The organism is Draconibacterium sp. IB214405 (assembly GCF_033963885.1).
GTDB lineage: Bacteria > Bacteroidota > Bacteroidia > Bacteroidales > Prolixibacteraceae > Draconibacterium.
Genome location: NZ_JAXBMA010000006.1, coordinates 230,687 through 288,357 on the forward strand (window position 1 = coordinate 230,687; position 57,671 = coordinate 288,357).

Consider the following 57,671-nt stretch of genomic DNA (forward strand, 5'->3'; position numbering starts at 1 on the left):
CAACAAGAAGCCACAACATTAAATATCGTTTCCTCTTCATTGTAAGTACATACAATAATACTGGTTTTCATGTTTTCTGTTTTCTGTCATCGAAAATAGCTGAAGGAAGAACTTGCCGCAGGATTATGTGCATGAAGTGATTATATCATTACGTAAAGTGAAAAATCCTTAAATTTCTTATCCGAAAAGCAGATTGTAGTTACAACTACTTCTTAAAAAAGTAGTATTTTCATATGATCATAATTATTCATGGTCGATTCAATAACCTGAGATCAAAGCACCTGTAATGAAAATCAATCCGGAAGAACTTGAACAAATAAATGCCCGTCTAAACGAGATCATCGAAAAGGCAAAGGAATTTGAAGACAAATTCGCTGAAAAAATAAACAAGGTTCTGCCTGTTTACCGGAGAAGTGCACGCAACCTGGTTCATTACATGGCTTTCCGCACATTTGAGATTGATGAATTACAACAAAAATTACGCGACCTCGGATTATCCAGTTTATCGAGTATTGAGGCGCACGTAATGGACAGTTTACTGAATGCAAAAACCATTATCAACCATCTGCTGAATAATCCTGTTGTAGAGGATATTCCCGGCGTGGTTCGCACTTCAGAAAGCCGCAAACTGCTTAAAAGAAACACAAAACTGTTGTTTGGTTACAAATCGAAAAAACGATTAACCCGTATCATGGTCACCCTTCCGGGAGAGGCTGCTACAGATTATGAATTCGTTCAAAACCTGTTGGAGGCGGGCATGAACAGTGCACGAATTAACTGTGCGCACGACACGCCTGATCAATGGTTGCAAATGATTGAAAATGTACAACGGGCTAAAAAAACCTTACACAAAAACTGCAAAGTAATGATGGATCTTGCGGGTCCGAAATTGCGAACAGGAGAAATAAAACCCGGCCCACAGGTAATCAGGCTAAAACCAAGTCGCAACGTGCTTGGACAAGTTATAAAACCGGCGCGTGTTTGGCTGGCACCACAAGGTGCTGAACGGCCTTCATCAAAACCCGATGCCGTTATTCCGGTTGAACCCGATTGGCTGGCCAATGTTAAACGCCACTCTAAAATTTTGTTTACCGACAGCCGGAATAAAAAATGCGAAATTACCATGGAAGGCCGCGAAGGAGCCGGACGTTGGGGAATTTGTTACGAATCGGCCTATTTAACCACCGGCACCGACCTGGTTTTAAAACGAACAAAAAAATCTGGAAAAGAGATTGTAAAAACCGGGGAATTGCTCCCGCTCGAACAGTTTATTAATCTGAATATTGATGATACCCTACTGTTGACCCGCGAAGCTGTTGCAGGCGAGAATGCAGAAGTTGCAGAAGACGGAACGGTGCTGGCACCGGCACATATTTCGTGTACACTCCCTGAAATTTTTGACGATGTAAAAGCAGGTGAACCCATTTATTTTGATGATGGCAAAATTGAAGGTATTATCGAAGAAGCAGGATCGGATTCGCTAAAAATAAGAATTACTTATGCCCGCGATAAAGGCGGAAAATTAAAAGCCGATAAAGGAATAAATCTTCCCGATTCTGATCTGCAAATTAGTGGACTGACAGAAAAAGACAAAAACGATCTGAAATTTGTGGCTCAGCAAGCCGATGCCATTAACTTCTCCTTTGTGAATTCCGAAACCGATGTTCAGGAGCTTTTGGATGAGTTAAACGAGCTGGATGCAGAACTCGGAATAATCTTTAAGATCGAAACAAAAAAAGGATTCAAAAATCTGCCGCTTATTTTGCTAAAAGGCATGGAAACATACCCGATCGGTGTAATGATCGCCCGCGGTGATTTGGCCATTGAAACGGGCTGGAACAATTTTGCATCGATACAGGAAGAGATTTTACGTATTTGCGAAGCGGCACACATTCCTGATGTGTGGGCGACTCAGGTGTTGGAAAATCTGGCAAAAAAAGGTGTTCCTTCGCGGGCAGAAATTACCGACGCGGCACTGGCCAACCGGGCCGAATGTGTGATGCTTAACAAAGGTTTTTATATTACAAAAGCGGTAAAAATGCTGGATAAAATCCTGCGTCGGATGCAACGTTTTCAGAAAAAGAAAGATACGCTGCTCCCAAGACTGGATGAAGCGGAAAACCTGCAGCTTTCGCATGATCAGTTTGATGTGTGATTGTCTTCGATTTTGTGTACCTCGTATATTTTTATCGACTTTTTCTTTCCGAAAAATTTCACCAGATCTACATATTCTATTTTGTATTCTTTGCTATTTTTTATCAATCGAACGGCAAATTCTCGGGTAACCAAAATTCGTTTCCGGTACCTTTTACATTGTTTTTGTATGCGTGCTGCGGTGTTTAGCACATCTCCATGAAAAGCCAGCTCGCGTTTTATCTCACCAACCTCGGCAGCCATTACCTTACCAACATTTAACGAGGCCGTAAAAACAGGCATCATACCATATTCCTTTTCAAAATATTCGCGCCGTTTGTTCAACGCCTTTTCATACAAGTAATAAAAGTCAACCGCCCCTTTGTAGCTTGCCGGCTTTTTTGCATTCCACGACACAACTACCTCATCGCCTACAAACTGGTAAACCCGCCCACGCGTGGCAAGTAACGAATTGGAAACACACTTAAAACAATCCTGTATAAAATAGCTGTACTTTTTATGCCCGAGTTTTTCGGCTACAGCAGTTGACGACTGCAAATCGAGAAACATAAAGATAAGATCTTCCTCGCGGGGTTTCTGGTAATACCCCATCATTATTTTGCCAAGCGGCGCATAACCAACCTGGTGTAAAAGCGTATTTAAAAGCTGGTAAACATAGCCGCCAATAAACAATACGATAAGAAAAAACAGGATGGTGGAATTAAACAAAAAGCGTGGCAGGTGCGAAATCGATTCAGCCAGACTTAGATCCTGGCTCACACCATAGTGAACAACACCCAACAACACACTTATAATCAAAAATATTACAATATCAACAAGCACAACACCAACCGCCAATTTTCGCATTTTTAAACTTCGTACCATCCGCGGGTAAACCATGTTTAGGGTAAACCAGCTAAGTGTCGCAAATACAGAAATAACCACCGACGATGAAATAATTTCATCCACTAAAAAATTCATGCCTTTCGATAACATATCTCCCATGTGATCGTCGCGGGCACCAAGCATGCGCATAAAAATGGCAAATCGGATTACCAGGTTCCAGTACACCAGCGAAAAGAACAACAACTGGAGTTGATAACGCCGCATGGCGCCTCTATATGTTCTGTCAAGTTTTGGCATTCAAAGAATTGATTTTTAAATTTTCGACAGGTATAAAACTAAAAATGTGAGCACTGCCACCACAAAACTGATCATAAAAACATGGTAAGAATAACGCAGCAGTTTATATTTCTGAGCCAGAACTTTTCCCAGATTATATTGGTCTTTGGTAAGTGTTCCGTACAAATAATCGTAATCATTCATCATTTCCTTCACCCCTTTTTCATATTTCTCGAATGGCATATTAAAGAAGTTTCCAAAAAACAACAGGTTCAGCCGGCGTTTTTTCAGGTCTTCATCGCTGTAATTACCCGTACCATATTTTGGAATTACCGAAAGAATCGCAAACACGAGTGAAATTAAACAACCAACAATCAGAATGATGCCGGGAATCAGGAAATTCTGTTCGCTGGTGCGCAAGGTCAGTGCACTTGTACTCATCAGCGCCGAAACCAAAACAGCATTTATCGTAAGCATTATATTGGCCTTATTGTCGGCAATCGAACTCAGGTTTATCTGGTTACGAGCAGTTAAGCGGAACATCGTTTCAATACCTCGTGCCGTGCTTCGTGGTGCATTCTTGGGTAATTCAGATGCATTATCTGCAGCCAACTTTTTTATGCGCTTTTCAACCTTTTTTATATTCTGAATGCGAACAGGTTCAAAGTTTGTTTTGGCATAACAGGTATAAAATTTTATGTCGAGAATAAATTCCAACGTTGTTTTCCAGTATTCCAGCTTCGAACATTTTCGCTCTACAAAGTTGCACATCTCCTTACGCAGCAAGTTCGATATCTGCATAAAATTGTCCATCCCGGCGTGTGCATGATCGGCATCTCCAATTATTTCTTCCAGCAACGAATTTTTCGGCGCCCCCATTTTCGTCGACCGGATGCATTTTTCAACCTCCGCAATAAATTCCTCGTCAATCCCTTTTTCCAATAGAAACTCACGGGCAATCTTACAACTTTCCTCTTCGTGCTCGTTTAACGAAACTGCATGCCCGATATCGTGAAACCACGCCGACACCACTGCAATACTTTTATCACGCTCATCCAGTTTCTCATCGTCGGCAATCGTTTCTGAAACCTGCGCCACCAAACGCGTATGTTCGATTGAATGATAATTTAACAAGGACGAAACATTTTCCTCGTAATATTTTATCACATACGTTTTAACCTCTTCTACAATATTCATAAAACCGGTTTTTATTCCATCATTTCTATATCTGTAAGCCTTTGACGGATTATCCGAAACTTGCTTTCAGAAATTTTAGTGAAGTTAAAAATAACTACTTTTGAATCAAAGTAAACAACTTTAAGTCCAGAACATCTATTTTTTGATGGTTTATTTGTAAACGTCACACAAATAAAGACATGCAGCCTTTGTAGCGCTTTTACCTGGATTGAACAAAATTTACGAAAAGCATTGTTGAAAATGAATTTGTCGAAAATAAGTATTGCTTTACTCATTCTTATAAATGGCTTTTATTTGCAGGCTATTGGGCAGGAAGAAATTGAATACAGCGTGTTTCTTACCGGGAATACTGCCGAGGGATTAAGCCCCGAACAAGGCAAATTTATCGATGAGTTGACCGCTACAACCCAACCAAAAGCCTTTGTTTATTTAGGTAACTTTTCTGATCGCTTTACTGAAGACGACAAAACGATTTATAGATTTTATCCTGAAATAAAGGACAAAAACACGCCGCTCCTTTTTGCCAATGGAAATATGGAATGGCAAAACGGTAAAAAACAAACCAAAAAGGTGGCGAAAGCCCTTCAAAAGCAGTTTCCGAACAACGAGGTTTATACCACCGATTGGGGTTGCCCCGGACCAACCGAAGTTCAACTGAGCGACAATCTTACCGTAATTCTGATCGACACTTATTGGTGGCTTACGGCACTCGACACCCGCTACGGAAAATGTGGAATTGAAGAAGATGAAGATGTTTTTATCTGGTTGCAAGATGCCTTGCGCGTGAATAAAGACAAAACCGTAATTCTTGCCGGTTTTCACCCCCTTGAATCGTATGGTCCGCACGGAGGTCAATTCCCCACATCAGTAAATATTTTCGGTTTCCCGTATGCTTTTTATAAAAACACGCTGGGCAGCAAAAACGATCTGGTTCATCCAAACTACCGAAATTTACGCCAGCAACTTCATGCCGTTTTGCACCGGTTTCCGAATGTAATTTATGCATCGGCACTCGAAAACAGCCTGCAGTATATTGAAACCGACAACATTCACCAGGTAATTAGCGGATCGCTTGTTAACCAAAATTTCGCAAACAGTAAAAAAGCGGATTTCGCCAGTAGCAGTGCCGGGATTTCGCGCATCGATGTGTATGAAAATGGGAATGTGGTTCTGAATTTTTTTACCCTTGAAAACGGAACTCAAGAGCCGGTTTTTAGTAGAGTCCTTTTCTCAAACACGACAAAAACGGATGAGGATCTAACGGCAAGCCGAGACGCATTATTTCGGGAACCGACGCACACCACTTATGCCAGCCTTCAGTACCAGGCCGACAAGAAATACAAAAAGTGGATGGGTGAAAATTACCGCGAAGTTTGGGAAACACCGGTTGAAGCCCGTGTATTTGACATCAGCAAAGAAAAAGGCGGTTTGAGTGTGCTAAAACGTGGTGGTGGACAGCAAACCAAATCGGTCAGAATGGAAAATGAGGACGGACATCAGTATGTGTTACGCTCGTTGGAAAAATATGCCGAAGGCGCCCTGCCCAATGAAATGAAGCCAACGTTTGCAAAGGATATTGTTCAGGATCAGATTTCGGCATCAAATCCGTATTCAGCTTTACCCGCTGCTGTTTTGGCCGAACATGCCGGTGTTTTTCATACCAATCCGGAGATTGTGTACGTGCCACAAGACCCGCTTTTTCAGCAGTACAAAGAAGACATGCACAGCGGTTTGTTTTTATTTGAAGAACGGCCGGCAAAAGACCGTCGTGATGTAGCGAGTTTTGGCAACTCGGAAGACATTGTCAGTACCGATGAAGTGTTGGATAAAATCACAGAAAGTGAAGATCACCAGGTAGACCAAAATGCTGTTTTGCGTGCCCGCCTGCTCGACATTTTTATAAACGACTGGGACAGGCATGATGACCAGTGGCGCTGGGCTTCGTTTGAGGATGACAAAAAAACCATTTACCGCCCGATTCCGCGTGATCGCGATCAAACATTTTTTGTGAACCAGGGAATTTTGCCCGGAATCGCTTCCATGCCTTTTATTCTTCCAAAACTTCAGAATTTTCAGCCTCGAACAAAAAATGTAGTCGGACTGGGATTTAACGCTCGCTATTTCGATCGCACTTTTTTGAACCAGATGGAATGGGAAGACTGGCAAACCACCAATACCGAGCTGATGGACAAAATGACTCCGGAAGCCATTTACGAAGCTATGACAACTTTCCCGAAAGAGGTTCAGCCGATGGTTGCGAATTCCACTGCCAAAATTTTGCTGGAACGAAAACAATACATGGAAGAAATGGCGCACGAGCTGTATTTGTACCTGGCCAGAAGAATAAATATTCCGGGTACCGACCGCAGAGACTTGTTTGAGATCAACCGCAAAAATGATGATGAAACAGAAATATCGGTTTACCACATAAAAAAGGATGATACAAAAGGGAAACTCATTTACCAACGTACGATAAAAACAGACGAAACACGCGAAGTTGTTTGTTACGGGCTGGACGAAGAGGATCGTTTTGAAATAAACGGTGAAGTAAAAAAAGGCCCGGTTATTAGAATTGTGGGAGGTCAGGATAAAGATGAGGTTGTAAACAACTCGAAAGTTACGGGATTAAAAAATAAAACACTGGTTTACGATCTGCGAAAAAGTACAGAGATTGAAGGAAGCGGAAAAACAAGTTCCAAACTCACGGATAACAAAATTATCCACGAATACGACCGGAAATATTTTCAGCGCGATGTTGGAATGCCACTGGCCTCGGGCGGCTATAATGCCGACGACGGTGTTTATCTGGGATATGGCCGATCGTGGTACAAACAGAAATTTCGCCGCGACGAAAAAACCTCCTTACTTGGCGAATATACCTTTCGAAATTCCTCGTTAAATATAAAAGCTCAATACGAATCACTTTCCACCAATAACGGGCTGGATGCCATTTTTGGAATTGATGCCAGCACCGAAAATTACACCACCAACTTTTACGGTTTTGGAAATAATTCAACTTATACAAATAGTGGTTTCGATTACAAATACTTTAAAGTACGACAGCGCCGGATTGTAACTCAACTGGCCGTTCAGAAAAGGTTTGGCGAATCGGTTTGGGCACGTTACGAAGAAGAAGACGAGCACAAAGATCACCCGATAAACGAGCATAAAATCGGTTTATTGGCGCAATGGAAACTTACCGATACCAAAGACGAAGAGAATAAATTTATTACCGATTTTGCCAATAATGGTTTAACACCTGACAACCTAGGTCAGATTCATTACGCGGTTTTAGGTGCATATTACGAATACCAAAACCTGGACAAAGATTTCAGGCCAACACGTGGTTTTGTTGCCAATGCCTCGGCCAACCACTATGTGAATGTACAAGGCAAAGAACCCGATTTTACCAAGTTTCAAGGTTCGGCAGCTACTTTGCTGAGTTTCAACAAATATCCGCGAACGGTTTTTGCGTTCAGGGTTGGCGGAGAAAAAATATTTGGCGACTACTATTTTCACGATGCCGCAATTCTGGATGGTAAAACCAATTTGCGTGGCTACCGAAAAACACGTTTTTATGGCGATGCCAGTGCATATTTAAACTCTGAACTTCGGTTTAAACTCATCGATTTTAAAAACTACCTGCTAACCGGGGAACTCGGCATTGTTGCATTCGACGATATTGGGAGAGTTTGGTTTGATGGCGAAGATTCATCAAAATGGCACAACGGCTATGGTGCAGGAATTTGGGTTTCGCCATTCAAAATGGCCATCGTAACTGCCACCCTAAACAAAAGTCGCGAAGAAACGTTAGTTCAATTTAACTTTAGCTTTTTGTTTTGAAGACATTTGTTCAATTAATTTTTATAATCAGCACTGCTTTTTATGCTTTGCACTCCCAGGCTCAGGAGGTGATTCTGATCCGCCATGCATCGGTAAAACTGGAACAGAAAGGTTGGGTTGGTGCAAAAAAAGCTTCGGCTTTACGTGAAAATTACGACTCGGCACCTATTAAACAATTTGATCCGGACACGGTGTTAAGCAAAGTTCCACACCGGATCACCGATACGATTTATGTGAGTGGTCTACCCCGGTCAATTGCTACAGGATTGAAACTTTATGGCGACTCGGCAACTATAGTTTCATTATCCGACCTGAATGAATTTGAAATGCACATGGTTTGGTTGCCGCTGTACCTGCCTTATAAAGTATGGACTTCCATATCAAGAACTATGTGGTTAATGGGACTGGAGAAACCGGGAACAGAATCATTTCAGGAGGCAAAAGACCGCGTTGATGATGTGTGTTCCTTTATTGAACGTAAGGCACAACAAAACGAACAGGTAATTCTGGTAACGCACGGTTTTATCAACCGGAACATTTCAAAAGAGCTGGAAAAAAGAGGCTGGCAGATTGTTCAAAACAATGGCAGGGAAAATTTGGGCGCCACTATTTTAAGGAAATAATATTTAATACGATTGAACGTTATAAGGCTTGTGAAATATATTTTAGGACTCATATTAGTTGTGATAACTCTCGCTGGTTCTGCACAGGATACCATTTCGAGAGAGGACTGGACGCCCTATTTTGAGAACAATCTATCCACCCGTTTTTTGTACCTGAAAATGGAAGGTCCTTTTCAATACAATATCTCTTCAACTTCTGATTTGGAAGCAATTGGCGACGGGACAGCTGAAATTACGGGAAACAGAACAGTAACTGCAAGGTTAAAATTCCCTATACTGAATAAACAACGCGTAAAACTCACCGGAGGAATTCGATATGTAAATGAGCAGTTTTACTTTGAAGACATTGAACCTGATGGCTATCCGATGTATGTTGGGCTGAATGACAGGGGCCTGCGCCGGCTGGGAGTCGATATGAAAGGATTGTTCCACTTGCACGATAATCACTCACTGGTTGTACAAACCAACTGGAGTCTGGCGGGCGATTTTCACATTCACAACAATAAATATTTCACTTTTGGCGACTTGCTAAAATCCTCACTGGCCATCGGTTATGCTACTCGAAAAGATATAAATACGTATTATGCTTTTGGGGCTTATTTTGGTTATACTTTTGGCGATCCGGCCATTTACCCGGTATTCAATTATTCCAAACGTTTTGCAAACGGAATTGGACTTGATTTACTTTTGCCACAAGGTTTTAAAGCATGGAAACAAGTGAATAAACGATTCTATGTTGTTTGCGATGCTGAAATATCGGGAACCAGTTACACGGTGCGGGTTGACGATACGGTGCTGAGTGAAACGGAAAGTATTCAGTTGCGTCAATCCACTTTTGATGCAACGGTTGGAATCATTACACAAATAAATAAATGGGTTGGTTTTGAGGCGAAATTTGGCTATTCAAACAACATTAATTTTAATGTTACCGAATCGAACTTTAAACCGGGAAGTACATTGCCTCGTCCTGATACCGACTACCTGATTAAATCGACTGTGTCGGGCGCTCCTTATGCCAGCGTGGCTTTGTTCCTGTCGGTTCCAAAAGATTTAATGGAACGTTGTATTGAATAAATATCCCTTATTACCTTAAAAAGTTTCATCGAGCGCGCGGACCACATCTTCCAGTACTTTTACAGCTGAATCACCAATTTCCGTAGCTCCATCAATGATTTTGTCCAGGTCTTCATCCAAATCCTCATCAATATATTCCTGAAACTTATTACCGATTTTATTTACATCATCCTTAAAAAGATCGCGCAATAAATCGCCAACACTTTCTTTGTTTTTTAACGCATGATATTTTATAATCAGTCCCTTAATTTTTATCTGATCTTCTACCGTAAAATCATCACGGTAATCGAGGTACCACTCCGAGTTGTAACGCTCAAATCGTTCGTTGGCCCACTCCCAGTCTTTTCGTGTATATTTATGATGGTTGGTTTCCACACGTTCAACAAAACGCTCAAACCTTTCGAGGTAATCTTCTTTTGTGGTTGGGGTAGCACATGAAATAAGCGCTACAAAACAAATAATCAGAATCTTTGAATACTTCATTTTCGAATAATTAAACAAGCTATTTACGGCTTCCACGGCCATTTTACACAATCTTTTATTTCAGGGAATAATACAAACTCAGCCTTTCCTTTCATGGCACAAGTTTTTACATTTAGTCCTTCAAGCTGCTTGAGTGCTGCTTCCATCGTTTTCCCGGACACCGACACATCATCCACCAGCAAAATACGTTTTCCTTCCAGTTTCCAGTTTGCTTTTTCCAAAACTTTTGGCTCGTTGTAGCGCGGATTGTTTTTTTCGTCGCGGTAGTTTAGTGTCATCACCAAAAGTTCGGTATCCAAATGATAAGCAAGCATTGTTGCAGCCGGAACGCCCCCCGAACCGATGCCAATCACCACATCAACTTCAGGGAAATCAATGGTCTTCAAACGTTCGGTAATTTGTTTAAAAGATAGTGGAACCATGTATTTTATTTACTGTTGTTTTCATCTGCATTTTCGTACACCGGAATCTCGAGGAAAAATGTGGTGCCTTTGCCCATTTTTGTTTCAAACCAAATCCTTCCGGCGAAGTTCTCGACAATGTTTTTTACAATTGAAAGGCCCAGGCCCATACCACTTGTTTTGGTGGTAAAACTCGGGCTGAATAATTTATCGCGCAATTCGGCATCAATACCCGAACCGTTGTCTTTTACAGAAATTACTGCCATATAATCGCGCCGTTCGAGTTTTATTTTAACTTCTCCGAAACGATCCTGCGGAATGGCCTGAATAGCATTTCTGATCAGATTGATTATGGCGCGCGACAACTGCTCACGATCGGCATTTACCTCCAAATGGTCGTACCCGTTCGAATTAAAATCGATGTGGATTTTGTCGTGTGTTTCATACAAATCGATCGTCTTTTTCAGCTGCTCAGCCAAACAGAAAACCTGGTTGCGTGCCGTTGGTATTTTTGCAAAGTTCGAGAATTCGGTTGCGATGTTCGACAGGTTATCAATCTGTTCAATCAACGTAGAAGTTACCCGCTCAAGAAACTCGTTGTACTCTTCGTTACTTCCCTTCGCCCGTTGTAAATACTGAATATTCAGCTTCATTGGTGTCAACGGATTTTTAATCTCGTGCGCAATTTGTTTTGCCATTTCGCGCCACGCCGATTCCCGTTCCGAACGTGCCAACAGGTCGGCACTTATGGCCAGCTCGTCAACCTTTTTATTGTACTCTCTCACCAGGCTGCCAATTTCGTCTTTTTTGTTGTACTGAATAGGTTCATTACGTTTTCCCAACTGCATTTTCTGCAAATTTTCCTGGATTACAACCAGTGGTCGGGTAATCTGATTGGCAATAAAAACTGCGGCAATAATACTGGCCAGAAACAGGAGCACATACAAATTAATAAAAGCCACAATGAAGGTTGAAATCTCCTGACTGTAGTTATCCTGCCTGATAAAATAAGGCAAATTAATAACCCCCAGGTAATCACCATTGTTATTTATAATTGGCCGATAGGCAGACAGGTAAGATAACTTTCCGATGTTCTCGGGCTGAAAATAGCTGATAGAAAAGTTCTGAAACACTTCGTAGCTGGCCCTTGCGTTAATGCGCGACGAAACCAGGCCACGCTCAAATATCTCGAATCGCGAAGAAGCAATCAGCCGCCCGTCGGTACCGTAAATATTAATATCTGTTCGGAAAATATTCGATAATTTGGACAATTCTTCACGCAACCATTCTTCCTGCTCCGGAGTAATTTCGTTTTTATCCGTTAAACGCATATCGATCTCTTCAGCAATCGACTTCATCTTTTCATTCAGATCGTCCTGGTGTTTCTGCCGGTATTCCTTCACATTGTAAAACAATGTTACGCCTGCAACAACCATCAGCGAAATAAAAACGATGGAAATAATGGCTGCCTGTATCTTAAACTTCAGATCGAAAAACACCCGTCGTTCCCTGATCGACTGATTAACAATGACTAACACAACCAGCAAGGTCAGAAAATAAAATACAAACAGGTAGGGAAATGAAATCAAATAATCAATTGGAGTAAGCAACTCCCTTGAAACAACCACGTAGTTTTGCTTGCTGGTATGATAAACCAGATGTTCGTACTTATCCTGACGAAGAAAAGCAAACTCTTCATCCGATTTTAAATAAACATGCCCGTTGTAATTGTAGTTATAATCGCCAAATTTATCGGTAAGCTCTCCGGCGTAATACTTGGCGTAATTAAACTTGCGGTAAATATCTGAACGAGCCATCGACTTATCGATCAACAACTCGGGAAAACCAATCCCTTCGAACAACAAATCCGAATCCAAATCGATATAAATTGTAATTCCCTGCCCATTATCTACCAACGGATAGTGCAAACGGCCGGTGTATGAAATCCGTCCGTTCATATTGTCCATAAAATAAAAGTTCGTGCCCGGAATTTGAATACCCTCCGATTCTATTTTGTCATTGAGATATGGCATACACGAAACTTCATAATCATCGGGAGGAATAAGCAAATTACTTTCTTCGTGACACACCAGAATATTTAAAAGGTACTTTCTGAAATAGGTGTTAAAATACAATTCCCTGATGTGTTCAATGGCATCCTCATCTCTACCCTGGACCAACAATTCCGGTATTTCCGGATCTTTTGTAATCTGCTGTTGTATCTCGGCCATAAAAACTTCGGCAGCCGGATCGCGCTCAGCAACAAGGGTTACCGCCAGCAATTTCTGCTGTCCTTTATCCATTTTGCTAATGGTGCGGTTAATTACCACCAGCGAATAAATTGAAACTACAGCCACATAAGTAATCATGTAGCTTAAGGTGAACGACTGCAGGTAATGCCGGCTGATGAGCGACGAAAGAATTACGCAAATAATAAACAGCAAGAGGGCATAAATAGAGACATTTTGAACCGCCAGATACTGCACACCTGCATTGAACAAACTGATTACCAGCGTTATTAAAACTATCTCATGAAATTTAAAATCCTTAAGGTTTTTTTCGTTAACCCTGATGGTAAAAAATACTACGCCAAGCAAAAGCAAACTGACAGCGAAAATACCAAGAACACTTTGTGGCGAAATATCGATGATTTTATTCAGCGCAAACGAAACGGTAGAATTATAAATTAGTTCTTTTATGAAAAAATCGACCAGCAGGTATAAACCGGCATTAAAAATCAGCAACAAAACAATAATGCCCTTTCGCGGCAATGATGAATTTTTATGCAGATCGTCAATATTCAGATCGAAAGCGAAATTGTAGATCCAGAATAAAAAGAATATGGCTAACAGAAAATAGTCGCCAAGCGAGGGCAACCAGTCGTTTATGGCAAAGTAGTCGGGGCTAAAAAACTTTAAGTGGAAGAAAACTTTGGGCACCTCAAAAATTAGGTGAATCCAGTAAACAACAAACAAAGACACACCCAACGTTACGAGTTTTAGAAAAAACGGGGCATCGCTATCGACAAATTCTTTTCGGAAATAAAATAACAACAGGATAAGCCCGATAAAATAAATCGCTCCCGGAAAATACAACTGGTTGGTAGTACACAAATAGTTTCCGTAGGGCAGCAAGGTAAACAGGTAGTCGCCTTCGAGGTTTACAATATCGTAGCCATGTTTGTACTTTTCTGTTCGTATTAAATAATCACTCGGAAGCTTGTAACTCTTATAAAAGTTATTCTGCAGGTATTTGTTTTCGTAGGTGTAATTGCGTTTAATAAGGTGGTAGCCAACGGCTGTGTACTCTCCAACATGTAGCGTATCAACCAAATAATAACCGTTTGGCAATTTAGCCAATCCCGAAGTTTGTGTAACATCTTCGAGATGGTCGTAAAAGGTAATACCACGGTCGGACCAAAAGAACAGCTCATCGCCTTTAAAAACCATGGCGCCAAATCCGGTCTGGCGTATCAGTGTTTGTTCGCGGCCAAAAAACTCGCTGATATTTTCTTCCAGTTCCTCCTCGAGTAAGATGTTTTTTATATCAGCAAGGTTATCATGTAACTTCGATTCGTTTACCAGTAATTGCGACTGGAAATCGTCGATCAGTTTTGTTTCAGGATTCCGCCGCAGCAATCCATTCTCAATAATGGCTGCCGCCACCAGAATACCGATGGCCAATACGAGATAAGTATATTTATTTAGCTTAATTAACATGCCTACTCATGATGATAAGGTTCGCCTTTTAAAATTGTCATTGCCCTGTAAATTTGCTCCACGCACAACAATCGCACCATTTGATGCGAAAAGGTTAGCCGCGACAATGAAATTTTTGAGCTGGCACGTTTATACACCTCATCCGAAAATCCATAAGGCCCGCCCACTACCATCACTAGTTCTTTGGGGCCACTTATCATTTTCTTCTCCAGAAACCCTGAAAATTCTACCGATGAGAACATTTTTCCTTTTTCATCAAACAGGTGCAGTTCCTTTCCCGGAGCCAGTTTTGACAGAATGATTTCACCTTCTTTGTTTTTTTGCAATTCCGGATTTGTATTCTTCCCCTTCTTAATGTCGGGAATTACTTCCATCTCGAAATTAATATAGTGTTTGAGCCGTTTAATATATTCATTCATCCCATCGCGTAAATACGATGCATCAGTTTTACCAACAACCAGCAATGTTATTTTCATATAATTAAGATTCTCTGTTTAACAGAAGTGTCCTTAACCTACGCTGTAATCAGCATCTTTTTTACTTTCTGAAAGATAAAAAAAGAGTAAACACTTAACCCTCTGAAGACGAATTAAATAAAATTATGTTTTTACTACAATCGCCCAATTGATTTTTAATTTTATAAATTTACAGTAAAAATAAGCGTATAAAAGCGTTTTTGCATAGTTTTTGTAATTAATCCAGCACATTTACCGAAATTGAAAATGATGAAGAACATTAAGAAAATAGTTTCAGTTATCGTACTACTTTGCAGCATCGTTGCTGTGTCTTCCGGCCTTCCGCAGGACAATAAACTCCCCAACGATATAGTTGTTGGACTAAATACCGGAAACGCAAAAGTGCTTTCTTCGTATTTTAACCAGAACGTTGAGCTGGTAGTACTCGATAACGACAATGTATACAGTAAAGCACAAGCCCAACAAATTGTATCTAACTTTTTTAATAAATTCCCTCCAGTTGTTGAAAATGCATTTTCAGTTATTCACAACAGCGGAAAAGCTGACGCAAAATCAGTTATCGGAAAATTAAAAACAGAAAAAGGCGATTTCAGGGTTTACTTTTTGCTTAAAAAAAGCAGCGGCAAAGAATACATTCACCAACTCCGAATTGAACAACAATAATAGTCGGTATGACAACCGAAAAGATCACTTTTAAGCGTTTAAAAAAGCTGGGCGAAAAAGCAGTTGAGCACGCCAAAAGTATAACATTGCCCCTTTTTGACGGTGTACCGTTGTATGACGTAGCCATGTTTTTTTGGAGAAGTATTGTCGACGGAGCCATTACAACAAGGGCATCGGGCATCGCTTTTTCGTTTTTTCTTGCCTTGTTTCCGGGTATCATTTTTTTATTCACCCTTATTCCATCGAGTGGTTTCGAACAGGAACTTTTTACGATAATTAAGGAGTTAGTTCCCGAAAAAATCTGGCCGGTAATAGAAGAAACGATTACTGCAATAGTTTTAAAAGATCCGGGACGCAACGTGAAGTCGATTAACTTTTTAATGGCCCTTATTTTTGCAACAAATGGTTTTGTTTCGATGATGAGCGCTTTTGATGCAACGGTTCACAATATAAACAGAAGAACGTGGTGGAGTCAGTACCTTGCGGCTGTTGTACTGTTGATTATTTTTACGCTTCTGCTGGTTGTGGCAATTGCCATGTTAACCGGCGGCCAGGCATTAATTAACTACCTTGATCAAATTGATATTATCCGCGACAAATTCCTGTTTTACCTGTTAACAGTTGGGAAATGGATAATTACAATTACCATATTCTTTTTTGCCTTTTCATTTTTATATTACATGGCACCTGCCAAAAAAACAAAGTGGCGTTTTATCTCTGCCGGAGGTACGTTGGCAACCGTTTTAAGTATTTTTGGATTTATCGGAATGAGTTATTACCTAAATAACTTTAGCCAGTACAATATTCTTTACGGATCAATCGGGACATTATTGGCAGTATTACTTCTGATGTATGTAATGTCGCTGATTTTGCTGATTGGATTTGAGCTGAATGCCAGTATTTACCAGGCACATACTTACCAGAACGAAGACTAGGAAAAGATAATTGATTAAGGATTATCGATGAAGGATGAATCTGATTTTAGGTAGAGTCTCCTCATAAAACACAAGTCACTCTGTCAATCTGAAAACTGCGACTGCCAACTATTTCTTCCCTTGCTTAAAGAGTAACTCTTTTTCCTTCTTAGACAAGCTGTCGTAACCCGATTTGGCGATTTTATCCAGAATACGATTGATCTCGTCTTGCTGCACGTGTTTTTGGCGATTGTACTCGTGGTCGTCGCGTGGCGGTTTTTTATAGGTAATTTTCATCTTACTTTTTGGCTTAAAAAGCCCCGATAAAAACTCACCCAGCTTATCCAGTAATTTTACCAAACCTGCTCCCATATCTTTTCCTTTTCGCAATTGATAAATATAAAACCACCCCCAGAAAGCACCACCCAAATGTGCAATATTACCTCCCGGATTGGACGAAGAAATACCAATTACCGACAATAAAACGTAAAAAGCAGCTACATATTTCAGCGGGAAACGACCGATAAAAAACAGGTGTATCTCGCGGTTGGGATCGTAAAAAGCTACTGCTACCAAAATCGCAAAAATCGATGCCGATGCTCCCAGTAACAATCCGTAAGCAGAATCAAACACAGGAATAAAATTGTAGGCTATGATGTATAAAAAAGCCCCCCAAAGACCTCCCATCAGGTAAACACTCAACAGTTTGTTCCCTTCAAAATGATACAAGAACAATTGCCCAAACCAATACAGGCCAAGCATATTAAACAGGAGATGTATAAATCCCTGATGTAAAAACATGTAAGTTATCGGTGTCCATGGGCGTTGCACCAAAACTTCGGTAATTGAAGGCACTGATAAATATTGATACAAAGAAACGTTTTGTCCACTTAGGTAAAAGAATACTCCAATGATTTTCAGTAAAAGAAAAACACCAATATTAATATAGATCAACCGGCTTAAAACCGATCCTTCTTTAAATGTTCGTTTTATGTCGCCAACAATATCCACGATTATTCCAGCCTGTTTTTAGTAAAAACGATTCGAGGTTTTGTTCCAGTATTTGATCATAAAATACCCAAACAACATTCCGCCCAGGTGAGCAAAGTGCGCGACACTTCCCTGAATTCCTGACACACCAAAGAATAATTCCAACGCACCATAACCAATTACAAAATACTTGGCTTTAATTGGTATTGGCGGGAAAAGCAACATCAATTCTGTATTTGGGAACAACATTCCAAAACCTAACAATATGCCAAAAACTGCTCCCGAAGCACCAACAGTTGGCGTGTTCAGAATCGCATTCAACTTACCGGCCAGCGGATCGCTAAAGTTCTTTCCTTCGCTCCAAATCTGGTACCCCACTTCTTTTACGTAGGCAATTTGATCAGCCGACATTTTCCCGATCAGCGACTGGTATTCGAAATAAGTTACCGCCATATGCAACACCGCCGCACCAATTCCGGTTACCAGGTAGAAGGTAAGAAAACGTTTTGGCCCCCAAACTCCTTCGAGCACACGCCCAAACATGTACAGGGCAAACATATTAAAAAAGATATGCCCGATACCGTGCGAATCGTGCATAAACATGTAAGTAAAAAACTGGTGAAGTCTAAATTTTTCCGACAAAGGAAAGTGCAAACCTAGAATCGGATACAAATCGGTTCCGGTTTGTTTTAACACAATGGTTATCAGATAAAACACAACGTTGGCGAGAATTAAATTCTTCACCACCGGAGGCATATTTAACATCGGACGGTATCTCATAATAATAATGTTGGAAGACCGAAATCATCTTTCTTTCCAAAATCAACGATCTTCAGTTGCTTATTGTTTTAATGATCAGGCCAAATACAATGACCACGCCAAAATTTTATGTACTCAAATTAACGACAATCTGTCATCTTGAAAAACTTTTTTCGATATCATCTGTCGAAATAATGGTCAACACCTTTTTCCCGTCGGGCGAAAAGTTGGGTGTTGCGCAGGCAAACAAATTATCGATCAGGTGATCCACCTCTTCCTGTTTCAGGTCGGTGCCATAATCCATTGCCGATGCTTTTGCCAGCGACGCTGCAATTTGCTCCTTGGCTTTTGAGCGTGCATCAACCGGCGATGTTTTGTACTCTTCCAGCAATTTTTCAAGAATCAGCTCGGGCGACGAAATATCCAGGACACCCGGTGTGCCGTTTATAATAAAAGTGTCTTTACCAAATTCGCGAATATCAAATCCCAGCGACAACAAGTCTTCCAAAATTGATTTTAACAAAGCCGAATCGGCAGGATTGAGCTCAACGGTTTGTGGAAATAACTGTTGCTGACTGGCCACCGAATCGGTTTTTAGCACCTCCATAAATTTCTCGTACAAAATTCGCTCGTGTGCCCTTTTCTGGTCGATAACCATTAATCCCGATTTTACCGGCGTTAACACATAACGTTGTTTCAGCTGCAAAACTTTTTTACCGCTAAACTGTCCGGGTGTATTGGCATACAAATCATCCGCTTGAATGGCACTTTCACGGTATTCCTGCTCGGGTTTTAATTTCAATTGCGCTCCCTGATACAGGTCTTCCCAATTCTCGAGATTTTTCTTTTCCCGTCCCGACGAATTCGAAGTACTTCTTCCCTGTCCGGTAGAATCATTCTCGAACGGTGAGTAACCGCGTTCGGCAAACTGCTTTTCGTTGTTAAACGGATTGTAATCGGGATTGATTTGAATTTCCGGAAAACGCACTCCTTCACCATCCTTTTTCGGAACAGGAATATCAATGCTTCCGCTTTGGTCAAAATCGATCGACGGTACCACGTTATGCTTGCCCAGCGATTCGCGTATCGACGCATGAATAATCGGCCAGATATCGCGTTCGTTTTCAAATTTTATCTCGGTTTTTGTAGGGTGCACATTGATGTCTATTGCTTCCGGATCGAGCTCCAAAAACAGGAAATACGACGGATAAGTATCAGGCGGTAACAATTGCTCGTAAGCCTGTGTAATCGCCTTATGAAAATACGGGTGACGCATAAAACGACCGTTCACAAAAAAGAATTGTTCGCCCAGTGTTTTACGTGCATATTTTGGCTGGCCGATGTATCCGAAAACCTTTACAATACTGGTATCTTCATCTACATTTATCAGGCTTTGATTCAAGCTCCTGCCAAATACGTCAACCAAACGTTTCCGGTAGTTAGCCGGTGGCAGATCATAAACCGGCGAGCCATTGTGAATCAAGGATAATTTTATGTCGGGATTAGGCAGAGCCACCCGCTGAATTTCCCAGATAATATGTTTTAATTCGGTGGAATTTGCTTTCAGAAATTTACGACGCGCCGGCACATTAAAAAACAGGTTTTTAATCATAAAATTGGTGCCGTTGTTACATCCGGCGGGCTCCTGTGTTTTCACCTCGGAACCAACAATATGAATAAAAGTGCCCACCTCATCGTCGGCCTTTTTAGTTCGTAGTTCAACATCGGCAATGGCGGCTATCGATGCCAGTGCCTCGCCACGGAATCCCATGGTACGAATGGCAAATAAATCGTTGGCCGAACGAATTTTTGAAGTAGCATGACGCTCAAAAGCCATCCGTGCGTCGGTTGGCGACATTCCGCTTCCGTTGTCCGAAATCTGAACAAGTGTCTTTCCTGCGTCTTTTATATTGATGGTAATTTCAGTTGCGCCCGCATCAAGAGCATTCTCCACAAGCTCTTTCACAACCGATGCCGGTCGCTGAATAACTTCTCCGGCAGCAATCTGATTGGCTACTGCATCGGGTAATAACTGAATAATATCGCTCAAGATTAAATCTTTAGAAATTTGTACTACGAGATTCGCTTTCTATGCAAAAAAGTCGGAAAAGAAGAAAAGATAAAGCACCAGCGCAAGTACAATCACAATCCATACCAGCCGGCGATTTTGTGCTCTTCTCGCCGATTCGGATGACCGGGCCCAGTTATCTCCCGAACGAAACTGACCTTTAATGTTTGGACGATACGGACGATTGCTGTCTTTTTTCTCATCTACAATCCCCAACTCCTCCTTAATTCGGCGTTCCCGCTCGTCTCTCTCGTCCTTGTCAGGATCCCAAAAACGTGGGGTTATTCTAAACTTTTTTGTTCCCGGTGTATGAAAAAAATTGCCAATCATCGCGTTCTGTTTATTGTACAAAGATAGTTTTATTCTACAAAAATTGTTCCGATACCGGATTGTCATTTACAACGACCGCTCCAAAATACAAAACAACTGCTCATCTGTCAGTTCTACCGGATTACCTTTCATGCTGCTTGCAACTTTTGCTTTTTCAACCAATGCCGGAAAATCTGCTTTTGTTAATCCAAATTCCGACAACGACGGGATCTGCAAATCAGCCACCAATTCGGCTGCCCAGATAGCCGCGTCGTTCGACATTGCTTTTTCGTTTCCAGTGAGGATTTTTGCCAGCTCATCAAATTTCGAGCTATCGAGTTTATTTTCCCGCAAGACCTGAATATTTTCTTCGATAACTGCCGACATCAAACACGCACAAACAGCACCGTGCGGAATAGGAAACATACCTCCCATTGGTCCGGCAAAACCGTGCACTGCGCCCAGTTTTACATTGGCCAATGCCATTCCGCCCAAAAGGCTTGCCATGGCCATGTCTTCACGTGCTTGTTTATCGCTCCCGTCTTTAAAAGCTATTCTCAATGAGCGCGAAATTCGTGTCATCCCTTCGCGGCAAACCATATCGATAAAAGGGTTGGCCTGGTTCGACACAAACGTTTCCAATAAATGTGTTAAGGCGTCAACGCCGGTGCTGGCGGTTAATGCCGGTGGCATCGACCATGTAAGTACCGGATCAACCACCGCAACATCGGGGTACATGTAATTACTTCGCAAACTTACCTTCACATTATTTTCGGGCGATTTTATTACCGAGTTTTTGGTTACCTCGGCACCGGTTCCTGCAGTGGTTGGAATCGCAATACAAGGTAAAGGTTTTTCAGTCAGCGGTTTCCCACGACCTATTACTTCCAGGTAATCGAGCAACTCGCCTTTATTGGTTGCCATGGCAGCAATCGCTTTTGCACTGTCGATAACACTGCCTCCGCCAAAACCTACAATAACTTCACTTGCATGCTCGCGAGCCAGTTGCACTCCGGCCTCTATTAAATCGGTAGTTGGTTCTCCCGGAATAGTAAAAAGTACAGTGTCGATTCCCGGAGCGAACTTCGCCATCAACTCTTTGGCCCGCGACGAATTTTTTCCCGTCACTAAGACAACTTTCTGCCCAAAACCTGCAACAAGATCGGGTACTTTCTCCACCGAATGATTTCCAAAAATGATTTGCCCCGCAGTTGCAAATGAAAAATCTACTGCCATATTCTCGTTCTTAATCCCAACCTTCTTCGTCGGGATGTACATTATAAAACTTGATTGCCGATCGTGGTTCAGCCATCATATCGGCAACGGTGTCGCGCCACTTTTGATAGTGCGCCGTTTCTTTGTGTTTTGCCGGATCGTCGGCCGTGCGATACACCTCTACCAATACAAAACGCGTAGGGTCGTCTTGTTGTTCTACAAAATCAAAACGGGTAATCCCCGGTTCGTTAATACTGTTTTTTGCATTTTCGATGGTGGCCGCCTTAAACGCATCGATACAATCTTCTTTTACATGAATAAATACGTGAACGATAAACATTTTGTAAGATTTTTATTGGTTCTCCTACAAATGTGAAAAATATTTTTGTACCATTCCAACCTTTTCAGAATATCTTCGTCTTAAAGGCAAAGGTCGAGGTTTAAGATCGAAGGGAAACTGCCTGACAGCATTAAAAAAACAATTTGGAAATACACTACAACGATAACGAAGTCAGCCTGATTAAGCTTTGCAAAAAAGGCGATGCGAAAGCTCAGTACCGGCTCTACAAACTCTATTGTAAGGGGATGTACAACGTAGCCATTCGTATGACCAACGATAAAAGCCTGGCTGAGGATGTGCTTCAGGATGCGTTTGTAAAAGCGTTCTCCGAAATCGACAAATTAAAAAATGAAAAAGCTTTTGGCGGCTGGCTAAAACGAATTGTTATTAACCAAAGTATTGATGTTACCCGAAAGGAAAAAATGTTTTATGCCGAGGTTGAAAACCTGGGGAACGACGACCTTGAAATAGCAGTTGAAATTGAAAGTGAGTTTAGTCCGGAAAGGATTCACCATTTTATAAAACAACTGCCGGATGGTGCCCGCGAAATTTTGGTGCTTCGTGCTTTAGAAGGCTATAAACATGCGGAAATAGGAGAAAAACTGGGGATTTCGGAATCGACAGCAAAAACACAGTTTTTCAGAGCAAAACAGTTATTAGTTAAAATGATGCAAGATGAAACAGGATCTGGAAAAATATCTGAAGGAGCAACGGCTTAAGCTCGACGTGGAAGAACCCGAACCCGACATTGTTTGGGAAGGGATAAGAAACGAGCTTCACCAAAACAAAAAACAAAAGCTGCCACAGTGGTTTTGGAAGGTGGCGGCCATATTTCTTTTTGTTGTTTCGGCCACTTATTTTGTGGTGAACGAAACTTCTGATAAACAAGTGGTAGTTGTTCAGCTCTCGGATATCTCGAAAGAACTTGGGACACAGGAAGCGTCACTTCAAAAGGTTGTAAATGCCAAATGGGAGCAGGTGGAACAAGAGCTGCCTGAAGATAATTCCGAGATTCAGTTTTTATTGAACGAACTGAACAACCTCGACGAAATTTATGCCACCTATCAAAAAGATTTGAACAACACCTTCGACAACGAGCCGGTAATACATGTTATGCTTGATTATTACGAGAAAAAAATCAAAGTTTTAAACCGAATTCTACTTGAAATTGAAAAACAAAAACACGATGAAGACACGATTACACTTTAAATTTTTGGTTACGATAGCTGCCTTTTTAATCGGCAGTCAGTTGGGCTGGGCTCAAAACTACGAGGCCTCAAAAACCTTAAATAAATCGGCATCGGTAAAGGCCGATGTACGAATAAATTTATCGAACCATGCGGGCGATATAAAAATTAATACGACCAATGATAATACGGTTACAATAAGCACCGAAATTAAAGTGGATGCCAGCAACCGTGAAGATGCTGAGAAACTGATCGCAGCTATTGAAGCGTTCGAATTCGACCAGCGAGGTAACACGCTCGACATTGATACGCGCTTTTACAAAAACATGAATTCGACTAACGGCCGCAGCACCATCACCCTGTTGAATGGCGACAAAGTAAAAATTAAAGATTTTGAGATCAGGCACGAAATGAATATCCCGAAATCGGCCAACCTGAATCTAGAGAACAAATACAGTTCTGTTTCTTTAGGCGAAAGCAGTGGTGAAAACAAACTAAACCTGTACAGCAGCGAGCTCCATGCCGAAGGTTTTCTGTCGGTAGTTGGACTGGAAGCAAAATACTCGAAGCTGCATGTGGAAAAATTTAACGACAAAGCCAACTTCATTTTGTACGATACGGATATTGAATTTAAAACTGCAGGCGATATAAACATCGAAAGTAAATATTCTAAAATAGAAGGTAGCACAGCTGCAAATCTGGAGATTGAATCGTATGACGACAAAGTGCTTATTGACGGTTTTAGTAACCTAAAAATGGATGCTAAGTACACCGATCTGGTTTCGGAAGCTGAACTTGAAAAACTTTCGCTCAACTTATACGACTGCAACTTGAAAATCAGCTCTGCAAAATCGGCAGAATTTTCAGGAAAATATTCGGAGTTGAAATTGGGTAAGGTAAAAACGCTTACCATTCCGGAGTCGTACGACAACGATATCTATCTCGACAAAACTGTCTCAATCGACATTACCGAAAGTAAATACAGCAAATACATCATCAAATCAACTTCGAAACTCTCGATTGTAGGCTACGACGACGATATTGATATTGATGAGCTAAACACCGATTTTGAAGGTATTTCGTTCGACGCGAAATACGGAAAACTGATTATTAATGCAGGTTCGGTACCTTTTAAAATTGATGCCCAAATGAAATACGGGAAAGTTGATTTCCCAAAAACCTTGTTGCCAAGCCGTCATGTTGAAAAAAGCGGCGAGCTTGAATTACTTGCAGGCGATAAAGGAAATACAATCCTGATTCGGGGTTACGACAATACAGTAAATATCGAATAATCCGGCTAATCAATTTTATCGGGTTTATTCTTAAAAACAAGGGTTCGATAAGGAAATGGAATTTCAACTCCTTCTTTATCGAATCTTTTTTTAACACTCTCAAAAACATCGCATTGCAGCACAAAAGCCTCATCATTTGATCTGGCCCAAACATAAGCCCTGATATTTACCGAAAAATCACCAAGCGAAACAAGCCGCATCGAAACAAGCGGAAAATCCTGTTCCCTTTCTTCGTCGCTTCTGTTATCAATAAAATTCGGGTGTTTTAGAATTTCTTCCTTAATAATTTTTTTAGCCAGATCGATGTCGGAATCGTAACTGATACCAAACTCAACATGTTTTTTAATTTTCTCGTCTGTCATCGAGCTGTTCAGCAAAGTTGTTTCACTGATCAAACTGTTTGGAATTACAATACGCCTGTTCTCATAATCGCGAATTACAGTATGCCGCAAGGTAATTTCTTCCACCACTCCTTTTAAATTATCGGTTTTTATTTCGATGGTATCCTGCACGCTAAACGGCTTGAAAATGAGAATAAAAATACCGCTTAAAATATTCGAGAAAGCTTTTTGTGAAGCAAAACCGATGGTTGCAGCCATAATTCCGGCACCGGCAAACAGCCCTTTTCCAATATCGTTAAGCGCCGGAGTAATCAGAAATATGATAATAAGTGCGATGATAAAAATAATAAACGACACACTGTTTTTCAGGAAAACAAACTTCGTTGGATCCTCCTTCAGGTTATCCGATTTTTTTCGGATTATACGACTTAAAATTCGCCGAACAATAAGCGAAAGAAAGTAGGATATGATTACAATTCCAAAGACTGATCCCCAATACAAAAAATCAATTTCCATAATTCAGATTTTTCAAATTTTCATCCTGAACACACATTCAATTCCCGATATGATATAGTGCATCACCTTCGGTAACAATTGGCGAATAATTTAATCCTATAATATGCCCGTTGGTTTTGGCTTTAATCAGGTATTCAAATTCACCAAACGGATCAGAGATACTTCCGAGAGTATGTCCTTTAAGTATGTATTCACCACCATTAACAAAAGAGCGAAACAATCCTGAATGCCGTGCTCTGTGCCAGTACGACTCTTCAATCAAAATCGGATCTTTTAGATTATTCTGATTGATACTGGTGGAATAGTCGCGCATACCAATGGTATGCATTACCCGCATAATTCCATTCAGTCCGGCCTCAGTTACTTCATTGTTAAAATCGAGTGATTTCCCGCCTTCGAATAACAAGACTTTTAAACCCACTTTGGTTGCCGATTCTCGAAATGATTTATCGCGGTTATTTGCATAAACAATAAATTGCGGATGAAAAGCATTGGCAAGCTGCAACAATGTTTCATCGTTACGGGAAATACGAATTTGAGGAATATTAAACCTGTTTGCCCCACCGGTGTGAAAATCGATACAGTAATTGACATGAGGAACAATTTCCTTCATAAAAGTATAGGCAAACTGGCTGGCTAAAGAACCTTTTGCCGAGCCAGGAAAATAACGATTCAGATCTTTTCCATCCGGAAACTCGCGGGTCTGGTTCAAGAATCCAAAAACATTTAAAACCGGAATACAAATTACAGTCCCTTTTGTTGGGCGTAACATGTTGCTCGAAATGGCTTTTCTCACAATTTCAACACCATTCACTTCATCGCCATGAATACCGGCATTGATTAACAACACCGGCCCATCTTCTTTGGCACGCTCAATAATTACCGGTACATTTATTCTTGTACGCGTGTGCAAACGCACTGTATCGAGGTTGATTTGCACGGACTCTCCCGGCATTATTTCTCGGTTCAGGATTTTCATAAACGCCTATTTAGCCAATTTTTCAATTACCATTTTTCGCCGTTATCAGACATTTCGTTCAACATAACGAATTATGCTTTTGGCAATATCAATACCTGTAGCACTTTCAATACCTTCCAAACCGGGCGACGAGTTTACCTCCATAATTAACGGCCCGTTTTTCGATTGCAACATATCAACTCCTGCAACACCAAGGCCCATTACCCGGGCTGCTTTTAAGGCCGCATTTTCTTCGTCGTCGCTCAATTCAATAACTTCTGCGGTTCCTCCCCGATGCAGGTTCGACCTGAAATCGCCGGGTTTACCGCTTCGTCGCATCGCTCCAACTACAACGCCATCAACTACAAAGGCTCTGATGTCGGCACCTTTCGCCTCCTCAATAAATTCCTGTGCAATTACGCGGGCTTTTAATCCGTGAAATGCTTCAATTACCGACGATGCGGCATTCTTATTTTCTGCTAAAACAACGCCAATTCCCTGGGTGCCTTCCAGAAGTTTAATAACCATTGGAGCTCCTCCAATACTGTCGATAATATGATCAGTATTTTTACTGTAATTGGTAAAAACAGTTTTGGGCAATCCTAATCCTGCACGGGAAAGAATTTGCAAACTGCGTAATTTATCGCGCGAACGACCAAGAGCAATGGATTCGATGGCAGTAAACACCTTCATCATCTCGAATTGACGGACAACTGCAGTTCCGTAAAAGGTTATCGATGCGCCAATTCGCGGAATTACTGCGTCGATATTTTCAAGTTTTTTGCCTTGATAGATAATCTGTGGATTTTTCTTTTCAATAACCAAATCACATTTCGAGTGATCAACGATCAACATATTATGTCCCCGTTCTTCTCCTGCCTGTACCAGTCTTTTTGTTGAATATAACTTTGGATTTCTTGATAATACTACAATATTCATTTTGTTTGTCTAATTTTTAGAATCTATTCTAATTCCGTTTTCTACTTAATTTATGTGATAAATTTGAAACCGAAGTATCAACCAAAAACCTTTTATTCAAAAATTTTCTTCCAATTAACACGTCGTACTTCATTAAATTTCTGTCTGTTAACGATAAATCTATAATATAAACCTTATTAAATAATTTTATTTCAGTTTGAATAAGAAACCTGTCTTCGCTAATTCCGTTTGAGCTTTTAATACTCTTTTTTTTGTAAGCGGCGAAAAGGTATTCTTTTCCTGTATATTTTGGGTGCTGCGGATCAAGAAATTTGCAAACCAACACTTCTCTTCCATCTATTACAGTTTCTTTAACCCAGTGGCAATTAATACTTGAAGTATAAGCTCCGGTGTCGATTTTTGTTTTTATCCCTGTTAAATCCAAAGCCGGAAAATCGGCATAGTCTTTTCGGCCAATTAACTCTTTTTGGTGTTCTGAATTTTGCATTGCGTTTATTTCTTTTTCAAACTGAACAGATCCTGTCGTCGGTCTCTTAAATTTCGCACGCTTCCAAACTGATTGAGTTCGCGCAACAAACCAATATCCACATCGGCAATCAGAATCATCTCGGTATTTGGCGTGGCTTCGGCCTTTACACCATTTGCAGGAAAAGCAAAATCACAGGGTGTAAAAACCATCGATTGTGCATATTGAATATCCATGTTATGCACTTTTGGAAGGTTGCCAACACTGCCCGCAATAGCCACATAACATTCGTTTTCGATGGCGCGGGCCTGCGAGCAGTTTCGCACCCGTGAAAAACCGTTTTGTGTATCGGTCAAAAATGGCACAAACAAAATATCCACTCCTTCGTCGGCCAGCAAACGGCTCAATTCCGGGAATTCAGAATCATAACAAATCAACACCCCGATTTTCCCACAATCGGTATCCAGCGCTTTTAGTGTGCTGCCTCCCTGCATGCCCCAAACTTTAACTTCGTCGGGTGTTACATGCAGTTTTTCGTAGCGCTCGGTGCTCCCGTCGCGGCGGCACAAATAACCAACGTTATACAACTTGTCATCCACCAGTTCGGGCATACTACCGGTAATAATATTGATATTGTAGCTTATCGCCAGCTCCGAAAATTTGGAAGTGATATCATTTGTATGCCTTGCCAGTTCGCGAATTGCTTCGGGCTCTGTTAAGTGGTTATTTTCGGCCATTAACGGCGCATTAAAAAACTCCGGAAACAAGGCAAAATCGCAACGGTAACCCGAAACGGCATCAATAAAAAACTCTGCCTGAAGCATCAAATCCTCGAGGTTTTTATAGGGTCGCATTTGCCACTGCACCAATCCCAAACGAACGACTGTTTTTGTGATTTCCGGTTTTTTCCGCGGCTTTTCGTAATAGATATTGTCCCACTCCAAAAGCACGGCATATTCTTTCGAATCTTTATCGCCTTCGAGGTATCCTTTTATAATTTTTGCCGGATGAAAATCGTTTGATATCTGGAAGTTAAGTACCGGATCATGTATTTCTTTCGTCCGAACTTTCTGAATGTATTCTTTAGGAGACAGCTCGTTTTGATAGAGGTGATAATTCGGAATACGCCCGCCAAAAGCGATCCCTTTTAAATTTAAGCGTTCGCAAAGTTCTTTTCGGTAATCATAAAGACGGCGCCCCAACCTCAAACCACGAAATTCGGGTTTAATAAAAACATCAATCCCGTATAACATGTCACCTTTCGCAGAGTGCGTATCGAAAGTATAATTACCGGTTATTTCCTTGTAGGTGTGGTTGTCTTCAAATTTATCGTATTCAACCACAATGGCCAGTGCACAACCCGCAATTTGGCCGTTAACTTTTAACACCACCTGCCCTTCAGGAAACCGTTTGATAAGCGATTTTATATGATGCTCCTTCCAATATGCATCAGGCATATTCGAATAAGCCTCAATCATGGCCTCTTTCAACTCCTGGTAATCACCAAACTTTAAATACTTGAGTTCTATATTATCAATTTCCTGCATATCTCTTTTGCTTTCTCTCGGTTAAACTTGCTTTCTGTTTCGGCTAAACTATTTTACCTCTCGCAGATTTCGCCGATTTACGCTGATGAGCACCAACTTTAATAAATTCAATTTGCGCTATCTGTGTAATCTGCGTGAAATATATTATAACCACTTTTTACGTCTAAAATAAATTAGCAATCCGCCACCGAGAATTAATATTATTACCCAAAAACCGAGGTAACCATACTTTAATTTCAGTTCGGGAATATACTCAAAATTCATCCCGTAAATACCGGCAATAAAAGTTAAGGGTATAAAAATCGACGCAAAAATAGTCAGCGTTTTCATCACCTCATTCATCCGGTTACTCATGTTCGAATTGTAAATATTTAACTGGTCGGAAGTCATGTTGTTATACATTTCAACGGCTTCGGAACATTGAATAATCAAATCATTCAGATCTTTTAAATAAGCAATATTCTTTTCCTGAAAAAAAGTATCTTCTGTTCGTAACAACGAAATTATAAACTCGCGCATGGGACGAACAGCTTTTCTAATGTAGTTTAACTCGGTTTTAAACTGGTAAATCTCTTCTACTATCTTAGCATCCATGTGCTTAAAAAGCCGGTCTTCGATATCTTCCACCTGTCGTCCGATATTCTCAATCAGAATCGAATAATTATCAACCAGCGCATCCATTAATGCATAAGCAAGGTAGTCGTTACCACTTGCCCGAACTCTTCCCTTACTTTTACGAATGCGCTCGCGCACCACTTCAAAAACATCTCCTTTTCGTTCCTGCAAGGTTAACACATAATCCTCTCCCAAAATAAGCGTAACCTGTTCAGCATGTATTCGTTTCGAACCTTCCTCGGTATGGAGAATTTTCATGATAAAAGCATCGTAACTTTCACCATTTTCATACTTTGGCGACTGGTCGGTATTCAGAATATCTTCGAGTAAAAGCGAAGGAAGTTTAAATTCTTCGCCAAGTTGTTTTATTGTGTCCAGATCGTGCAATCCGTAAATGTTTATCCAGTTAACCTGTCCGGCCTGCAACTTTTCCTTTACTTCGGCGAATGAGTCAACAGTCTCTTCCAGTAAATCATCCTTAACGTATCGTATCAGTTGAAAAATGGGTTTTTCCATTTTCTGCCGGCCGATGAGCACCAACGAACCGGGAACCATCCCTTTTGCATTTGAGCGATCTTTTAAAAAACGAGCCATTTTTTTAATTTTAAACTTCGGAATGCTTAAAACAGTGCTTTATTATCCGAAAGAATTTTAGCCAATTTAATAAATAATTTGCTGTTAAGCATCCTCATTTTTGATACTTAATTTGTTTCGAGTGGAATAATATTTGATGTAATTTACAGAAAACAAAACCAATGAATCCTTCCAAATTTTGTTTCTCATTATTTTTTCTGATTGTGCTTTGTCCGGCACTGTTTGCCCAGCGAGCAACCATTACCGGCCGTGTTCTTGATGCACAAACCCAAGCGCCAATTCCGCACACCGAAGTTTTTATATCGGGTACAACTTTAGGATGCATTACCGACTCCGCAGGTTATTTCGAATTAAAAATTCCGTTTTTACCCTGCACGCTTGTTGCCGACCACATTGCCTACGAATCGTATATCTACACTTTACAAAACACCGAAAAATTACTCATCAAACTTGAGCCGCGCAATTTTGATATTCATGAAGTTGAGGTTTCAGGAAAAAACCGACGGAAAAGAAATTTACGCTTTTTCTATTCGCATTTTATTGAGGAATATCGTGAGAAAATAAAGATACTAAATGACAGCACATTGATTTTTGAGCGCGACGACATGCACTTTACAGCTCGTTCGAACGAGCCGCTTATTATCGAGAACAACTACCTTGGTTACCGGATAAAACTGTTTCTCGATGAGTTTACAGTAACCAGCACTGATGGCCCGAATGGAGAACAAATCCCGCTAAATTCGATGAATGGAGGTTATGTTACCAAACTAAAAGGTTACCATTATTACGAACCGATGGAAAATGAAAAGCAGCTTAAACAGAGCTATTTTGAAAACAACCGGCGGCTCACTTACTACGGCTCATACCGCCACTTTTTAAAATCGATTTACAACAACGATCCCGGTGCAGAGGGCTACAAAATAAAAATCTATCCTGAAAATATTGATGCGGCTTTTTATCAAATCGAGGAGAAAGAATCAATTAACCTGGCAAGACAATATATAATTTTGGCGGATACACTGGCCGTGCAATATCGGTTTGATGACGATGAATATCCAATTCCGGCTGAATTTCTTTCCGACCGTTACCACTATAACATGCGAAAATCATTTATCTACTCTACAAAACAACCTTTTACAATCCGTTCGAACGGAACAAGCCCCGACCTGAATTTTATTATCCAGGGAAGAATGGACAAGAAGAATTTTGCCAATTCGCTGCCGGACGATTATACGCCGCCAAAACGATAAAAAAAATTCCACCTGCAATAAATACAGATGGAATTTCCTGATTTCAGTCTTCCGGGTCCTTCTATTTCTGTCTGAAATAAATTTGAATTGGAACACCGGTAAAATTAAAGTTATCGCGCAACTGGTTCTCCAGATAACGTTTATACGGTTCTTTTATGTACTGCGGCAAGTTTGCAAAAAATGCAAAAGTTGGAGTCGGCGACGGCAACTGCGTACAATATTTAATTTTAATGTACTTCCCTTTTACCGAAGGTGGTCCGTAGTTTTCAATCGCTTCCAACATTACTTCATTCAATTCCGAAGTTTTAATACGTTGCTTGCGACTTTCATGCACCTCCATTGCAACTTCAAGCGCTTTGTGCACACGCTGTTTTGTTAGGGCCGAAATAAAGATGATAGGCACATCGGTAAACGGTGCCATTCGGTTATGAATTTCATCGGTTAGTTTTTTGGTTGTCATGGTATCCTTATCCATAAGGTCCCATTTATTCACCAAAATAACCACCCCTTTTTTGTTTTTCAGAATCAGGTTCAGGATATTCATATCCTGCGCCTCCACACCGCGGGTCGCATCGATAAGCAACAAACAAACATCCGAATTCTCAATGGTACGTACCGATCGAAGCACTGAGTAAAACTCAAGGTCTTCGCTTACTTTACCTTTTTTACGTAGTCCGGCGGTGTCAATGATCATAAAATCGTGACCAAACTTATTGTATCGGGTATGGATTGAATCGCGTGTTGTGCCGGCCACATCGGTTACAATGTTGCGGTCTTCGCCAATTAGAGCATTAATAAACGACGATTTACCAACATTCGGGCGGCCAACAACCGACAGGTGCGGCAATTCGTGCTCTTCGTCCAACGATTCTTTATGCGGAAATTTGTCAACCAGTGCATCCAGCATATCGCCGGTTCCACTTCCGGTCATCGACGAAATACAATGAATTTCACCCAATCCCAAACCGTAAAATTCCTGTGCATCTAAAATACGGTTGTGGTTATCAACCTTATTTACAACGAGGATAAGCTCTTTTTTACTGCGACGTAAAATATTTGCAATGGCATCGTCAAGGTCGGTAATTCCGGCTTCCACATCCACCACAAACATAATTACATCGGCCTCATCAATGGCAAGGTGTACTTGTTTATTGATCTCTGCTTCAAAAACATCCTCCGAATTTACCACATAACCTCCGGTATCGATTACCGAAAATTCAACACCAGTCCACTCGCCTTTTCCGTAATTACGGTCGCGGGTAACACCAGCTGTTTCATCAACAATCGCTTTGCGTTGTTCAATTAAACGGTTAAACAGGGTTGATTTCCCAACATTCGGGCGTCCTACTATCGCTACTATTCTGCTGCTCATTTTTGTTCTTTTTTGTTAAGGGCTAAAGCCCATTGTTTTCCGGAGGCTTCAATCTCTCCCGACTTGAAAGTCAGGATTAAGGATAGCTCTTTTAATCCTTCGTACTCCGGTCTTCCGACTTCTGACTTTTTAAAATTTATCGTATCCAAATTGTTTCAACTGACCGTCTTTCTCGCGCCAGTCTTTGGCTACTTTCACATACAATTCCAGAAAAATCTTCTTGTCAAAAAACTCTTCTGCATCAGCGCGCGCTTCAGTTCCCACACGTTTTATACTTTTCCCCTGATGCCCAATGATAATTCCTTTCTGGCTATCGCGCGAAACATAAATTACCGTACGGATATTGATAATCTTCTCCTCTTCTTTAAACTCCTCAACTTCCACTTCAACCGAATATGGAATCTCTTTTTGGTAATGCAGAAGGATTTTCTCGCGAATAATTTCCTGCATAAAAAAGCGCTCATTTCGGTCGGTCAACTGATCTTTTGAGAAAAAGGCCGGACCTTCGGGCAAGTGCTCCAAAATACGATCGAAAATAGGCTCGATATTGAATTTCTCCAATGCCGAAATCGGGAAAACATCTGCTCCCGGGAAAGTGTTCGACCAGTGATCGTACAGTTTTAATACTTCCTCCTGGTTCGACAGATCGACCTTATTCAGCAAAACGATAACCGGCATATTCGATTTTCGTACTTTTTCGATGTAGTCCGGATTTTTGTCAATCTTTTCTTTTACATCGGTAACAAAAAGGATAACGTCGGCATCAATCAAAGCCGTGTCAACAAACTTCATCATCGACTCCTGAAGCTTGTAACTGGGCTTCAGAATACCGGGAGTATCGGAATAAACAATCTGGAAATCTTCGCCACTTACAATGCCTTTAATGCGGTGGCGGGTGGTTTGCATCTTCTGGGTGATGATAGACAGTTTTTCGCCTACCAGTGCATTCATAATTGTTGATTTACCCACATTCGGGTTGCCAACAATGTTCACAAATCCTGCTTTATGTGCCATTATTTCAAACTATTAGGTGTTCCTTCCCTTGCGGGAATTCTCTGTTGTTTTCTAAAAAATCGGCACAAAGATAATCTAATTCAACAAATTGTGCTTAAAACGGTATAATATTTTGATTTTCAACGCAAAAGTTTCACACAGGCACTGATTTTCCTGTGTTCTTACGTAGTCCGGAAATCTGATTACTGATTTTCCTTTACGTACTTCATTACATTTATAAAGGAATCGCTGTAAAGCTCATCCCGGTTTTCGCTTACATATTGTAGGAGTTGCTCGTGTACATCGGCAGGGGTATTTAAATAACCGCCGCCCACACTGTGAAACATAAACACCACAATTGTCCCGTTCGTTTTAGCTTCTTCAACTTTTGCAATCAGATCTTCAATCTCCGGATCGGCAGACATAAAACTCGGTGTTTTCCAGGTTTTATATACCTTCATCGTTTTGGGGATGGGACCATCGCAACGGGCGGCCACAAACATATTTTTTACCGAATCGGTAAAATCCACTCCGTTGGCAACAAAATGACTACATGTATAACCGTAAGTCCTTTCTGTATTTCCGTCGACAGCTTTTAATAGGGTATTGGCCGTTTTTAATTCGGCAACAATTTGCTCGGGCGTGTATGTTCTTAAATCATACTCGGCTTTTACCCAGTCCTGTCCGGTTCCGTCGCACGGGTGAAAAAGCGTGTGATTCCCCAACTCGTGCCCGTGTTTTGAGATGGTGTGCCACTCTTCGGTACGGTTATATAAACTTGGTGAATTACCGGTGCAAAAAAATGTCCCCTTTAAATCGTACTCATCTAATTGCGGAACCGCAATATCCAGGTGACAATCCAAACCATCGTCGTAGGTAAAAACAACTGCCGCTTTGGCTCCGTCAGGCCAGCTAAACTGTGCTTTTGCATTAACAACAAAAACACAAAAAACAAAAATCAACAGTACTCTCATAATTCCAGATCTTCGATTAACTCTGCCCCTAAAGTTCCGGTGCCTATCTCGCGAACTTCGCCGGTCATTCTGATTTGCCAGTCTTCATCAATTTCGATGGCCAACTCGCCACCCGGCATTTTTATGGTTAGGTTCCGATCTGTTAAACCTCTCTTCACCACCGTACACGCAACTGCACACGACGAACTTCCTGATGCCAAAGTCCATCCTGCGCCGCGTTCCCAAATCATAATTTCCACTTCATTTCGTGAAATTACTTTGGCAAACTGCACGTTTATGCGGTTCGGGAACATCGGGTGATTTTCAATATCCGAGCCATAGTTTTTAATTTCTTCTTCGTACAACTCATCCACTAAAATCACACAATGTGGGTTGCCCACCGAAACACAATTAATCTGAAAAGTTTTATCGTGTAAAGGCAGCGATTCGTCAATACATTCTTCCTGTTCAAGGTTTACAGGAATTTTTTCTGCCTCAAAAATGGCCTGGCCCATATCTACTTTAATCATATAGGCTTTGTTGCTTTTTTCTTCCATGATCTCCGCACGAACAAGTCCGCCGGGAGTTTCAATGCTAAAACTTTTTTCAGTGGTAAAACCGTGGTCGTACAAATATTTCGAAAAAATACGAAGTCCGTTCCCGCTCTTTTCTGCCTCCGATCCATCAGGATTAAGAATACGTAAACCAAAGTCAGCTTTGTCGCTTGGTACCTTTAAAAGAATACCATCGGAGCCAATACCAAAGTGCACATCGCAAATACGAATAATGGCTTTTTCAGTTAATTCGAAACTTATGTCTTCCTGATTTAAAACGATATAATCATTCCCCAGACCGTGTGATTTTACAAAGAAATTTTGCATCGCGAATATTTTTTTGTCAAAATTAACAGACTTTCGATAAACCCAAACTGTCTTCTTGCATTAAATTAATCTAAATAGGCATTAAGGCATCAGGCTGCAAAAATACATGCCAAGAGTTTTTTCTATCTTTACACTTTCAATTTGGAAAACATTATACAATAGACAGATATGGCACTTATTAATGAAAATTACCTGAAACTTCAGGCGGGTTACCTTTTCCCGGAAATTGGGCGCAGAGTTAGCGAATTTATTGAAGCTAATCCCGATAAAAAAGTAATTAAAATGGGTATTGGCGACGTGACCCAACCGTTGGTTCCAAGCGTTGTAAAAGCTTTTCACGAAGGCGTTGACGAAATGGCCGCCGGTGAAACTTTTAAAGGTTACGGACCTGAACAAGGTTATGCTTTCCTTCGCGAAGCTATTGCAAAAAATTCGTTCCAGGACAAAGGAATCGAAATTTCTGCCGATGAGATTTTTGTATCAGACGGCTCGAAATGCGACACCGGAAATATCCAGGAGATTTTTGGCAACGACAATAAAATTGCGATTTGCGATCCGGTTTACCCGGTTTATGCCGACACAACTGTAATGAGCGGTAAAACCGGTGTTTGCCAATCGAACGGATACTACGAGGGAATTATTTACATGCCTTGTACAAAAGAAAACCACTTTATTCCTGAGCTTCCTACTGAAACTCCGGATTTGATCTTTCTTTGCTACCCAAACAATCCAACAGGAACAGTAGCATCAAAAGAAGAGTTGAAAAAGTGGGTTGATTATGCCATCGAAAAAAATGCCATCATTCTTTACGATGCAGCTTACGAAGCTTTTATCACTGAAGATGGAATTCCTCATTCGATCTACGAAATTGAAGGCGCGAAAAAAGTGGCTATCGAATTCCGAAGCTTCTCAAAAACAGCTGGTTTTACCGGAACACGTTGTGCCATCACCGTTATTCCTAACGAGTTGGTAGCCTACGATTCAGCCGGCAAAGCTCACCAGGTAAAAACATTGTGGAACCGTCGTCAATCGACTAAATTCAACGGTGTATCGTACCCGGTTCAGAAAGCTGCGGCAGCTACTTATTCTGAAGAAGGAAAGAAAGAAATTGCTGAAGTAATTGCTTATTACCTGGAGAACGCGAAAATCATGCGCGAAAGCCTGGCAGAAATTGGCTACGAAGTTTACGGCGGTGTTAACGCTCCTTATGTTTGGGTGAAGACTAAAAACGGTATGACATCGTGGGATTTCTTCGATAAAGTATTAAACGAAGCAAATATTGTTGGAACACCGGGCTCAGGTTTTGGACCCTCGGGTGAAGGTTATTTCCGCTTTTCAGCTTTTGCCGATCGCGAAAATGTGCTGGAAGCAATGGACAGAGTTAAAAACTTGCAATAGTTTCCGCTTCCCGAATCATAGGAAAACGGAGCAAATAAAAATCCGGTTTGAAAATTCAAACCGGATTTTTTTATATCGTTTTGTAAATCAATTTACACCATTAAATATTAGCGGCTTTTTCTTCCCGGATAAACCTTTAGTGCTTCGCTCAGGATTTTCAAACTAATTGCCAAATCAGCTTTATTCAATACGTAAGCAATCCGAACCTCATCCTGCCCTTTGTCCGAGCCGGTGTAAAAACCTGACGCGGGTGCTAAAAATATAGTTTGTCCTTCGTACTGGTATTCGGCAAGCAGCCACTCGCAGAATTTATCAGCATTATCAACCGGAAGACGTGCAACGGTATAAAATGCGCCCATAGGGATGGGTGAATAAACACCGTCGATGCGATTCAATCCGTCAATCAAAAACTTACGGCGCTGTACGTATTCGTTGTAGTTGTTCAGCATATATTCAGGATCGGCATCCAGTGAAGCTTCAGCTGCAATTTGTCCGATTAGTGGCGGACTTAAACGTGCCTGGCAAAACTTCATCACATTCTTTTTAACGGCTGCATTTTTAGTAATCAGCGCACCAATCCGCAATCCACACTCACTGTAGCGTTTTGATACTGAATCAACCAGCACCACATTCTGCTCAATTCCTTCTAAGTGAAAAGCCGAGATGTAAGGAGCTCCGGTATAACAAAATTCGCGGTAAACCTCATCCGAGAACAAATACAAATCGTACTTTTTAACCAGGTCGCGAATGGCATTCATTTCCTGCTGCGTATACAAATAACCGGTTGGATTATTTGGGTTGCAGATCATGATCCCCTTTGTTTTTGGAGTGATCAACTTCTCGAATTCTTCGATCGGAGGCAGCACAAATCCTTCCTCAATATCACCGGCAATCGATTTAATTTTCGCCCCGGCCACAATAGCAAATGCTTCGTAGTTGGCATAAGCCGGCTCCGGAACAATAATTTCATCACCTGGATCGAGGCAACTCATAAATGCAAAAGTTACTGCTTCGCTACCACCCGATGTAATTATAATATCGTCGGCGTTTACGTCGATATCAAATTTATGATAGTATTTCGCCAGTTTCTGACGAAACGAAAGAATTCCTTCACTTGGCGTATACTCCAGAATTTCCCGGTCGATCGACCGGATTGCCGCCAATGCTTCAGGAGGGGTGGGCAAATCGGGTTGACCGATATTTAAATGGAACACTTTAACTCCCTTCTCTTTAGCCTGATGCGCTAACGGAGCTAATTTCCTGATTGGAGAATCAGGCATAATCCTTCCTCTGTCTGATACTGTCGGCATGTTGTAAAATATATTTTAAAAGAAAGCAAAGATAAGATTATCAATCTGAAATCAACAATCTAAAATTTCAGACAAATTAATATCTTATTGGAAACTTAACTTCCAATTTATTGTGTTATGATGTCATACATGTTACTTTTGTCATAAATTGTTCTAAATCCTGAGAATTTATCATGTTTTAGTGAGAAATAGTGGTCTATTTTTGCCCTCAGGAAAAAACTCAAATATTTTAAGTAATGATAATTGGTGTACCAAAGGAGATTAAAAATAACGAAAACCGCATCGCATTAACACCTGCGGGTGCCGCGGAGTTGGTAAAACGTGGTCATGATGTTTACGTTCAAGCCGGAGGTGGCTTGGGTAGTGGTTTTCAGGATGAGGATTATGTAGGTGCCGGAGCAAAAATGCTTCCAACCATCGAAGATGTGTATGGCATTGCAGAAATGATCATCAAAGTAAAAGAACCGATTGAAGAGGAATACAAGCTGATAAAAGAAGGCCAAATTCTTTATACTTATTTCCACTTTGCATCATGCGAGCCGTTAACACATGCAATGATTGAAAACAAATCGATCTGTTTGGCTTACGAAACTGTTGAATTACCAGACCGTTCGCTACCATTGCTTGTTCCTATGAGTGAAGTTGCCGGTCGTATGTCGGTTCAGGAAGGTGCAAAATACCTGGAGAAAACTTACGGAGGTTATGGTGTACTTTTAGGTGGTGTTGCCGGAGTTCTTCCTGCTAAAGTTCTGATTATTGGTGGTGGTATTGTTGGTACCGAAGCAGCAAAAATGGCTGCAGGATTGGGTGCTGATGTTACAATTATGGATGTATCGTTGAAACGTCTGCGTTACCTCGATGATATTATGCCAGCCAACGTTAAAACAATGATGAGTAACGAATACAACATTCGCGAAATGGTTAAGTCGCACGATGTAATTATTGGTGCAGTACTTATTCCTGGTGCAAAAGCTCCGCATTTGGTTACCCGCGACATGTTAAGCACAATGAAACCGGGTACTGTTTTGGTTGACGTTGCTGTTGATCAGGGTGGATGTTTCGAAACAACACATGCTACAACTCATGCCGATCCTACTTTTGTAATCGACGATGTATTGCACTACTGTGTTGCCAACATGCCGGGAGCAGTGCCACGCACTTCTACCATTGCATTAACAAACGCTACACTTCCATACGCAATTCAGATTGCTGAAAAAGGATGGAAACAAGCTTGTATCGACAACGAGCCTTTACGCAAAGGATTAAATGTTGTTGATGGTAAAGTGGTTTACCAAGGTGTTGCCGAGGCATTCGACTTACCATACGAAAACGTAGAAACCGTTCTATAAAAACCGATTCGCAATATTTTCTAAAGCCTTTCCTTTTTAGGGAAGGCTTTTTTTATGAAACCACCAGGCGTTGAACAACTCTCTTTCCATATCATCCTCCGGCTTCCTTCGTCAGCCACCTCCTTAAAAGGAGGATCGACGATATACCACTTTATTTGTTTAATACAAATTCCCCTTTGAAGGGGAAAAGAAGGGGATGAACGAATACTTATCTTCCTTTTGGTGACATCCGGCAAAATCGAATGATATTATGCGCTCACCTGAATTCCACTGATATTTGTATATTTATTCGGAATATTTGTAGCAATGAGCAAAACCAGACAAAAGATCTACGAAATTATTTTTGAAGCTGACACACCGGGCGGTAAACTTTTTGATGTGGCATTGCTATTTGTAATTCTCATTAGTGTTGTGCTGGTGATGCTCGAAAGTGTTCCTGAAATTCGGCAGAACCACCAGCAACTGCTTCGTATTCTTGAGTGGGCCATTACCATCATTTTTACCATTGAATACATATTACGCATTGCTATTATCAATAAACCGTTCCGTTACATCTTCAGTTTTTATGGCATAATCGATCTGCTATCGGTTTTACCAACCTACATCGGATTAATCGTTGTTGGATCGCACAGTTTGGTGGTAATTCGTATTCTTCGTTTGCTTCGTGTTTTCCGTATTTTAAAACTTACACGATACACGCAGGCCGGGAGAACGTTGGCCAAAGCCCTTTGGAACAGCCGCGAAAAGATCAGTGTTTTTATCTTTTTTGTAACCATGCTGGTTATTATAATTGGTACGATAATGTACCTGGTTGAAGGACCGGAACACGGTTTCACCAGCATCCCGAAAGGAATATATTGGGCCATTGTTACGCTTACCACTGTTGGTTATGGCGACATCAGCCCCGGAACACCAATGGGCCAATTTTTTGCCAGCATTGTAATGATTATGGGTTACGCAATTATTGCCGTTCCAACGGGAATTGTTACCGCCGAAATCATAAATCCTACCATCGAAAAAAACACCCAGGTTTGCCCGCAATGCCTGCATTCATCGCACGATGACGATGCCGTTTTCTGCAAAAAATGCGGCTCCAGAATCAATCCCGAAGAGTAGCATTCAGCTGAAATCGATTTCCTTTTCTGGAACTCCCGTTAGTAACCTCATAACAATTGTGAATATTTAGGTGTTTTATTCCTGATGCATATTTTTTTGAAAGTTTATTTTTGTGGGAAATATTTGAAAAATGAGGCAGTATTTAGATTTGTTGGAGACGATTTTGGAGAAAGGAACGGTGAAGGAAGACCGTACAGGAACAGGAACGATCAGTCGCTTTGGACATCAGATGCGTTTTGACCTGAACGAAGGTTTTCCGATGGTGACAACAAAAAAACTGCACTTAAAATCAATCGTTTACGAACTGCTTTGGTTCCTAAAAGGCGATACCAATGTAAAATACCTGCAGGATAACGGGGTACGTATTTGGAACGAATGGGCCGACGATGATGGCAACCTCGGACACATTTACGGCTACCAGTGGCGTAGCTGGCCAACACCCGATGGCGGCCACATCGACCAGATAACACAGGTAATTGATGCGATAAAAAACAACCCGGATTCGCGACGTCATTTGGTAAGCGCCTGGAATGTTGGAGAGCTCGACAAAATGAACTTGCCACCCTGCCACATTCTGTTTCAGTTTTATGTGGCCGACGGAAAATTATCGTGCCAGCTATACCAACGAAGTGCCGATGTATTTTTGGGCGTTCCGTTTAATATTGCTTCGTACGCACTACTCACTATGATGATGGCGCAGGCCTGCGGCCTGGAATACGGTGATTTTGTACATACGCTTGGCGATGTTCACATTTATTCCAACCACATTGAACAGGTAAAATTGCAGCTAACACGCGAACCATATCCGCTGCCAACCATGAAAATAAATCCGGATGTGAAGAACATTTTCGATTTTAAATTCGAAGATTTTGAGCTGGTTGGTTATCAATCGCACCCACACATTAAAGGAGTAGTTGCCGTTTAAAAATTAGTAAGAATGACAAATAATATCCAAAAAAATATCTCGATAATAGTTGCTATTGCCGAGAACTTTGCCATTGGCAAAAACAACGACCTACTGTTTCATTTACCAAACGATCTGAAACATTTTAAAGAAATTACCAGTGGACATACAATAATAATGGGTCGTAACACTTTGTTATCGTTGCCCAAATGGCCACTGCCAAATCGCCGGCACATTGTAATAACCGACAAACAGGATGATGTCTTTCCGGGTTGTGAAACGGTTTTCTCCATCGATGAAGCCATTGAAAAAGTAAAAGACGAAACGGAAGCTTTCATCATTGGCGGAGGAATGATCTACAAACAGTTCTTCCCCATTGCCGGCAAACTTTACCTCACGCTTGTTCACCAACCTTTTGATGCCGACACTTATTTCCCAAAGGTTAATTATTCGGAATGGAATGAAGTAAATCGTGAAGATTTCTACGACGAAAAGAACGATTTTAATTATTCTTACGTGGATTTAGAACGAAAATAATTTTGTGCCTGTAGCTTAGCTACTCAAATTTTACATCATGAGAAAAAAAACTGCTTTGGTTGTAGCACTGTGCGCTATCAACCTGTTTTTGTTTGCCCAAAAACCACTGCTAAATCTGAAGTACGAGGAAAATTACACGCCAACCTACGACGAGGTAATTGACCTGTTCCAACTGCTCGATTCGAAGTATGAAAATGCGACATTTATTGAAAATGGTACTACCGATATCGGGAAACCACTTCATACTTTTATCATAAACAGCGAGCCGGAATTTAACCCTGAAAAAATTAAAGCTCAGGGAAAATCTGTACTGCTTATCAACAATGGAATTCATCCGGGCGAACCGGAAGGAATTGATGCCTGTCTGCAATTTGCCGACGATATTCTGCGTAATAAAAACGGAATGAAAAAGTGGCTCGACAACACAGTAATTGTTATCATTCCTGTTTACAACATTGGCGGACATTTAAACCGCGGAAAATACAACCGGGCCAACCAGCCAACGCCCTACGAAACAGGTTTTCGGGGAAATGCCAAGAATCTGGATCTGAACCGCGACTGGACCAAGTGCGACTCGAAAAATGCCCTGTCGATCAATAAAATTTTCAACGAATGGGATCCTGATGTTTTTCTGGATACCCACACAACCAATGGTTCCGACCATCAATATAGCGTTACCTTGATTACGCCGTTCCCCGATTATTTTCCACCTGCCCAGGAAGAATTTCTGCGGAGCCAGATGATTCCCGATCTGTTTGAAAAAATGGATGAAGGCGAGTATAAACTCACACCATATGTAAACTGGATAAATCACGATCCGCTGGCCGGCATCCTGCTTTGGCAAGATTCGCCAAGATACTCGTCGGGTTATGCGAGCCTGTTTAACTGCTACGGAATGATGACTGAAAACCACGTGTATAAAGATTTTGCAGACCGCGTAAAATCATGCTACCAGTTTATAACCGCATTGAGTGAGTTCACTTCTGAAAATTCGGAAGAAATTATTTCAAGCCGCCAACAGGGAAAAGAGGAATTGCTGCAGTTAAAATCCTATCCGATCACCTACAAGGTCGACACTACCCAATACAGCACATTTACTTTTGATGGGTACGAAACAAGCCAGGAAATTATCGACAAAGTTACCGGCTTGCCTCGTTTTGGCTACGACCGTTCGAAACCATTTTCGAAAGAGATCCGCTACTACGATGTATACAATACCGTTGATGAAATTTCTATCCCTGAATACTATGTTCTTCCACAGGCCTGGACCGAAGTAATTGAACGATTACAATTGAACGGAATAGAAATGGTTCCACTCAAAAATGATACAGTGATGGAAGTTGTTGTAGATTATATCGATGAATATTCAAGTCCGAAAAATCCATTTAACGGTCATTATATGCATAACGAAGTAACTACCCGCAGCGAGACACAACAAATCAGCTATTATGCCGGCGACCTGTTAATTCCGGTTCGTCAGGATAGAATGAAATATATTTTAGAAATGCTGGAGCCCAAAGCAATGGATTCATTTTTCCGCTGGAACTTTTTTGATTCAATTCTTGATCAGCGTGAATATTTCTCGTCGTATGGATTTGAAGAAAACGCTTTGAAGTATTTAAACGAGCACCCGGAGTTCAAAAAGCAGTTGGAAGAAAAACGCAAAGCTGATCCGGAATTTGCAAAGAATCACCGGGCACAGTTGAACTACATTTACAGCAACACCGAATGGGCTGAAAAAACCCTTAAACGTTACCCCGTAGCAAAAATTTATTAAAAGTAAAAGAGCCTGATTTTTTGAAATCAGGCCCTTTTATTTATGAAAGTAGTTTGCCTAAATTGGCGAACTTGTTGTTATAATCTTCAACCGAAAGTTTAATAACTTCAATCGCCTCATCGTGCCCGTAGGTTGCCGCAATTTCGGTGTTCGAATCAACACCCGGCATGTCTTTATAAGTAAGGAAATAGTGCTCCAATCGCTGGATTACAATTTCAGGTACCTGCGATACATCTGTAAAATGACCATAAACTGTGTCGTTATCCAAAACAGCAATAATTTTGTCATCTGCCTGATCGCCGTCGATCATTCGGAAACCACCAATCGGACGTGCAGTTACCAGCAAGTCACCATGTGCCAGGTCCTTTTCGGTTAGCACACAAATATCAATCGGATCGCCATCGCCTTTAATGTTTTTCCGATTCACTTTCTCTGAACAATATTCACCCACTTTTATACCGCAATAGGTCTGCGGAATAAAACCATATAAAGCAGGAACAACATTCGAGAATTTTTGCGGCCTGTCAACACGCAGGTAACCGCTATCTTTATCAATTTCGTATTTTACCGTGTCGGTTGAAACCACTTCGATAAAAGCGGTTAGTTCTTCGGGGGCATTTTCGCCAATTGAGACGCCGTGCCAGGGGTGCGATTTATAACGCAATCCCATCAGTCGTCCAATAGGATCGGAAAGTCTGTCTACCATCTTAGTTAAATTATGTTTTACTATCTCAAACCAATAGTACGACATTTAGTTCATACTATCCGCAACAAAGGTGATTAAATTTTTATTACGCAACAACATGCGAAACATTTAATCGAGAGCATGCGATTGAACAGTTTGATCCATATTCGTATATCAAGTACTATTTTCGCAGAGTAGTTCCGATCGACAGGACACTTAATAACTTACAAATCCGGCGAGGGCATAAACCAGTGCAGCCTGCCAGTTTATTGCAATTTCGTTATGGCTATATGATTCCTGTTTATCTACCCAATCGGTTGCTGAATGGCCGCCACCAACAAGATAACCCGGCCACGGCGCATCAATATTATCGGCTCCAGAGCGTCGGTCGTGCGGATGCATTGGCGGGTTAATTCCCAAGCCCGTAACAAATGATCGATTATAATAATTCTTTCCAAAAATATGATCGACGATACCAATTGCGGTCTCCTTGTATTTTGGGTTTGGCTGAATAAGATTCGCCACCTGCAGGTTTACCGTTTGGCGGGCAACTGTTCCATTGCAACCCCAGTAATACCGACCTCCAAGTGCACGTGAATACACATCCGTTTTTCCCTTTTCAACAATGGCGTCAGCATTGGCAATGATGTTCTCCTTTATCGTTTTTTCTACTTCCGGATTTTTTCCTTGACGTGAAGAGAGAGCGTAGGAATACATTGCCAGGTTCGATACATTTTGCCAGTCCCAGTCTTCTTTTATTTCATAATCGATGGCTGCTGCACGTTTTTCAAAATCCTGCAAACAGCTTTCATCGCCAGTGGTTGCCCAAAGTTCGGCAGCGGCCCATAAACGATCATCCTCATCTTTCGACTGATAACCTCCCGTTTTAAAATCACCCTGCTGAAAACGTTTGTACCCGGGATTTTCCTGCAAAAACTTATAGCTCACCCATGCAGCGTCCAAACATTTTTTTGCGTAATCGGCATCGTACGGTTTAAAGTAGCGCGCTGCCATGGCCATTATCCCCACAAAATCAGCTGTTGCTGCCGAACTCCATTCGGTAAAATATCGTTTTTCATCATCGTCGCTGGCCATTATAAATCCGGAAAAGTTTTTTCGGGTTAGTTTATGCGAAACCTTGCCCGAACCATCGGGATACTGCATTTTTAATATCCAGTCGGTCTCCCATTTTAATTCCTGCAGAAAATCGGGAAATCCGGGTGCCGTTTCAGGAATATCCAATTCCATTTTTTCGAGCTGAGGTTGAAAATGTTCCCACGCATAAAATAAAACTCCAAGTGAAATTCCTGCATTTACCACATATTTTCCATGGTCGCCGGCATCGTGCCAACCACCTGTTCCATCGCGTTTCGAACCTTTCTTCCCTATGTAATCTTTGTAGGCATCATCTAAATGACAAACATCCTGATGATAATGATTGCCGGCAAATTCGCCATCAACAGCCATTCCGCAGCGCCATAAATAAAAAGCACGCATACTTGTTACTGCCGCAAAATTAAAAGCATCGTTTGCGATTTTGAATTCACCTGACCTACCAACTCCGGGAACTTCCAGATAATAATTACCAGGTTTTTGCAGAGCTGAAAAATCAACGTTCCAAACTTCCTGATCTACATCTTTCTGATATTTTGGCCCTGTGGTTTTACCTTCAAAAACAATGTCTCCGGTATCAATTGAAACGACTTTAAACGAAGTGCAGGATTGCGGAACAACAGCTGTTTTTGGGCCATCAGTTAGAAAACCCAGTGAGTTTAAATGGATGTTCTGTGCGAATAGCGATGTGGTAATGCTCATGCATAAGAGCACCAAAAGAACAGGCTTCTTCATTTTGTGGTTTTATTGATTTAGAGTACTAAGATATAAAATTAGCTTATTGTTTAAAAGACAGAGTGTATGATAAAGTCCGGGGCTGTATATGTTACGTCCATACAGCCCCGGACACATTCTATTCGCTAAGCGGTTACAAACCGCTGATCCCTAATATCATTCTGCGCAAATCAAAAAAATCAGTGTTATCAGCGTTCCAACACGAGATCTACCCACCCCAATTCTCGCGATCCAGACTTCGATAATGAATGGCTTCCGAAAGATGATCGGCCTGTACATTCTCCTGGCCTTCGAGATCGGCAATAGTACGCGCCACTTTTAAAATACGATCGTACGCACGGGCTGAAAGACCGAGCCGGTCCATGGCATTTTTAATCAGGTTGTTGCTTTCTTCGTCCAGCACCACGTATTCGCGTATCAGTTTTGAGGTCATTTGTGCATTGGCATAAACACCCTGATGTTCCGCAAAACGTTTCTCCTGAATTTTTCTAGCCGTCAGTACGCGTTCTCGCACAGCCTCACTATTTTCAGAAGACTCCATTTCCGAGAGTTTTTTGAATGGCACAGGAACAACTTCAAGATGAATATCGATGCGATCAAGCAGTGGCCCCGATATTTTATTGAGGTACTTTTGCACCACACCCGGCGCACAAACACACTCTTTTGTGGGATGATTGTAATAACCACACGGACACGGATTCATGGAGGCCACCAGCATAAAACTTGCAGGGTACTCCACCGAAAATTTGGCTCTCGAAATGGTAATATTCCGGTCTTCAAGTGGCTGGCGCATCACTTCCAAAACCGTACGTTTAAACTCCGGCAATTCATCCAGAAACAAAACGCCATTATGTGCCAATGAAATTTCTCCCGGCTGGGGATAGTTTCCGCCACCAACTAAAGCTACGTCAGAAATCGTGTGATGCGGACTTCGAAAAGGACGGCGAGTCATCAGCGAAGTCTCTTTATCGATTTTCCCCACTACCGAGTGAATCTTGGTGGTTTCGAGTGCCTCTTTTAATGAAAACGGCGGTAGCACCGTAGGAATACGTTTCGCCAACATCGTCTTTCCAGATCCGGGTGGCCCGACCAAAATTATATTATGTGAGCCAGCTGCCGCAATCTCCAGTGCCCGTTTTACATTTTCCTGTCCTTTTACATCTGAAAAATCGAGTGGATTATTATTGACTTGTTCATAAAACTCAGCTCTTGTATCGATTATGGTTTGCTCAAGATCGCCTTCACCGTTTAAAAAGTCGATCACCTCTTTAATATTTTCGGCACCAAAAACTTTCAACCGATCTACCACAGCAGCTTCGCGTGCATTTTGTTTGGGCAGAATAAAACCTTCAAATTCTTCCTTCCGCGCATTTATTGCAATTGGTAGTACGCCTTTTATGGGTTGCAAAGCTCCATCAAGCGACAGTTCACCCATTAAAACATACTTCGATAATTTATCGTGATTAATTTGACCCGATGCGGCCAAAACAGCGGCAGCCAGCGGCAAATCGTAAGCCGATCCTTCTTTGCGAATATCGGCCGGAGCCATGTTAATGATGATTTTCTTTTTGGGCCATTTGTAACCATTTAAGCGCAACGCCGATTCAATTCGTTGCTGACTTTCTTTTACAGCACTGTCGGGAAGGCCAACAAGCAGGAATTTAATTCCGGTGGTTACATCAACTTCAATGGTAATAGTGGTTGCATCGATACCAAAGACTGCGCTTCCGAAGGTTTTAACTAACATAAACGGGGATTTAGTTTAATATTAGTTAAATGTAGTAAAAAGCACAGAGAATTAAAAGGTTAGCTACTAGTACAGTTTTTTGCGTTTAACGAGGTACGAAAACAATACTTCTTTAAAATCTTTGTTAATGTCGGCTTCGGCCAAATCGATCTGGTATTGTCCGCATTTTACTTTTAGGTCCTCGAAGTAGTCGCTAACCGTATTGGTATAATGCTCTTTTATTTCCCACGGATTAAACTTAACAACCTGCCCGCTTTCCAGGTCGACAAACTTGTGCGGACGGTTTCCAAAATCAAATTCACGCTCCAACGAATGATCGGTTACATGAAAAAGAATAACCTCGTGTTTGTTGTAGCGCAAGTGCTGCAAAGCCGAAAATAATTCCTCGTTTTTCGAACTGTCGAGCATGTCGCTGAAAATAATTACCAGCGACCGTTTATGAATATTTTCGGCAATTTGATGAAGAACTTGTGTTGTATTGGTGGTTTTTCGCAAACTAGCATTTTCGGGCTGAATAAGCTCCGAAAGTTTTCCGTACATCACCTCGGCATTTACGGATGAAATTCGTGGTGAAGAATGGAACTCAATTTCATCGGAAAAAAGCGTCAGCCCAACGGCATCGCGCTGTTTTCGCATCAGGTAAATAAGCGCGGAGGCGGTGTAAACCGAAAAAGCTAGTTTGTTGTGTAAATGCTTTTTCCCTTTTGTGTAAGGGAACAACATGGATGAAGAAGTATCGACAACGAGTTGGCAACGCAGGTTGGTTTCCTCTTCATATTGTTTTACGAAAAGTTTATCGGTGCGCGCAAACAATTTCCAATCGACGTGTTTGGTCGACTCGCCCTGGTTATATAAGCGGTGTTCAGCAAATTCAACCGAAAATCCATGAAATGGACTTCGGTGCAAACCGGTAATAAAACCTTCAACAACCTCGTGAGCCACCAGCCCAAGATTATCGAAACGGTGAAATTGTTCTATGTCGATCAGGTTCTTCAAAAGGATGAAAAGAAAAACAATGTCGTTTTATTGAACACCCTTCGACTACGCTCAGGGTGACTGTCAGACTGAGCGAAGTCGAAGTCTGGTAATTCAAAATAAAAACTGTCATTTCGGGTAGCAAGAAAGGCCGGATCTTTGAATTAAAAGATTTCTCCTCCTGCGTCGTCGAAATGACAGCTCAGATAAAATGCTATTACAGCAGCGCGTTAAGCTTGTCTACAAAAGCTTGTTTTGGAGCAGCACCAACTTGTTTGTCAACAACTTCTCCGTTTTTCACGAACAATACTGTAGGAATGTTTCTGATTCCATATTTCATTGCAACGTCCTGGTTGTTGTCAACATCAACTTTACCAATCACTGCTTTGCCTTCGTACTCAGCAGACATTTCTTCAACAATCGGTGCAATCATTCTACAAGGGCCACACCAAACTGCCCAAAAATCGATCATAACCGGTTTGTCTGAATTCATTACCAATTCTTCAAAATTGGCATCTGTAATTTCTAAAGCCATATTACTATTTTTTATTGTTGTATATCGTTTGTTTGCTCCACAAAACTAATTAATTCTGTAACTCATATCAGGTTGTTCATCAAAAAAGTTCAGAAAACTATCTAAAGGATTAACCCTTGTTGTTCTTGAAAACATTTCAATGTACATATTGTTCTCCTTGTCGATGATCTGAAACTTCAAATTTGCTTTCCCCTTATGTTCATTCGCCAAATTTTCAATACGTTTTACCATTTCTTCGGTAAGAACACTTAGCGGCATATTAATCGTAATATCTTTCACATAATTGGTTCTTACATCGTCAAGCAACTCAATACTATTTAACTTGTACTCGTAAAAATCGCTATTGAAGCGTTGTTTTACGGAACCACGAACCATGATAAACAACCCGACTTTACAAAATTTACTAAAATTCACATAGTCGTTCCCAAAGAAGAAAAGTTCCTTCGAATCGGTATAATCCGTCAAAGTCATAACGGCATACATATTTCCGTTTTTCGACTGCCCCTCTCGTGCAGCGGTTACCATTCCTCCAAAAGTAAAATCTTTACCCTGGTACTTCGATATGTCGTTATTCAAATCTTTTAAGCCTACATCGCGCGAGCAGAAATTGGTTATCTCCAACTTGTAATCATCAAGCGGATGAGCCGTAAGGTAAATCCCGATCAGGTTTTTCTCCTTCTCGAGCATAATCAATTTTGCCCACTCATCAACTTTTGGGATAGCCGGTTTTTGAATGTCCTGTCCGCCACCCATTCCGCCGAACAAACTTTGCTGAGCACTGTTTGCTTCAAGCTGAACACGGTTACCGTAGCGAATCAGTTTCTCGATAAAATTGGTATCATCATTTTCGTGTTCACCGGCAAAAAAGCAACTGCGATTTACCCCCTCTAAATTTGCGAACGCACCGGCCATTGCCAGCGCCTCGAGGTTCTTTTTGTTAACCGCCTGCAAATTTACATGCTCAACCAGTTCGTATATATTTTTAAAATGACCGCGCTCGTTACGCACATCGATAATATGCTGAACCGCGCCGGAACCAACACCTTTAATAGCGCCCATTCCAAAACGTATATCGCCTTCTTTGTTTGCCGTAAATTTGATAAAACTCTCGTTAACATCCGGGCCAAACACATTTAATTTCATACGTTTACACTCGGTCATCAACTTGGTGATATCAGTAATATTATTGAGGTTTCGGCTAAGGTTGGCAGCCATAAACTCCGCCGGATAATGCGCTTTCAGGAAACCTGTTTGGTAAGCAATGTAAGCGTAACAAACCGAGTGCGACTTGTTAAACGCATACGATGCAAATGCCTCCCAGTCTTTCCAAATCTTTTCAATTACATCGTCGGTCTTTTTGCCTTTGTTTTTACACTCATCAACAAACTGCCGGTTGGCTTTACATCCGTCAACAAACTTTACCTTAAGCTTGTCCATTACAGCCATAATCTTCTTACCCATCGCCTTACGCAGCGTATCCGAGTCACCACGGGTAAAGCCCGCCAGTAAACGCGAGAGTAACATCACTTGCTCCTGGAACACTGTAATACCATAAGTATCACTCAGGTATTCTTCCATCATCGGCACATCGTAATCCACTTTTTGTTTACCGTGTTTACGTGCAATATAATCGGGAATGTACTCCATTGGTCCCGGTCGGTAGAGCGCGTTCATGGCCACGAGGTCTTCAAAGCGGTTGGGCTTCAAATCGCGCAGGTGCTTTTTCATTCCGTCCGATTCAAACTGGAAAATAGCAGTGGTTTCTCCATGACTAAATAGCTCAAAAGTCTTCTCATCATCCAGCGGAATTTGATTGATCGGCACTTCAATTCCTTTCGACAACTTGATGTTTTCCAAACACTCTTTTATAATCGACAGGGTTTTTAGTCCCAGGAAGTCCATTTTCAGCAAACCGATGTCTTCCACAAAACGTCCGTCGTACTGCGTTGTCAACAGATGTTCTTCGTCTTTGGTTGGCATCAACGGAATATGATCGGTCAACGTATCGCGACTGATCAGGATTCCACAGGCGTGCACCCCGGTATTTCGCACCGAACCTTCGAGCTTTTCAGCATAATTCAGTGTATCAACAACCAACGGAATTGGCGAATCTTTTTCCCGTGCCAGGTCGGGACTTTCTTTAAATGCCTTTTTGAAACTCATTTTTGGAGCCTCGGGCACCAACTTCGCCAAACGATCGGCTTCGGGTAATGGCAGCTTTAATACACGAGCCACATCCCTGATCGAAGACTTGGTAGCCATTGTACCAAAAGTACAAATGTGCGCCACCTTATCCTGCCCGTATTTGTCGGTAACATATTCCAGTACCAACTGTCGTCCGTCATCATCAAAGTCGATATCGACATCGGGAAGCGATATACGGTCGGGATTCAGGAAACGCTCAAACAGCAGGTCGTATTTAATCGGATCGATGTTGGTAATTCCGGCGCAATACGACACTGCTGCACCGGCTGCCGATCCACGTCCCGGACCAACAAGTACGCCGTTATCTTTTGCCCAGTTAATAAAATCCTGCGTGATAAGGAAGTAACCGGGATAACCCATCGTTTTAATGGTGTTCAGCTCGAAATCCAGACGGTCTTTTACACTTTTTTCAAGCGGATCGCCATAACGTTCTTTTGCCCCTTCAAAAGAAAGATGTTCCAGAAATGCAGATTCAAGCTTAACACGTATTACTTTGTCATATCCACCTAAACGTTCAAAAGCTGCATCGCCAAACTCCTCGCGCAAGTCAGCTTCTGAATATTTTGCTTTAAAACTTTCTTCCGTTCCGATATTTTCAGGAATAGGGAACATGGGCATAATCGGGGCCCTGTTCAGTTCAAAAGTTTCAATTTTATCTGCTATCTCATTGGTATTTGACAAGGCTTCAGGAATGTCTTTAAAAAGCTCATTCATTTCGGCCTGCGTTTTAAACCACTCTTGTTTGGTATAACGCATCCGGTTCGGGTCGTCGAAATCTTTCCCGGTATTTAAACAGATCAACAAATCATGTGCTTCCGCGTCCGATTCGTTGGTAAAGTGAATATCGTTGGTGGCAATTAATTTAACCCCTAGTCTCTTAGCCAGCGGAACCATCTGTTTGTTCACTTTTACCTGCCAGTCGTAAACCTCTTCGCGCTCGCGTTGCGATTGTGCAGGATGCCGCATCAACTCCAGGTAGTAATCTTCGCCAAACAGGTTTTTATACCAAAGAACCGCTTCCTCGGCACCTTTTATATTGTTGGCCATTATCAACTGCGCAATCTCACCGCCCAAACAAGCCGATGATGCAATCAGTCCTTCGTGATGTTTTTCAAGCAGCTCTTTATCGATACGGGGTTTATAATAAAAGCCGGTAGTAGTAGCTGTTGATATCAGCTTGATAAGGTTGATATAACCAACCCTGTTTTTTGCCAGCAAAATAAGGTGATGCCCCGAGCGGTCGACCTTATCACTTTTATCATTGATTGAACGGGCAGCAACATAAGTTTCACATCCTAAAATTGGTTTAATTTCAGCCTTTGAACAGGCGGCGTGAAACTCCTTAATACCGAACATTGATCCGTGATCGGTTAAAGCCAAAGCCGGCATATTATCCGATTTTGCTTTGCCTACCAGGTCGCCAATGCTGGCAGCTCCGTCGAGAATAGAGTATTGCGAGTGTACGTGTAAATGCGTAAATGGAACCATAAAAACTGTGCTAAAAAAGTTTTTAAAGATACCAATTCTCTCAGCCTTATCCGGGGGATGTTAATAATTTTTGATGGAATTTTTGGAGCAAAAAAAGCCCGATACTTTGATCGGGACTGCTAGTCAATATTTTCAGCGATGAGCTTTGCCAGTTGCTCCATTTCCTCGGGTGGGAATTGTGTTTTGTCGGCAAAGTTCAGCAAATCGTGTTCGCTTTGCATGGGCACCAAATGAATGTGTGCATGTGGCACTTCGAGACCCAAAACCATTACACCAACTTTTTTGCAGGGAACAGCTTTTTCTAATCCTTTGGCCACTTTTTTGGCAAACATTTGCAACCCGGCATAGGTTTCATCATCCAAATCAAAAAGGTAGTCCACCTCTTTTTTCGGAATTACCAAAGTGTGTCCTTTTGCAGTTGGGAAAATATCGAGAAAAGCAAAATAATTCTCGTCCTCTGCTACTTTGTATGAAGGGATCTCACCATTGATAATTTTTGTAAAAATGCTTGCCATAATTCTTAAAGTGAAATTTCTACAATCTCAAAAGGTATTACTCCTGACGGAACTTTAATTTCAACAACGTCGCCAACTTTTTTGCCCATCAAACCTTTGGCAATTGGCGTTTGTACCGATATTTTTCCTTCTTTCAGATTCGCTTCACTTTCGGGAACCAAAGTATACTGCATGGTTGCATTATTCTTTTTGTTCTTGATGGTTACTTTATTCAGAATCTGAACTTGTGATGTATCAATTTTCGATTCGTCGAGAATTCGGGCGTTAGCCACTTTGTTTTTTATTTGGGCTATTTTAGCTTCAAGCATACCTTGAGCGTCTTTCGCTGCATCGTACTCAGCATTTTCCGAGATATCTCCCTTTTCAATGGCCTCGCCAATCTGCTTCGAAATCTTCGGGCGCTCAACAGTCATCAAGTGCTCCAGCTCTTTCTTAAGCTTTTCTAATCCGTCTTTCGTCAAATATGTTACTTCGGACATTTTGTATCCTCCTAAATTTAATTGTTTCGCCTCAACGTAGGCATAAAAAAATAGAAAGAATCCCGATCTGTCCGGAACTCTTCCTCATGCAAAATTATATAATTTCTTGAATATTAAAATATTCTAAGCAAAAAAATATCGAAAACAGGTGATTTTTACGCAGTTAGATATATTTTCTATTGATAATCTCGCTATATATCACAGCTTTCTTCAACGAAAACTCTTCTCCCATTATCAGCTTTTTCTTTTTGCTTTTACCCATCTTTTTCATTGGCTTTGTAATGGAATGAGCAGCTTCCCGATCAGCCTTAAATTCATAAACGGGTTTTGGTTTGGGAACCGGTTCTTCTACAATTTCCTCTTTATAAACCGGTGGCTGAACAACTTGTTGCGAGTCGTTTTCATTTTCAAGCAACATCTCCCAAAAATTCTGCGCACCACCATTCGTAGGAGCTGATTGTCCGGGCGGCACATCCCTTTTTCGTTTCTTATTCAGGATGCCAAAAACGGCAACTATAAGTGTTAGTATTATAACAACTATATCATCCATAATTTTCTATCAGCAATAAATTGTACTTTTGGCTGTTCAATTTATAAAAGTAAGAAACAAGCACGTAAATAAAAATTTTCGCGTTAAAAGAATACAACATGAACGAGATGCAGAAGAAAAAGAAGGGGAAGAGATTGATTGGGAACAGCATGAAGTATTTGTTTTTTGTAGTGCTCACCTTTATGATGTATTCGTCGTGCGATGAGATTGACTCGGAAATACCGGAAGTGTATGTACGTTTCGATCTGAATCTTAACAGCCCGCTATATAACGATCTTACTTTTCCCGGAAGCTCGGTATATCTGAGTAATGTGGGGTTTGGTGGAATTATTGTTTCGTGCTTAACTGAAGGTGAATATTTTGCATACGATGCTGCCTGCACGCACGAAATCCTTCCTTCGTGCAAGGTTGAAAACTCGGGGCTCTCCGGAACCTGCTCATGTTGTGGTTCGCAATTTCAACTATTCTATAGCGCCGTACCTGTTGAAGGGGAAGCAGCTGCTCCATTAAAACAGTACAACACTTCGCTTAGCGGAAATTTTCTTAGGATATACAACTAAAAAAAATGGGCTCCATATTTATGGAACCCATTCCTATCGTATAAAATCTCTTTTTTAATACCTGTAGTGTTCCGGCTTAAACGGACCTTCTTTTGAAACACCCAAATAAGACGCCTGCTTTTCTGTAAGCTCGGTCAATTTTACACCAATTTGCGCTAAATGCAAACGGGCAACTTCCTCATCCAGCTTTTTCGACAAAGTGTAAACACCAACTTCGTAGTTGTTCTCCCACAAATCGATTTGTGCCAACGACTGATTGGTAAACGAGTTACTCATTACAAACGAAGGGTGACCTGTTGCACATCCAAGATTTACTAAACGACCTTCGGCCAGCAAGTAAATACAGTGACCATCTTGGTAAGTATATTTATCAACCTGTGGTTTGATGTTCACTTTTTCGATGCCCGGCCATTTTTCCATTTTGGCCACCTGAATTTCATTGTCGAAGTGGCCAATATTACAAACGATCGACTGATCTTTCATATTTGCCATGTGCTCGGCTGTAATTACATCGCAGTTTCCGGTAGTGGTTACATAAATGTTTCCTTCGGCCAATGCATCTTCCATGGTTTTCACTTCGAAACCTTCCATGGCTGCCTGCAACGCACAAATCGGATCGATTTCGGTAACGATTACACGCGCTCCGTAACTACGCATAGAGTGGGCACAACCTTTACCAACATCACCATAACCGGCAACAACCACCACTTTTCCGGCAATCATTACATCGGTAGCACGTTTAATACCATCAGCCAGCGACTCGCGACATCCGTACAGGTTGTCGAATTTCGACTTGGTTACCGAATCGTTAACATTAATGGCAGGAACCAGCAATTCGTTTTTCTCAGCCATCTGATACAAACGATGTACTCCGGTTGTGGTTTCTTCCGAAACTCCTTTCCATTCCGCTACCGTGCGGTGCCATTTCTGATTATCTTCTTTTAATGTTGTCTTCAGCAACTCAAGAATTACTTCTTCTTCCTCGCTTGAAGCTTCAACATCCAGTACGCTTGCATCTTTTTCAGCAGCATAACCTTTATGAATCAACAAAGTAGCATCGCCACCATCGTCAACAATCAGTTGCGGACCTTTCCCGTCCGGGAAACTCATTGCCTCGCGGGTGCACCACCAGTACTCTTCCAGGGTTTCACCTTTCCATGCAAATACAGGCACACCGGCTTGCGCAATAGCAGCTGCAGCATGATCCTGCGTTGAAAATATGTTACAGCTTGCCCAGCGAACATCTGCTCCAAGGGCAACCAATGTTTCAATTAAAACAGCGGTTTGCACAGTCATATGCAAACTACCCATTACACGCACTCCATCGAGTGGTTTGCGCGGGCCAAACTTCTCTCTGATGGCCATCAATCCCGGCATTTCTTTCTCCGCGATCTCAATTTCTTTTCGTCCAAAATCTGCCAACGAAATATCGGCAACTTTGTAATCTAATGTTTCATGAA

51 protein-coding genes (2 of these 51 running past the window's edge) are annotated in these 57,671 nt (G+C 41.4%); 17 read left to right on the forward strand and 34 right to left on the reverse strand.

The window, feature by feature from the left end; translation table 11 throughout:
- On the reverse strand, positions 1–71 hold the 5' end (the start) of the coding sequence (locus tag SLH46_RS19995) for a glycosyltransferase family 2 protein (RefSeq protein ID WP_320282997.1). It extends 700 nt beyond the left edge of the window; the window shows 71 of its 771 coding nt (coding positions 1–71); its start codon is at positions 69–71; the stop codon falls past the left edge of the window.
- Positions 72–286: 215 nt separating this feature from the next.
- Between SLH46_RS19995 and SLH46_RS20000 the strand changes: the two genes are divergently transcribed.
- Positions 287–2,155, forward strand: coding sequence for a pyruvate kinase (locus SLH46_RS20000; protein ID WP_320282998.1), 1,869 nt, complete (start codon positions 287–289; stop codon positions 2,153–2,155).
- Here the strand turns inward: SLH46_RS20000 and SLH46_RS20005 are convergent.
- Positions 2,140–3,276, reverse strand: coding sequence for an adenylate/guanylate cyclase domain-containing protein (locus SLH46_RS20005; protein ID WP_320282999.1), 1,137 nt, complete (start codon positions 3,274–3,276; stop codon positions 2,140–2,142). The genes SLH46_RS20000 and SLH46_RS20005 overlap by 16 nt on opposite strands.
- A 15-nt stretch (positions 3,277–3,291) precedes the next feature.
- On the reverse strand, positions 3,292–4,452 hold the full coding sequence (locus SLH46_RS20010) for a Pycsar system effector family protein (protein ID WP_320283000.1): 1,161 nt from the start codon (positions 4,450–4,452) through the stop codon (positions 3,292–3,294).
- 240 nt (positions 4,453–4,692) lie between these two features.
- On the opposite strand from SLH46_RS20010, the gene SLH46_RS20015 reads away from it, so the two are divergent.
- The 3 genes from SLH46_RS20015 to SLH46_RS20025 are packed head-to-tail and all read left to right on the forward strand — an operon-like array spanning position 4,693 to position 9,992.
- Positions 4,693–8,295, forward strand: a complete 3,603-nt coding sequence (locus SLH46_RS20015; RefSeq protein ID WP_320283001.1) for a BamA/TamA family outer membrane protein — start codon at positions 4,693–4,695, stop codon at positions 8,293–8,295.
- Entirely contained in the window at positions 8,292–8,918 is a 627-nt protein-coding gene (locus tag SLH46_RS20020) for a phosphoglycerate mutase family protein (RefSeq protein ID WP_320283002.1), read from the forward strand. The genes SLH46_RS20015 and SLH46_RS20020 overlap by 4 nt, the downstream gene beginning before the upstream one ends.
- Before the next feature lie 30 nt (positions 8,919–8,948).
- The gene (locus SLH46_RS20025; protein WP_320283003.1) at positions 8,949–9,992 is read left to right on the forward strand and encodes a DUF6268 family outer membrane beta-barrel protein; all 1,044 of its coding nucleotides are present in this window, start codon (positions 8,949–8,951) and stop codon (positions 9,990–9,992) included.
- Positions 9,993–10,007: 15 nt separating this feature from the next.
- On the opposite strand, the gene SLH46_RS20030 is transcribed toward SLH46_RS20025, so the two are convergent.
- From SLH46_RS20030 to rlmH, 4 genes are read right to left on the reverse strand one after another with little or no spacing between them, the layout of a single operon-like run.
- Positions 10,008–10,475: a DUF6565 domain-containing protein gene (locus SLH46_RS20030; protein ID WP_320283004.1), complete on the reverse strand. Its 468-nt coding sequence runs from the start codon at positions 10,473–10,475 to the stop codon at positions 10,008–10,010.
- Between the two features lie 23 nt (positions 10,476–10,498).
- The gene (locus SLH46_RS20035) at positions 10,499–10,897 is read right to left on the reverse strand and encodes a phosphoribosyltransferase (RefSeq protein WP_320283005.1); all 399 of its coding nucleotides are present in this window, start codon (positions 10,895–10,897) and stop codon (positions 10,499–10,501) included.
- A gap of 5 nt (positions 10,898–10,902) precedes the next feature.
- Positions 10,903–14,595 (reverse strand): sensor histidine kinase, encoded by a 3,693-nt coding sequence (locus tag SLH46_RS20040; protein WP_320283006.1) that lies wholly within the window; start codon positions 14,593–14,595, stop codon positions 10,903–10,905.
- Positions 14,596–14,597: 2 nt separating this feature from the next.
- The gene (gene rlmH, locus SLH46_RS20045) at positions 14,598–15,071 is read right to left on the reverse strand and encodes a 23S rRNA (pseudouridine(1915)-N(3))-methyltransferase RlmH (RefSeq protein ID WP_320283007.1); all 474 of its coding nucleotides are present in this window, start codon (positions 15,069–15,071) and stop codon (positions 14,598–14,600) included.
- Positions 15,072–15,320: 249 nt separating this feature from the next.
- Between rlmH and SLH46_RS20050 the strand changes: the two genes are divergently transcribed.
- Positions 15,321–15,734, forward strand: a complete 414-nt coding sequence (locus SLH46_RS20050) for a DUF4783 domain-containing protein (protein WP_320283008.1) — start codon at positions 15,321–15,323, stop codon at positions 15,732–15,734.
- An 8-nt stretch (positions 15,735–15,742) separates the two neighbouring features.
- Positions 15,743–16,669, forward strand: a complete 927-nt coding sequence (locus SLH46_RS20055; protein WP_320283009.1) for a YihY/virulence factor BrkB family protein — start codon at positions 15,743–15,745, stop codon at positions 16,667–16,669.
- A gap of 108 nt (positions 16,670–16,777) precedes the next feature.
- Here SLH46_RS20055 and SLH46_RS20060 read toward each other — a convergent pair whose 3' ends face one another.
- From SLH46_RS20060 to SLH46_RS20085, 6 genes are all read right to left on the reverse strand, one after another.
- The gene (locus tag SLH46_RS20060; protein WP_320283010.1) at positions 16,778–17,659 is read right to left on the reverse strand and encodes a rhomboid family intramembrane serine protease; all 882 of its coding nucleotides are present in this window, start codon (positions 17,657–17,659) and stop codon (positions 16,778–16,780) included.
- 18 nt (positions 17,660–17,677) lie between these two features.
- A complete protein-coding gene (locus SLH46_RS20065; protein WP_320283011.1) occupies positions 17,678–18,418 on the reverse strand; it encodes a rhomboid family intramembrane serine protease in 741 nt (246 codons plus the stop codon).
- A gap of 133 nt (positions 18,419–18,551) precedes the next feature.
- Positions 18,552–20,447 (reverse strand): DNA mismatch repair endonuclease MutL, encoded by a 1,896-nt coding sequence (mutL, locus tag SLH46_RS20070; RefSeq protein WP_320283012.1) that lies wholly within the window; start codon positions 20,445–20,447, stop codon positions 18,552–18,554.
- A gap of 39 nt (positions 20,448–20,486) precedes the next feature.
- On the reverse strand, positions 20,487–20,795 hold the full coding sequence (locus SLH46_RS20075; RefSeq protein WP_297098122.1) for a hypothetical protein: 309 nt from the start codon (positions 20,793–20,795) through the stop codon (positions 20,487–20,489).
- 66 nt (positions 20,796–20,861) lie between these two features.
- Entirely contained in the window at positions 20,862–22,010 is a 1,149-nt protein-coding gene (locus tag SLH46_RS20080; RefSeq protein ID WP_320283013.1) for an iron-containing alcohol dehydrogenase, read from the reverse strand.
- Between the two features lie 10 nt (positions 22,011–22,020).
- Positions 22,021–22,329, reverse strand: a complete 309-nt coding sequence (locus tag SLH46_RS20085; RefSeq protein ID WP_320283014.1) for a putative quinol monooxygenase — start codon at positions 22,327–22,329, stop codon at positions 22,021–22,023.
- A 143-nt stretch (positions 22,330–22,472) separates the two neighbouring features.
- On the opposite strand from SLH46_RS20085, the gene SLH46_RS20090 reads away from it, so the two are divergent.
- Genes SLH46_RS20090 through SLH46_RS20100 form a run of 3 tightly spaced genes read left to right on the forward strand, consistent with a single transcriptional unit; the run spans position 22,473 to position 24,808 of the window.
- Positions 22,473–23,048: an RNA polymerase sigma factor gene (locus SLH46_RS20090; protein ID WP_320283015.1), complete on the forward strand. Its 576-nt coding sequence runs from the start codon at positions 22,473–22,475 to the stop codon at positions 23,046–23,048.
- Positions 23,005–23,538, forward strand: a complete 534-nt coding sequence (locus SLH46_RS20095; RefSeq protein ID WP_320283016.1) for a hypothetical protein — start codon at positions 23,005–23,007, stop codon at positions 23,536–23,538. Before SLH46_RS20090 ends, SLH46_RS20095 begins: the two co-directional genes overlap by 44 nt.
- On the forward strand, positions 23,516–24,808 hold the full coding sequence (locus tag SLH46_RS20100; protein ID WP_320283017.1) for a hypothetical protein: 1,293 nt from the start codon (positions 23,516–23,518) through the stop codon (positions 24,806–24,808). The genes SLH46_RS20095 and SLH46_RS20100 overlap by 23 nt, the downstream gene beginning before the upstream one ends.
- A 5-nt stretch (positions 24,809–24,813) precedes the next feature.
- On the opposite strand, the gene SLH46_RS20105 is transcribed toward SLH46_RS20100, so the two are convergent.
- The 6 genes from SLH46_RS20105 to corA form a co-directional block, all read right to left on the reverse strand.
- Positions 24,814–25,665: a mechanosensitive ion channel family protein gene (locus SLH46_RS20105; RefSeq protein WP_320283018.1), complete on the reverse strand. Its 852-nt coding sequence runs from the start codon at positions 25,663–25,665 to the stop codon at positions 24,814–24,816.
- 37 nt (positions 25,666–25,702) lie between these two features.
- Positions 25,703–26,644: a succinylglutamate desuccinylase/aspartoacylase family protein gene (locus tag SLH46_RS20110; RefSeq protein ID WP_320283019.1), complete on the reverse strand. Its 942-nt coding sequence runs from the start codon at positions 26,642–26,644 to the stop codon at positions 25,703–25,705.
- Between the two features lie 45 nt (positions 26,645–26,689).
- Positions 26,690–27,562: a 30S ribosomal protein S6--L-glutamate ligase gene (gene rimK / locus SLH46_RS20115; protein WP_320283020.1), complete on the reverse strand. Its 873-nt coding sequence runs from the start codon at positions 27,560–27,562 to the stop codon at positions 26,690–26,692.
- 28 nt (positions 27,563–27,590) lie between these two features.
- On the reverse strand, positions 27,591–28,049 hold the full coding sequence (locus SLH46_RS20120; RefSeq protein ID WP_320283021.1) for an ATP-dependent zinc protease family protein: 459 nt from the start codon (positions 28,047–28,049) through the stop codon (positions 27,591–27,593).
- A gap of 5 nt (positions 28,050–28,054) precedes the next feature.
- A complete protein-coding gene (locus SLH46_RS20125) occupies positions 28,055–29,575 on the reverse strand; it encodes a carbon-nitrogen hydrolase family protein (protein ID WP_320283022.1) in 1,521 nt (506 codons plus the stop codon).
- Positions 29,576–29,719: 144 nt separating this feature from the next.
- Positions 29,720–30,784, reverse strand: coding sequence for a magnesium/cobalt transporter CorA (gene corA, locus SLH46_RS20130; protein WP_320283023.1), 1,065 nt, complete (start codon positions 30,782–30,784; stop codon positions 29,720–29,722).
- Positions 30,785–30,945: 161 nt separating this feature from the next.
- Here corA and SLH46_RS20135 point away from each other — a divergent pair, with 161 nt between their 5' ends.
- Positions 30,946–32,034 (forward strand): carboxypeptidase-like regulatory domain-containing protein, encoded by a 1,089-nt coding sequence (locus SLH46_RS20135; RefSeq protein WP_320283024.1) that lies wholly within the window; start codon positions 30,946–30,948, stop codon positions 32,032–32,034.
- 61 nt (positions 32,035–32,095) lie between these two features.
- Here the strand turns inward: SLH46_RS20135 and der are convergent, their stop codons facing one another.
- From der to dapF, 4 genes are all read right to left on the reverse strand, one after another.
- A complete protein-coding gene (gene der, locus SLH46_RS20140) occupies positions 32,096–33,406 on the reverse strand; it encodes a ribosome biogenesis GTPase Der (protein ID WP_320283025.1) in 1,311 nt (436 codons plus the stop codon).
- Positions 33,407–33,535: 129 nt separating this feature from the next.
- Entirely contained in the window at positions 33,536–34,420 is an 885-nt protein-coding gene (gene era / locus SLH46_RS20145; protein ID WP_320283026.1) for a GTPase Era, read from the reverse strand.
- 182 nt (positions 34,421–34,602) lie between these two features.
- Positions 34,603–35,373 (reverse strand): polysaccharide deacetylase family protein, encoded by a 771-nt coding sequence (locus SLH46_RS20150; protein WP_320283027.1) that lies wholly within the window; start codon positions 35,371–35,373, stop codon positions 34,603–34,605.
- Positions 35,370–36,233: a diaminopimelate epimerase gene (gene dapF, locus SLH46_RS20155; RefSeq protein WP_320283028.1), complete on the reverse strand. Its 864-nt coding sequence runs from the start codon at positions 36,231–36,233 to the stop codon at positions 35,370–35,372. The genes SLH46_RS20150 and dapF overlap by 4 nt, the downstream gene beginning before the upstream one ends.
- Before the next feature lie 168 nt (positions 36,234–36,401).
- Between dapF and SLH46_RS20160 the strand changes: the two genes are divergently transcribed.
- Positions 36,402–37,631 carry an LL-diaminopimelate aminotransferase gene (locus SLH46_RS20160; RefSeq protein WP_320283029.1) on the forward strand — a complete coding sequence of 410 codons (1,230 nt, stop codon included), beginning with the start codon at positions 36,402–36,404 and terminating at the stop codon, positions 37,629–37,631.
- A gap of 107 nt (positions 37,632–37,738) precedes the next feature.
- On the opposite strand, the gene SLH46_RS20165 is transcribed toward SLH46_RS20160, so the two are convergent.
- On the reverse strand, positions 37,739–38,941 hold the full coding sequence (locus SLH46_RS20165) for a pyridoxal phosphate-dependent aminotransferase (protein WP_320283030.1): 1,203 nt from the start codon (positions 38,939–38,941) through the stop codon (positions 37,739–37,741).
- 236 nt (positions 38,942–39,177) lie between these two features.
- On the opposite strand from SLH46_RS20165, the gene ald reads away from it, so the two are divergent.
- From ald to SLH46_RS20190, 5 genes are all read left to right on the forward strand, one after another.
- On the forward strand, positions 39,178–40,290 hold the full coding sequence (gene ald / locus SLH46_RS20170) for an alanine dehydrogenase (protein ID WP_320283031.1): 1,113 nt from the start codon (positions 39,178–39,180) through the stop codon (positions 40,288–40,290).
- Between the two features lie 306 nt (positions 40,291–40,596).
- On the forward strand, positions 40,597–41,406 hold the full coding sequence (locus tag SLH46_RS20175; protein ID WP_320283032.1) for an ion transporter: 810 nt from the start codon (positions 40,597–40,599) through the stop codon (positions 41,404–41,406).
- A gap of 130 nt (positions 41,407–41,536) precedes the next feature.
- Complete coding sequence (locus SLH46_RS20180) at positions 41,537–42,331, forward strand: thymidylate synthase (protein ID WP_320283033.1); 795 nt, start codon at positions 41,537–41,539, stop codon at positions 42,329–42,331.
- A 12-nt stretch (positions 42,332–42,343) separates the two neighbouring features.
- Positions 42,344–42,847 carry a dihydrofolate reductase gene (locus SLH46_RS20185; RefSeq protein ID WP_320283034.1) on the forward strand — a complete coding sequence of 168 codons (504 nt, stop codon included), beginning with the start codon at positions 42,344–42,346 and terminating at the stop codon, positions 42,845–42,847.
- A gap of 37 nt (positions 42,848–42,884) precedes the next feature.
- Positions 42,885–44,624: a M14 family zinc carboxypeptidase gene (locus SLH46_RS20190; protein WP_320283035.1), complete on the forward strand. Its 1,740-nt coding sequence runs from the start codon at positions 42,885–42,887 to the stop codon at positions 44,622–44,624.
- Positions 44,625–44,664: 40 nt separating this feature from the next.
- Here the strand turns inward: SLH46_RS20190 and SLH46_RS20195 are convergent, their stop codons facing one another.
- The 9 genes from SLH46_RS20195 to SLH46_RS20235 all read right to left on the reverse strand — a co-directional run bounded on the left by SLH46_RS20195 (position 44,665) and on the right by SLH46_RS20235 (position 55,651).
- Positions 44,665–45,330: an inorganic pyrophosphatase gene (locus tag SLH46_RS20195; RefSeq protein WP_320283036.1), complete on the reverse strand. Its 666-nt coding sequence runs from the start codon at positions 45,328–45,330 to the stop codon at positions 44,665–44,667.
- Positions 45,331–45,525: 195 nt separating this feature from the next.
- Positions 45,526–47,157, reverse strand: coding sequence for a glycoside hydrolase family 9 protein (locus tag SLH46_RS20200; RefSeq protein ID WP_320283037.1), 1,632 nt, complete (start codon positions 47,155–47,157; stop codon positions 45,526–45,528).
- A 208-nt stretch (positions 47,158–47,365) separates the two neighbouring features.
- Entirely contained in the window at positions 47,366–48,904 is a 1,539-nt protein-coding gene (locus SLH46_RS20205; protein WP_320283038.1) for a YifB family Mg chelatase-like AAA ATPase, read from the reverse strand.
- A 66-nt stretch (positions 48,905–48,970) separates the two neighbouring features.
- Positions 48,971–49,900, reverse strand: coding sequence for a DUF58 domain-containing protein (locus SLH46_RS20210; protein WP_320283039.1), 930 nt, complete (start codon positions 49,898–49,900; stop codon positions 48,971–48,973).
- Positions 49,901–50,096: 196 nt separating this feature from the next.
- Complete coding sequence (trxA, locus tag SLH46_RS20215) at positions 50,097–50,414, reverse strand: thioredoxin (protein ID WP_319231368.1); 318 nt, start codon at positions 50,412–50,414, stop codon at positions 50,097–50,099.
- A gap of 45 nt (positions 50,415–50,459) precedes the next feature.
- On the reverse strand, positions 50,460–54,107 hold the full coding sequence (gene dnaE / locus SLH46_RS20220) for a DNA polymerase III subunit alpha (protein ID WP_320283040.1): 3,648 nt from the start codon (positions 54,105–54,107) through the stop codon (positions 50,460–50,462).
- Between the two features lie 119 nt (positions 54,108–54,226).
- Positions 54,227–54,622, reverse strand: a complete 396-nt coding sequence (locus SLH46_RS20225; protein ID WP_320283041.1) for an HIT family protein — start codon at positions 54,620–54,622, stop codon at positions 54,227–54,229.
- Between the two features lie 5 nt (positions 54,623–54,627).
- Positions 54,628–55,101 (reverse strand): transcription elongation factor GreA, encoded by a 474-nt coding sequence (gene greA / locus SLH46_RS20230; protein WP_320283042.1) that lies wholly within the window; start codon positions 55,099–55,101, stop codon positions 54,628–54,630.
- A 163-nt stretch (positions 55,102–55,264) separates the two neighbouring features.
- The gene (locus tag SLH46_RS20235; protein ID WP_320283043.1) at positions 55,265–55,651 is read right to left on the reverse strand and encodes a hypothetical protein; all 387 of its coding nucleotides are present in this window, start codon (positions 55,649–55,651) and stop codon (positions 55,265–55,267) included.
- A gap of 98 nt (positions 55,652–55,749) precedes the next feature.
- On the opposite strand from SLH46_RS20235, the gene SLH46_RS20240 reads away from it, so the two are divergent.
- The gene (locus SLH46_RS20240; RefSeq protein ID WP_320283044.1) at positions 55,750–56,211 is read left to right on the forward strand and encodes a Rieske (2Fe-2S) protein; all 462 of its coding nucleotides are present in this window, start codon (positions 55,750–55,752) and stop codon (positions 56,209–56,211) included.
- A 54-nt stretch (positions 56,212–56,265) separates the two neighbouring features.
- On the opposite strand, the gene ahcY is transcribed toward SLH46_RS20240, so the two are convergent.
- On the reverse strand, positions 56,266–57,671 hold the 3' portion of the coding sequence (gene ahcY, locus SLH46_RS20245; protein WP_320283045.1) for an adenosylhomocysteinase. 13 nt of this gene lie beyond the right edge of the window; only the last 1,406 of its 1,419 coding nucleotides appear in the window; its start codon lies off the right edge, out of view; it ends in the stop codon at positions 56,266–56,268.

Excerpts from the sequence above, each read along its gene's own strand:
- dnaE (WP_320283040.1), bottom strand. The coding sequence starts at position 54,107 with ATGGTTCCATTTACGCATTTACACGTACACTCGCAATACTCTATTCTC.
- SLH46_RS20080 (WP_320283013.1), bottom strand. The coding sequence starts at position 22,010 with ATGGCAGTAGATTTTTCATTTGCAACTGCGGGGCAAATCATTTTTGGA.
- SLH46_RS20100 (WP_320283017.1), top strand. The coding sequence starts at position 23,516 with ATGAAGACACGATTACACTTTAAATTTTTGGTTACGATAGCTGCCTTT.
- SLH46_RS20005 (WP_320282999.1), bottom strand. The coding sequence starts at position 3,276 with ATGCCAAAACTTGACAGAACATATAGAGGCGCCATGCGGCGTTATCAA.
- SLH46_RS20030 (WP_320283004.1), bottom strand. The coding sequence starts at position 10,475 with ATGAAGTATTCAAAGATTCTGATTATTTGTTTTGTAGCGCTTATTTCA.
- SLH46_RS20200 (WP_320283037.1), bottom strand. The coding sequence starts at position 47,157 with ATGAAGAAGCCTGTTCTTTTGGTGCTCTTATGCATGAGCATTACCACA.
- trxA (WP_319231368.1), bottom strand. The coding sequence starts at position 50,414 with ATGGCTTTAGAAATTACAGATGCCAATTTTGAAGAATTGGTAATGAAT.
- SLH46_RS20095 (WP_320283016.1), top strand. The coding sequence starts at position 23,005 with ATGAAACAGGATCTGGAAAAATATCTGAAGGAGCAACGGCTTAAGCTC.
- SLH46_RS20135 (WP_320283024.1), top strand. The coding sequence starts at position 30,946 with ATGAATCCTTCCAAATTTTGTTTCTCATTATTTTTTCTGATTGTGCTT.
- corA (WP_320283023.1), bottom strand. The coding sequence starts at position 30,784 with ATGGCTCGTTTTTTAAAAGATCGCTCAAATGCAAAAGGGATGGTTCCC.
- SLH46_RS20235 (WP_320283043.1), bottom strand. The coding sequence starts at position 55,651 with ATGGATGATATAGTTGTTATAATACTAACACTTATAGTTGCCGTTTTT.
- SLH46_RS20205 (WP_320283038.1), bottom strand. The coding sequence starts at position 48,904 with ATGTTAGTTAAAACCTTCGGAAGCGCAGTCTTTGGTATCGATGCAACC.
- SLH46_RS20175 (WP_320283032.1), top strand. The coding sequence starts at position 40,597 with ATGAGCAAAACCAGACAAAAGATCTACGAAATTATTTTTGAAGCTGAC.
- rimK (WP_320283020.1), bottom strand. The coding sequence starts at position 27,562 with ATGAATATTGTAGTATTATCAAGAAATCCAAAGTTATATTCAACAAAA.
- rlmH (WP_320283007.1), bottom strand. The coding sequence starts at position 15,071 with ATGAAAATAACATTGCTGGTTGTTGGTAAAACTGATGCATCGTATTTA.
- SLH46_RS20120 (WP_320283021.1), bottom strand. The coding sequence starts at position 28,049 with ATGCAAAATTCAGAACACCAAAAAGAGTTAATTGGCCGAAAAGACTAT.
- dapF (WP_320283028.1), bottom strand. The coding sequence starts at position 36,233 with ATGCAAAATTTCTTTGTAAAATCACACGGTCTGGGGAATGATTATATC.
- SLH46_RS20065 (WP_320283011.1), bottom strand. The coding sequence starts at position 18,418 with ATGAGATACCGTCCGATGTTAAATATGCCTCCGGTGGTGAAGAATTTA.
- SLH46_RS20110 (WP_320283019.1), bottom strand. The coding sequence starts at position 26,644 with ATGAAAATCCTGAACCGAGAAATAATGCCGGGAGAGTCCGTGCAAATC.
- SLH46_RS20035 (WP_320283005.1), bottom strand. The coding sequence starts at position 10,897 with ATGGTTCCACTATCTTTTAAACAAATTACCGAACGTTTGAAGACCATT.
- SLH46_RS20190 (WP_320283035.1), top strand. The coding sequence starts at position 42,885 with ATGAGAAAAAAAACTGCTTTGGTTGTAGCACTGTGCGCTATCAACCTG.
- SLH46_RS20185 (WP_320283034.1), top strand. The coding sequence starts at position 42,344 with ATGACAAATAATATCCAAAAAAATATCTCGATAATAGTTGCTATTGCC.
- SLH46_RS20075 (WP_297098122.1), bottom strand. The coding sequence starts at position 20,795 with ATGATTGGCAATTTTTTTCATACACCGGGAACAAAAAAGTTTAGAATA.
- SLH46_RS20015 (WP_320283001.1), top strand. The coding sequence starts at position 4,693 with ATGAATTTGTCGAAAATAAGTATTGCTTTACTCATTCTTATAAATGGC.
- SLH46_RS20240 (WP_320283044.1), top strand. The coding sequence starts at position 55,750 with ATGAACGAGATGCAGAAGAAAAAGAAGGGGAAGAGATTGATTGGGAAC.
- SLH46_RS20000 (WP_320282998.1), top strand. The coding sequence starts at position 287 with ATGAAAATCAATCCGGAAGAACTTGAACAAATAAATGCCCGTCTAAAC.
- der (WP_320283025.1), bottom strand. The coding sequence starts at position 33,406 with ATGAGCAGCAGAATAGTAGCGATAGTAGGACGCCCGAATGTTGGGAAA.
- SLH46_RS20195 (WP_320283036.1), bottom strand. The coding sequence starts at position 45,330 with ATGGTAGACAGACTTTCCGATCCTATTGGACGACTGATGGGATTGCGT.
- SLH46_RS20105 (WP_320283018.1), bottom strand. The coding sequence starts at position 25,665 with ATGGAAATTGATTTTTTGTATTGGGGATCAGTCTTTGGAATTGTAATC.
- SLH46_RS20160 (WP_320283029.1), top strand. The coding sequence starts at position 36,402 with ATGGCACTTATTAATGAAAATTACCTGAAACTTCAGGCGGGTTACCTT.
- SLH46_RS20040 (WP_320283006.1), bottom strand. The coding sequence starts at position 14,595 with ATGTTAATTAAGCTAAATAAATATACTTATCTCGTATTGGCCATCGGT.
- SLH46_RS20125 (WP_320283022.1), bottom strand. The coding sequence starts at position 29,575 with ATGCAGGAAATTGATAATATAGAACTCAAGTATTTAAAGTTTGGTGAT.
- SLH46_RS20085 (WP_320283014.1), bottom strand. The coding sequence starts at position 22,329 with ATGTTTATCGTTCACGTATTTATTCATGTAAAAGAAGATTGTATCGAT.
- SLH46_RS20010 (WP_320283000.1), bottom strand. The coding sequence starts at position 4,452 with ATGAATATTGTAGAAGAGGTTAAAACGTATGTGATAAAATATTACGAG.
- greA (WP_320283042.1), bottom strand. The coding sequence starts at position 55,101 with ATGTCCGAAGTAACATATTTGACGAAAGACGGATTAGAAAAGCTTAAG.
- ald (WP_320283031.1), top strand. The coding sequence starts at position 39,178 with ATGATAATTGGTGTACCAAAGGAGATTAAAAATAACGAAAACCGCATC.
- SLH46_RS20150 (WP_320283027.1), bottom strand. The coding sequence starts at position 35,373 with ATGAGAGTACTGTTGATTTTTGTTTTTTGTGTTTTTGTTGTTAATGCA.
- SLH46_RS20055 (WP_320283009.1), top strand. The coding sequence starts at position 15,743 with ATGACAACCGAAAAGATCACTTTTAAGCGTTTAAAAAAGCTGGGCGAA.
- SLH46_RS20050 (WP_320283008.1), top strand. The coding sequence starts at position 15,321 with ATGAAGAACATTAAGAAAATAGTTTCAGTTATCGTACTACTTTGCAGC.
- SLH46_RS20225 (WP_320283041.1), bottom strand. The coding sequence starts at position 54,622 with ATGGCAAGCATTTTTACAAAAATTATCAATGGTGAGATCCCTTCATAC.
- era (WP_320283026.1), bottom strand. The coding sequence starts at position 34,420 with ATGGCACATAAAGCAGGATTTGTGAACATTGTTGGCAACCCGAATGTG.
- SLH46_RS20180 (WP_320283033.1), top strand. The coding sequence starts at position 41,537 with ATGAGGCAGTATTTAGATTTGTTGGAGACGATTTTGGAGAAAGGAACG.
- SLH46_RS20165 (WP_320283030.1), bottom strand. The coding sequence starts at position 38,941 with ATGCCGACAGTATCAGACAGAGGAAGGATTATGCCTGATTCTCCAATC.